Origin of the sequence: Stenotrophomonas sp. PA-6-5C (assembly GCF_021605635.1) — a bacterium.
GTDB lineage: Bacteria > Pseudomonadota > Gammaproteobacteria > Xanthomonadales > Xanthomonadaceae > Stenotrophomonas > Stenotrophomonas lactitubi.
Map to the genome: position 1 here is coordinate 1 of NZ_WKEE01000003.1, position 56,778 is coordinate 56,778.

The 56,778-nt window shown below is 65.9% G+C and carries 49 protein-coding genes, 2 tRNA genes and 1 pseudogene (1 of these 52 only partly in view); 19 read left to right on the forward strand and 33 right to left on the reverse strand.

The window, feature by feature from the left end:
* Positions 1-23: 23 nt before the first annotated feature.
* Positions 24-1,343 carry an MFS transporter gene (locus GIW57_RS01480; protein ID WP_236509057.1) on the forward strand — a complete coding sequence of 440 codons (1,320 nt, stop codon included), beginning with the start codon at positions 24-26 and terminating at the stop codon, positions 1,341-1,343.
* A gap of 45 nt (positions 1,344-1,388) precedes the next feature.
* Here GIW57_RS01480 and GIW57_RS01485 read toward each other — a convergent pair whose 3' ends face one another.
* Positions 1,389-3,431, reverse strand: coding sequence for an alpha/beta hydrolase (locus GIW57_RS01485; protein ID WP_236508973.1), 2,043 nt, complete (start codon positions 3,429-3,431; stop codon positions 1,389-1,391).
* Positions 3,428-4,405, reverse strand: a complete 978-nt coding sequence (locus GIW57_RS01490) for a DUF4105 domain-containing protein (RefSeq protein ID WP_236509058.1) — start codon at positions 4,403-4,405, stop codon at positions 3,428-3,430. Before GIW57_RS01490 ends, GIW57_RS01485 begins: the two co-directional genes overlap by 4 nt.
* Before the next feature lie 165 nt (positions 4,406-4,570).
* On the opposite strand from GIW57_RS01490, the gene GIW57_RS01495 reads away from it, so the two are divergent.
* Complete coding sequence (locus GIW57_RS01495; protein ID WP_089239261.1) at positions 4,571-4,975, forward strand: GFA family protein; 405 nt, start codon at positions 4,571-4,573, stop codon at positions 4,973-4,975.
* Between the two features lie 275 nt (positions 4,976-5,250).
* Here GIW57_RS01495 and GIW57_RS01500 read toward each other — a convergent pair whose 3' ends face one another.
* Entirely contained in the window at positions 5,251-8,352 is a 3,102-nt protein-coding gene (locus GIW57_RS01500; RefSeq protein WP_236508974.1) for an efflux RND transporter permease subunit, read from the reverse strand.
* Positions 8,353-8,356: 4 nt separating this feature from the next.
* Positions 8,357-9,541 carry an efflux RND transporter periplasmic adaptor subunit gene (locus GIW57_RS01505; RefSeq protein ID WP_236508975.1) on the reverse strand — a complete coding sequence of 395 codons (1,185 nt, stop codon included), beginning with the start codon at positions 9,539-9,541 and terminating at the stop codon, positions 8,357-8,359.
* 153 nt (positions 9,542-9,694) lie between these two features.
* Between GIW57_RS01505 and GIW57_RS01510 the strand changes: the two genes are divergently transcribed.
* Complete coding sequence (locus GIW57_RS01510; protein WP_236508976.1) at positions 9,695-10,378, forward strand: response regulator transcription factor; 684 nt, start codon at positions 9,695-9,697, stop codon at positions 10,376-10,378.
* Positions 10,356-11,741: a HAMP domain-containing sensor histidine kinase gene (locus GIW57_RS01515; RefSeq protein WP_236508977.1), complete on the forward strand. Its 1,386-nt coding sequence runs from the start codon at positions 10,356-10,358 to the stop codon at positions 11,739-11,741. Before GIW57_RS01510 ends, GIW57_RS01515 begins: the two co-directional genes overlap by 23 nt.
* A gap of 678 nt (positions 11,742-12,419) precedes the next feature.
* Here the strand turns inward: GIW57_RS01515 and GIW57_RS01520 are convergent.
* The 3 genes from GIW57_RS01520 to GIW57_RS01530 form a co-directional block, all read right to left on the reverse strand.
* Entirely contained in the window at positions 12,420-13,307 is an 888-nt protein-coding gene (locus tag GIW57_RS01520; protein WP_236508978.1) for a LysR family transcriptional regulator, read from the reverse strand.
* 39 nt (positions 13,308-13,346) lie between these two features.
* Complete coding sequence (locus tag GIW57_RS01525; RefSeq protein WP_236508979.1) at positions 13,347-14,228, reverse strand: SDR family oxidoreductase; 882 nt, start codon at positions 14,226-14,228, stop codon at positions 13,347-13,349.
* A 96-nt stretch (positions 14,229-14,324) separates the two neighbouring features.
* Positions 14,325-15,188, reverse strand: a complete 864-nt coding sequence (locus GIW57_RS01530; RefSeq protein ID WP_236509059.1) for a DMT family transporter — start codon at positions 15,186-15,188, stop codon at positions 14,325-14,327.
* Positions 15,189-15,321: 133 nt separating this feature from the next.
* Here GIW57_RS01530 and GIW57_RS01535 point away from each other — a divergent pair.
* Positions 15,322-16,698, forward strand: a pseudogene (locus tag GIW57_RS01535) (PLP-dependent aminotransferase family protein); the annotation flags it as partial.
* A gap of 48 nt (positions 16,699-16,746) precedes the next feature.
* Here GIW57_RS01535 and GIW57_RS01540 read toward each other — a convergent pair.
* Complete coding sequence (locus GIW57_RS01540) at positions 16,747-17,220, reverse strand: hypothetical protein (RefSeq protein WP_236508980.1); 474 nt, start codon at positions 17,218-17,220, stop codon at positions 16,747-16,749.
* A 117-nt stretch (positions 17,221-17,337) separates the two neighbouring features.
* Here GIW57_RS01540 and GIW57_RS01545 point away from each other — a divergent pair, with 117 nt between their 5' ends.
* Positions 17,338-18,021 (forward strand): class I SAM-dependent methyltransferase, encoded by a 684-nt coding sequence (locus GIW57_RS01545; protein WP_236508981.1) that lies wholly within the window; start codon positions 17,338-17,340, stop codon positions 18,019-18,021.
* 15 nt (positions 18,022-18,036) lie between these two features.
* On the opposite strand, the gene smqnr is transcribed toward GIW57_RS01545, so the two are convergent.
* The 5 genes from smqnr to GIW57_RS01570 all read right to left on the reverse strand — a co-directional run bounded on the left by smqnr (position 18,037) and on the right by GIW57_RS01570 (position 23,706).
* Complete coding sequence (gene smqnr, locus GIW57_RS01550; RefSeq protein ID WP_100463451.1) at positions 18,037-18,684, reverse strand: SmQnr family pentapeptide repeat protein; 648 nt, start codon at positions 18,682-18,684, stop codon at positions 18,037-18,039.
* A gap of 214 nt (positions 18,685-18,898) precedes the next feature.
* The gene (locus tag GIW57_RS01555) at positions 18,899-20,452 is read right to left on the reverse strand and encodes a PepSY-associated TM helix domain-containing protein (protein ID WP_236508982.1); all 1,554 of its coding nucleotides are present in this window, start codon (positions 20,450-20,452) and stop codon (positions 18,899-18,901) included.
* An 11-nt stretch (positions 20,453-20,463) separates the two neighbouring features.
* Positions 20,464-22,602, reverse strand: a complete 2,139-nt coding sequence (locus GIW57_RS01560; protein ID WP_236508983.1) for a TonB-dependent receptor — start codon at positions 22,600-22,602, stop codon at positions 20,464-20,466.
* A gap of 129 nt (positions 22,603-22,731) precedes the next feature.
* Positions 22,732-23,118 carry a DUF2946 family protein gene (locus tag GIW57_RS01565; protein WP_236509060.1) on the reverse strand — a complete coding sequence of 129 codons (387 nt, stop codon included), beginning with the start codon at positions 23,116-23,118 and terminating at the stop codon, positions 22,732-22,734.
* A gap of 207 nt (positions 23,119-23,325) precedes the next feature.
* Positions 23,326-23,706, reverse strand: a complete 381-nt coding sequence (locus GIW57_RS01570; protein ID WP_236508984.1) for a tautomerase family protein — start codon at positions 23,704-23,706, stop codon at positions 23,326-23,328.
* A 565-nt stretch (positions 23,707-24,271) separates the two neighbouring features.
* Between GIW57_RS01570 and GIW57_RS01575 the strand changes: the two genes are divergently transcribed.
* The gene (locus tag GIW57_RS01575) at positions 24,272-24,700 is read left to right on the forward strand and encodes a hypothetical protein (RefSeq protein WP_100463437.1); all 429 of its coding nucleotides are present in this window, start codon (positions 24,272-24,274) and stop codon (positions 24,698-24,700) included.
* A 54-nt stretch (positions 24,701-24,754) separates the two neighbouring features.
* Here the strand turns inward: GIW57_RS01575 and GIW57_RS01580 are convergent.
* The 14 genes from GIW57_RS01580 to GIW57_RS01645 form a co-directional block, all read right to left on the reverse strand.
* Positions 24,755-24,829 (reverse strand) — tRNA-Val (locus tag GIW57_RS01580).
* Between the two features lie 134 nt (positions 24,830-24,963).
* The gene (locus GIW57_RS01585; protein ID WP_025874071.1) at positions 24,964-25,317 is read right to left on the reverse strand and encodes a PilZ domain-containing protein; all 354 of its coding nucleotides are present in this window, start codon (positions 25,315-25,317) and stop codon (positions 24,964-24,966) included.
* Positions 25,314-26,270 carry a DNA polymerase III subunit delta' gene (locus GIW57_RS01590; RefSeq protein ID WP_236508985.1) on the reverse strand — a complete coding sequence of 319 codons (957 nt, stop codon included), beginning with the start codon at positions 26,268-26,270 and terminating at the stop codon, positions 25,314-25,316. The genes GIW57_RS01585 and GIW57_RS01590 overlap by 4 nt, the downstream gene beginning before the upstream one ends.
* Positions 26,267-26,932, reverse strand: a complete 666-nt coding sequence (tmk, locus tag GIW57_RS01595) for a dTMP kinase (RefSeq protein ID WP_236508986.1) — start codon at positions 26,930-26,932, stop codon at positions 26,267-26,269. Before tmk ends, GIW57_RS01590 begins: the two co-directional genes overlap by 4 nt.
* The gene (mltG, locus tag GIW57_RS01600; RefSeq protein ID WP_236508987.1) at positions 26,929-27,990 is read right to left on the reverse strand and encodes an endolytic transglycosylase MltG; all 1,062 of its coding nucleotides are present in this window, start codon (positions 27,988-27,990) and stop codon (positions 26,929-26,931) included. The genes tmk and mltG overlap by 4 nt, the downstream gene beginning before the upstream one ends.
* A 218-nt stretch (positions 27,991-28,208) precedes the next feature.
* Entirely contained in the window at positions 28,209-29,573 is a 1,365-nt protein-coding gene (locus GIW57_RS01605) for an aminodeoxychorismate synthase component I (RefSeq protein WP_236508988.1), read from the reverse strand.
* 92 nt (positions 29,574-29,665) lie between these two features.
* Positions 29,666-30,928, reverse strand: coding sequence for a beta-ketoacyl-ACP synthase II (gene fabF, locus GIW57_RS01610; RefSeq protein ID WP_236508989.1), 1,263 nt, complete (start codon positions 30,926-30,928; stop codon positions 29,666-29,668).
* A gap of 145 nt (positions 30,929-31,073) precedes the next feature.
* Positions 31,074-31,313, reverse strand: coding sequence for an acyl carrier protein (gene acpP, locus GIW57_RS01615; RefSeq protein ID WP_025874077.1), 240 nt, complete (start codon positions 31,311-31,313; stop codon positions 31,074-31,076).
* Between the two features lie 153 nt (positions 31,314-31,466).
* The gene (gene fabG / locus GIW57_RS01620; protein WP_025874078.1) at positions 31,467-32,210 is read right to left on the reverse strand and encodes a 3-oxoacyl-ACP reductase FabG; all 744 of its coding nucleotides are present in this window, start codon (positions 32,208-32,210) and stop codon (positions 31,467-31,469) included.
* Positions 32,211-32,292: 82 nt separating this feature from the next.
* Positions 32,293-33,237 carry an ACP S-malonyltransferase gene (fabD, locus tag GIW57_RS01625; RefSeq protein WP_089239160.1) on the reverse strand — a complete coding sequence of 315 codons (945 nt, stop codon included), beginning with the start codon at positions 33,235-33,237 and terminating at the stop codon, positions 32,293-32,295.
* 165 nt (positions 33,238-33,402) lie between these two features.
* Positions 33,403-34,185: a serine/threonine protein phosphatase gene (locus GIW57_RS01630; RefSeq protein WP_236508990.1), complete on the reverse strand. Its 783-nt coding sequence runs from the start codon at positions 34,183-34,185 to the stop codon at positions 33,403-33,405.
* Positions 34,186-34,258: 73 nt separating this feature from the next.
* On the reverse strand, positions 34,259-35,236 hold the full coding sequence (locus GIW57_RS01635; protein WP_100463418.1) for a beta-ketoacyl-ACP synthase III: 978 nt from the start codon (positions 35,234-35,236) through the stop codon (positions 34,259-34,261).
* A gap of 91 nt (positions 35,237-35,327) precedes the next feature.
* A complete protein-coding gene (rpmF, locus tag GIW57_RS01640; protein WP_025879386.1) occupies positions 35,328-35,522 on the reverse strand; it encodes a 50S ribosomal protein L32 in 195 nt (64 codons plus the stop codon).
* A gap of 107 nt (positions 35,523-35,629) precedes the next feature.
* On the reverse strand, positions 35,630-36,139 hold the full coding sequence (locus GIW57_RS01645; RefSeq protein ID WP_088101178.1) for a YceD family protein: 510 nt from the start codon (positions 36,137-36,139) through the stop codon (positions 35,630-35,632).
* 114 nt (positions 36,140-36,253) lie between these two features.
* Between GIW57_RS01645 and GIW57_RS01650 the strand changes: the two genes are divergently transcribed.
* Complete coding sequence (locus GIW57_RS01650; protein WP_236508991.1) at positions 36,254-36,826, forward strand: Maf family nucleotide pyrophosphatase; 573 nt, start codon at positions 36,254-36,256, stop codon at positions 36,824-36,826.
* A gap of 28 nt (positions 36,827-36,854) precedes the next feature.
* Here the strand turns inward: GIW57_RS01650 and GIW57_RS01655 are convergent, their stop codons facing one another.
* A complete protein-coding gene (locus tag GIW57_RS01655) occupies positions 36,855-38,696 on the reverse strand; it encodes a glycosyltransferase family 39 protein (RefSeq protein WP_236508992.1) in 1,842 nt (613 codons plus the stop codon).
* Between the two features lie 44 nt (positions 38,697-38,740).
* Here GIW57_RS01655 and GIW57_RS01660 point away from each other — a divergent pair, with 44 nt between their 5' ends.
* From GIW57_RS01660 to GIW57_RS01675, 4 genes are read left to right on the forward strand one after another with little or no spacing between them, the layout of a single operon-like run.
* Positions 38,741-39,694: a MoxR family ATPase gene (locus GIW57_RS01660; protein ID WP_100463411.1), complete on the forward strand. Its 954-nt coding sequence runs from the start codon at positions 38,741-38,743 to the stop codon at positions 39,692-39,694.
* Between the two features lie 2 nt (positions 39,695-39,696).
* The gene (locus GIW57_RS01665) at positions 39,697-40,641 is read left to right on the forward strand and encodes a DUF58 domain-containing protein (protein ID WP_236508993.1); all 945 of its coding nucleotides are present in this window, start codon (positions 39,697-39,699) and stop codon (positions 40,639-40,641) included.
* Entirely contained in the window at positions 40,634-42,583 is a 1,950-nt protein-coding gene (locus GIW57_RS01670) for a DUF3488 and transglutaminase-like domain-containing protein (protein WP_236508994.1), read from the forward strand. The genes GIW57_RS01665 and GIW57_RS01670 overlap by 8 nt, the downstream gene beginning before the upstream one ends.
* Entirely contained in the window at positions 42,580-43,107 is a 528-nt protein-coding gene (locus GIW57_RS01675) for a Slp family lipoprotein (protein WP_100463401.1), read from the forward strand. Before GIW57_RS01670 ends, GIW57_RS01675 begins: the two co-directional genes overlap by 4 nt.
* 177 nt (positions 43,108-43,284) lie before the next feature.
* Here GIW57_RS01675 and GIW57_RS01680 read toward each other — a convergent pair whose 3' ends face one another.
* The 4 genes from GIW57_RS01680 to dnaX all read right to left on the reverse strand — a co-directional run bounded on the left by GIW57_RS01680 (position 43,285) and on the right by dnaX (position 46,826).
* Positions 43,285-43,644 carry a histidine triad nucleotide-binding protein gene (locus GIW57_RS01680; RefSeq protein ID WP_089239144.1) on the reverse strand — a complete coding sequence of 120 codons (360 nt, stop codon included), beginning with the start codon at positions 43,642-43,644 and terminating at the stop codon, positions 43,285-43,287.
* A 65-nt stretch (positions 43,645-43,709) separates the two neighbouring features.
* Positions 43,710-44,309 (reverse strand): recombination mediator RecR, encoded by a 600-nt coding sequence (gene recR, locus GIW57_RS01685; protein ID WP_089239142.1) that lies wholly within the window; start codon positions 44,307-44,309, stop codon positions 43,710-43,712.
* 111 nt (positions 44,310-44,420) lie between these two features.
* On the reverse strand, positions 44,421-44,741 hold the full coding sequence (locus GIW57_RS01690) for a YbaB/EbfC family nucleoid-associated protein (protein ID WP_025879376.1): 321 nt from the start codon (positions 44,739-44,741) through the stop codon (positions 44,421-44,423).
* A gap of 6 nt (positions 44,742-44,747) precedes the next feature.
* Entirely contained in the window at positions 44,748-46,826 is a 2,079-nt protein-coding gene (dnaX, locus tag GIW57_RS01695) for a DNA polymerase III subunit gamma/tau (protein WP_236508995.1), read from the reverse strand.
* A 140-nt stretch (positions 46,827-46,966) separates the two neighbouring features.
* On the opposite strand from dnaX, the gene GIW57_RS01700 reads away from it, so the two are divergent.
* The 7 genes from GIW57_RS01700 to GIW57_RS01730 all read left to right on the forward strand — a co-directional run bounded on the left by GIW57_RS01700 (position 46,967) and on the right by GIW57_RS01730 (position 54,629).
* Positions 46,967-47,059 (forward strand) — tRNA-Ser (locus GIW57_RS01700).
* 84 nt (positions 47,060-47,143) lie between these two features.
* Complete coding sequence (locus GIW57_RS01705) at positions 47,144-48,646, forward strand: site-specific integrase (RefSeq protein ID WP_236508996.1); 1,503 nt, start codon at positions 47,144-47,146, stop codon at positions 48,644-48,646.
* 161 nt (positions 48,647-48,807) lie between these two features.
* Entirely contained in the window at positions 48,808-50,304 is a 1,497-nt protein-coding gene (locus GIW57_RS01710; RefSeq protein ID WP_236508997.1) for a restriction endonuclease, read from the forward strand.
* 10 nt (positions 50,305-50,314) lie between these two features.
* On the forward strand, positions 50,315-51,103 hold the full coding sequence (locus tag GIW57_RS01715; protein WP_236508998.1) for an NYN domain-containing protein: 789 nt from the start codon (positions 50,315-50,317) through the stop codon (positions 51,101-51,103).
* Between the two features lie 234 nt (positions 51,104-51,337).
* The gene (locus GIW57_RS01720) at positions 51,338-52,837 is read left to right on the forward strand and encodes a recombinase family protein (RefSeq protein WP_329605737.1); all 1,500 of its coding nucleotides are present in this window, start codon (positions 51,338-51,340) and stop codon (positions 52,835-52,837) included.
* A complete protein-coding gene (locus tag GIW57_RS01725) occupies positions 52,834-53,730 on the forward strand; it encodes a plasmid partitioning protein RepB C-terminal domain-containing protein (protein WP_236509000.1) in 897 nt (298 codons plus the stop codon). Before GIW57_RS01720 ends, GIW57_RS01725 begins: the two co-directional genes overlap by 4 nt.
* Positions 53,727-54,629 carry a plasmid partitioning protein RepB C-terminal domain-containing protein gene (locus GIW57_RS01730; RefSeq protein ID WP_236509001.1) on the forward strand — a complete coding sequence of 301 codons (903 nt, stop codon included), beginning with the start codon at positions 53,727-53,729 and terminating at the stop codon, positions 54,627-54,629. The genes GIW57_RS01725 and GIW57_RS01730 overlap by 4 nt, the downstream gene beginning before the upstream one ends.
* Positions 54,630-55,237: 608 nt before the next feature.
* Here GIW57_RS01730 and mobQ read toward each other — a convergent pair.
* On the reverse strand, positions 55,238-56,778 hold the 3' portion of the coding sequence (gene mobQ / locus GIW57_RS01735; protein WP_236509002.1) for a MobQ family relaxase. It continues 43 nt past the right edge of the window; the window shows 1,541 of its 1,584 coding nt (coding positions 44-1,584); the start codon falls outside the window, past its right edge; it ends in the stop codon at positions 55,238-55,240.

The window sequence follows — 56,778 nt, forward strand, 5'->3', positions numbered from 1 at the left end:
CGGCCGATCCGGTCGATTCCTCCATCCTGTCCGCGCGCTACCGCGCCACCACCGTGGGCATGGTCGCCCTGGTCTCCCTGCATGCCTTCGAGGCGCTGGCGGTAGCCGCTGCGATGCCCACCGTGGCCGAGGCCCTGGACGGCCTGCGCCTGTATGCGCTGGCCTTCGGTGGCACGTTGGCCACCAGCGTGATCGGCATGACCCTGGCCGGCCGCTGGGCCGACCGCCACGGGCCTGCACGCCCGCTGTGGTGGGGCCTGGCCTGCTTCGTGCTGGGCCTGCTGCTGGCCGGCTTCGCAATGCGCATGGGCATGCTGGTGGCCGGCCGACTGCTGCAGGGCCTCGGCGCCGGTGCCATCTCGGTCTCGCTGTATGTGATGGTCGGCCGCACCTATCCCGAGCATCTGCGGCCGAAGATATTCGCCGCGTTCTCTGCCGGTTGGGTGGTGCCCTCGATGATCGGCCCGGCACTGAGCGGGGTGATCGTGCAGCACCTGGGCTGGCGCTGGGTGTTCCTGGCGGTGCCGCTACTGGCAATACCGGCCGGCCTGCTGCTGCGACCGGCGCTGGCGCGCATGCAGGCTGCAACCACGGATGTTGCCGATGATGGCCGCGGCAGCATCGTGCGCTGGGCGACCGGCGCGTCCTTGGCTGCCCTGCTGCTCTACCTGGGTGGGCAGCAACAGGGCGTGCCGGCGCTGGTGTGCATCGGCGTGGCGATGCTGGCGCTGTTGTTCTGCGTGCATCGCCTGTTGCCGGCCGGCACCCTGCGCCTGCGCCGCGGCCTGCCCAGCGTGATCGCATTGCGTGGTGTGGCCGCTGCCGCGTTCTTCGCCTGCGAGGCCTACCTGCCCCTGCTGCTGCAGCGCGAGCGTGGGCTGTCGCCCAGCTGGGCCGGTGCCGTGCTGAGCCTGGGTGCACTGGGCTGGTTCACTGGCTCGTGGCTGCAGGGTCACCAGCAGCGCGGCTGGTCGCGCCAGCAACTGCTGCGCGTCGGCACGCCGCTGATGACCGTGGGCATCGCCGCGACACTGGCGGTGCTGTTCACTGCGGTGCCACTGCCGGTCGCACTGGTCGGCTGGACGCTGACCGGCTTCGGCATGGGCATGATCTACGCCAGCCTGTCGGTGCTGACATTGTCGTTGTCACCGCCGCACGAACAGGGCGCGAATACCTCGGCCCTGCAGCTGAGCGAAGCGCTGTCGGTGACCACCGCACTGGCGGTATCCGGCGCGCTGTTCGCGTTGTTCGTGGAAAGCGCCCCGCATACCGGTTACATCCTGTGCCTGGCCATCACCCTGGGCCTGGCCGCGTTCGCCACCGTGATTGCACGTCGCGTGTAGACGGAGACGCAGGTTCCGCCGGGGCGCGCCCGGCGGACGCCGCGATCAGGGCTTCGCCACCGTGCCCACTTCATCGATGTCCTGGTGCAGGATGCGGCGCACTTCCAGCACCGCCTGCGGGGTTTCCTGCACGCTGTGACCGGAAATGATCACCTTCTCCGACAGCGCGCCGGGCAGGTGCGAACTCCAGTACGGCACCAGCCCATCATCGGACTTCTCCACCGGCAGTTCCGGCTTGCGCTGGGCGATGATCGAGTGGTACTTCAGGCCCGGCGTGATCGGCAGCTGCGCCGCGGCTTTCACGAACGGGTCGCTGGCCTTGAGGTTGTCGATGCTGTTGGGGATCTTCGGCTTGGCCGTGCCATCCACCTGCTGCTCGGCCTGCGCCAGGGCCAGGAACACATCCTCGAACTTGCCGAGGATGGTCAGCGGCAGGCGAACGAGGCGGCCGATCAGGCGACCGACCTTGTTGCCGGCGATATCGGTGCCCTGGTGCGGGGCCGCGATGAAGATCGCACGCTCCACGTTCGGTTCGGCCTTGAAGTGCAGCAGCGGCCCCAGCTTGGACTGCACCCGCTTCAGGCGTTCGCCCTTGAGGTCATAGTTGGCCAGCAGATCATTCCACAGCACGTCGCCGGAATCGCTGACCAGCAGCCGCGCCAGCACGCCGCCCATGCTGTGGCCGATGTAGACCATGTCCTTGGACGCACGCGTGCTGTTGTTGGGGTCGAAGTGCTTCAGCGTGTCGTTGAACGCGTTGGCGATCTCATAGCGGTTCAGCGCAATCGGCGCGTTGGTCGGGTAGTACACCTGCCACACCTGGAACTGCTGGCGCAGCTCAGGGTCACCCATGATCTCGTTGGCCAGGTTCACCCAGGCTTCCGGGCTGCTGCCCAGACCATGCAGCATGAAGATGATGCGGCGGTTCGGATCCCACGGCTGCATCAGGTAGATATGCGGCTCACCGATGCCTTCGCTCATGCCGAACAGGGTACGCAGCGACTGCGTGGCGAACCCGCTCTGGGCCAGCCACAGGCCGTAGGCGGCGGTGAAGTTGCCCGCCAGCGGCACCTCTTCGCCATGCAGGGTGATGCGCTCGGTCGCCTCGGGCGAATAGCCATCCAGCAGCACCTGGCGGGTGCGCATCACGTCCTCCAGCGTGTTGCCTTCAAAACGCAGCAACGCCGTGACGTTGATCGAGGACATCTCGCTGTACTCGGGCACCGAATCGTCGTGCTGGTGGCGGCGTCCGCGACGTACGCCCTCTTCCTGCTCGTCCTTGGTGGCCTGCGCCTGTGCCGTTTCGGCCTTCGGCCCTTCCGCGGCGACCACCGGCACCACCAGCTTCGGCGGGTCCATCACCATCACCAGCTCGGCGCCGAAACCATCGCGGCGATAGGTGCTGCGCATGCCCACGAAGCTGACAGTGCCGGCCGGCACCAGCTGCTTGGGGATGCTCTTCAGCGACAGCCGCTGGAAATCGGACGCCAGCGTCCAGCTGCCTGCCGACACCGGCTTGGTGTAGTCCTCGCCGGCCAGCGCTGCGGCACGAGCGCGCGCGAACAACACCACGGCGGCCTTCTCGGCAGCATAGTTGTAGTAATCGCGCACCTGCGTCTGCCGGTCCTCGAACGCACGATCAGAAGGCGAGCGTCCGCTGTAGAACAGATAGGCGTAGCCATAGCGCGCCGCCTCCAGCCACGCATCCAGCGCCGCATCGCTCATCGGTGGTTCGTTGGCCGCCTGCTTCTTCGGCGTCAGTGCCAGAGCGGCCTTCACCCACAGCTCGGACAGCGTCGACAAGCGCTGCTCGACGTTGAGGTCATCGGTCATCAACAGCGTGCTGCGGCAGACCAGGAAGTCCTTCTCGCACTGCGATTCGTCCAGCCCGGCCGCACTCAGCGTCTCGCGCGAGGCGGGGCTGAGCTTGCCGGTGTTGAGCACGTCGGCCCGCTTGTTGACCAGGTAATCGCTGGACGCCACCTGCTTGACGGTGACCATCGCGCAGCCGCTGCCACCCAGCAGCAGGAAGGCAGCCAACAGCGCCGGCAGCACGCGCTGCCAGCGGAACGGGATCATCGGGGTCATTGCTGCGGGTCCTGCTCGGTGCCGGGGATGCCCTGGCGGATCACGGTGGAGAAATCATCGTCGGGGGCCATCTTCAGCGCGCGCTCGGTGATGCGGCCCTTGGCATGCAGTTCGGCGTACGGCACGCCAGGCGTGAGCGCACCCACTTCCTGCGCGTACTCGGCCAGGTAGCCCGAGGCCAGCAACCGATAGTCCAGCGGCAGGCGCGGGGCGATATGCCGCGCCAGATCGAAGACGATCGTGGTGCAGTTGCTGGTCAGCGTGTTGTAGAAACCGGGCGTGGCGTCGAGCTGGCGTGCCTGGTCGATGTAGGCAGCGAACAGGGTCTTCAGCTGGTTGCGGTCCATGCCATGCAGGCGGTACAGGTAGACGTCCTCACCGCGCGCGTTGGTACGGGTGCGGATGATGTCGGTTTCCTCGGAGGCGACCAGCGTCATCTCGAACTTGCGGAAGAAGCCGCCCAGCGCCGAGAACGATTCACCGCGCTCCTTGCGGATTTCCAGTGAAAACACCAGGTGGCGCCCGTCCTCGAATCCGAACGAGACCAGGGTGTGGGCGATCGCCGGGCCCATCCAGTACGACAGCACCAGATCGGCCGAACGCAGCTGGTCGAGGTCATAGCTGCGGCGCACCCAGCGCGCGTCGTAGTCGGTCTCGGTGCGCCAGGTGAAATCGCGCACGTTGTCCAGCACCACGTGGCGGCCATCGAAGGATTCCACGTGCAGGCGCTGTGCCACGTCATCGGCCCAGTCGCGGTCCTGGCGCGGGGTCAGCAGCAGCCACCACAGCCCCGCAAGCGCCAGAGCGCCGGCAAAGCCCGCCCACAGCCTGCGCGTGCCACGGCCGCGCGCCACCTGCCAGGCCGCCCAGGCGGCGGCCAACAACCACAGCAACGCCACAGCGCCGCCCAGCCAGCCCGGCCCGGGCATCTGGTAGGTCAACAGACCGGCCACCCACAGCGCCAGCAGCACCATCACACATCCTGTCATCCATCGTCCTGCGGCTTTCACTGGCGTCCTGTCGAGGTCCCGGGGCGGCATAGTTAGCCACAAGCCGCCTCACGGCGACATCTACAACCGGTTCAGGCTGGCGTGGCCGGGGGCATACTGGCACCCACCAAGGGCGCACAGGGAACAGAGATGGGCATCACCACCGTGGCCGGCGTAGCCGTGCAGGCGCAGCACCGGGCCAGTTGTCATTGCGGCACGGTCGAGCTGCTGCTGGACCTGCCCGAGGGCATCGTCGACCCGCGCCGCTGCGATTGTTCGATGTGCCGGCGCCGCGGCGCCATCGCCGCCAGCGTGGCACGGGACGGGCTGCAGATCGTGCGCGGCCAGGCTCATCTGCGCCTGTACCAGTTCAACACCCACGTGGCCGAGCACTATTTCTGCGGCGTCTGTGGCATCTACACGCACCACCGCCGCCGCTCGAACCCGGACCAGTACGGCTACAACGTGGCCTGCCTGGAAGGCATCGATCCGTTCGCGCTGGGAACGATTCCGGTCAATGACGGGGTGAACCACCCCGCCGACCGTACTGGTTAGTGCCGGCTGCGCCGCAGCGGCGGCGCGATCTTCTGCCACGGCGCCATGCTGGCCCGGCCGACGCGCAACGGGCGCTTCAACGGCGCTCGACGCGAGGGCGTGTCCGCTGCAGGCGGCAGCGTCTCGACGGGCAGCACAGGGCGCGGGGGCCAGAGTCGGTCGAGCAACCACATGGCAGGTCTCCGTTGGGGGCGGGACGATCTACCGTACCGGTGCCCAGGCCAAGACCGGGTGATGGCGCTGCGGCATACCGATGACAGCTGGCGGCCCTGCCCTCAGTGCACCGGCCGCGCCCTGCCCAGCCGCCGTACCAGCACGAAGAACAGCGGCACCAGCACCACCGCCAGCACCGTTCCCGAGAGCATGCCGCCGATCACGCTCATGCCGATCTCACGGCGGCTGACCGCGCCGGCGCCGGTGGCCAATGCCAGCGGAATGACGCCTGCCACGAAGGCCAGCGAGGTCATCACGATCGGCCGCAGGCGCAGGCGCGCGCCCTGCAGTGCCGCGTCCACCGCTGAACTGCCGGCGCGGTAGCGCGCTTCGGCGAACTCCACGATCAAGATCGCGTTCTTTGCCGACAGTCCAATCGTGGTCAGCAACCCGACCTGGAAGTAGATGTCATTGACGAAGCCCGCAGCCGTCGTCGCCAGCACCGTACCGATCACGCCCAGCGGGATCACCAGCACCACCGCCACCGGAACCGTCCAGCTCTCGTAGAGCGCGGCCAGGCACAGGAAGATGAAGGCAATCGACGCGGCATACAGGTACAGGGTCTGGTTGCTGGCCAGTTGTTCCTGGTAGGACAGCCCGCTCCATTGCAGATCGAATCCGGGCTGATCGGCCACCAGCGCCTGCATGCGCTGCATCGCTTCGCCCGAGCTGCGCCCTTCGGCCGCACTGCCCTGGATCTGCATGGCAGGCAGGCCGTTGAAACGCTGCTGCAGCTGCGGCCCACGCGCCCAGTGACTGCTGGCAAAGCTGGCGAACGAGGCCATCTGACCGTTGCCGCCGCGCACATACCACTGACCGATGTCGTCGGGCACGCTGCGGTAGGGCTGGTCGCCCTGCATGTAGACACGCTTGACCCGGCCGCGGTCCAGGAAATCATTGATGTAGCTGCCGCCCCAAGCGGCAGACAGTGTGGAATTGATGTCGGCCTGGGCCAGACCCAGCGCACTGGCCTGCGCGTGGTCGATGTCCAGCCTCAGCTCGGCCTTGTCACCCAGCCCGTTCAAGCGCACCGACGTCAGCCCATCATCCTCGCCGGCCGCGCGCAGAACCTGTTCCTGCGCCGCCTGCAAGGCCACGCGACCTGCCGCGCTGGTGTCCTGCAGCCACAGTTCGAAACCGCTGGACTGGCCCAGGCCACGCACGGCTGGCGGAGCGAGCACATTCACCTTGGCATCGGGCAGCTTGCGGAAATGAGCATTGGCACGCGCGATGATCGCTGCCGCAGTGTTGTCGCCGTTGCGCTCGTCCCACGGCTTGAGAGCCAGGAAGCCCTGCCCCGCATTCTGGCCGGTACCCGCATTGTTGCGACCGACCACCACGAACACCACGTCCAGGTTCTGCTTTTCATGCTCCATGAAGTAGCGGCTGATCTGCTCGCCCAGCGCCTCGGTGCGCGCCATCGGCGTGCCTTCCGGCGTGGAGAACTGGAAGGTCACCTGGCCCTGGTCCTCCACCGGCAGGAAGCCGGTCGGCATGCGCGCATACAGGGCAATCATGGCGACCACCAGCAGCAGGTAGAACGCCATCCAGCGCCGCGGACGGGCAACCACGGCGCCCAGCTTGCCCTGGTAGGCCGACTGGCTGCGTTCAACGCCACGGTTGAATGCGGCGAAGAATCGTCCCGGTGGTTTCTGCGCCGACGAGGGCTTGAGCAGGGTCGCGCACAGCGCCGGGGTCAGGGTCAGCGCGACCAGCGCCGACAGTGCCATGGCCGATGCAATGGTGATCGAGAACTGCCGGTAGATGATGCCGGTGGAACCACCGAACAGCGCCATCGGCAGGAACACCGCACCGAGCACCACGGTGATGCCGATCAGCGCACCGGTGATCTCGCCCATCGACTTCTCGGTCGCCTCGCGTGGCGGCAGATGCTCTTCGTGGATGATGCGCTCCACGTTTTCCACCACCACGATCGCATCATCGACCAGCAGGCCGATGGCCAGCACCATCGCGAACAGGGTCAGCGTGTTGATGGTGAAACCGGCCACCGCAAGAACGCCGAAGGTACCCAGCAGCACCACCGGCACCGTGATCGCCGGAATCAGGGTGGCACGCACGTTCTGCAGGAACAGGAACATCACCACCACCACCAGCACGATCGCCTCGATCAGGGTGTGGATGACCCCTTCGATGGAGACCCGTACGAACGGCGTACTGTCGCGCGGATAGGCGACCTGCAGCCCGGGCGGGAACGTAGGCCGCAGCCGCTCAAGCTCCGCGCGCACTGCATCGGCGGTGGCCAGCGCGTTGGCGCCGGAGGCCAGGGTCACCGAGAAACCTGCGGCTGGATAGCCGTTGAGGTAGCTGCTGGTCTGGTAATTCTCCGCGCCGATCTCGACCCGCGCCACATCGCCCAGGTGCACTGCCGCGCCACTGGGCAGCGTGCGCAGGATGATCGCGCGGAACTGTTCCGGGGTCTGCAGGCGCGACTGCGCGGTGACGGTGGCATTGAGGCTCTGCGTCGCACTGGACGGCAGCGCCCCCAGTTCACCGGCCGTGACCTGGGTGTTCTGCGCCTGGATCGCACTGCGCACATCCGACGGCATCAGGTCGTAGGCACGCAGCTTGTGCGGATCCAGCCACACCCGCATCGCATAGGCCGAACCGAACACATTGATCTCGCCGACGCCGGCAATGCGGCTGATCGGGTCCTGCACGTTGCTGACCAGGAAGTCGGAAACGTCCACCCGCTCCATGCGCCGGCTGGTGTCGTACAGCGAAACCACCATCAACGAGTCGCCCTGCGACTTGGCCACGGTCACGCCCTGCTGCTGCACTTCCTGCGGCAGGCGGTTGATGGCCTGGTTGACGCTGTTCTGCACCTGCACCTGGGCGATATCGGGGTTGGCGCTCTGGTCGAAGGTGACCGTGATCCGCGCCTGCCCCGAAGACGAGCTGGTGGAAGAGAAATACAGCAGGTGGTCGATGCCCTTGATCTGCTGTTCGATCACCTGGGTGACGCTGTCTTCCACCGTCTGCGCAGACGCGCCGGTGTAGTTGGCGGTGATGTTGACCTGCGGCGGTGCGATGTCCGGATACTGCTCGACCGGCAGCTGGGTCACTGCAATCGTGCCGAACGCCATGATGCAGATCGCCAGTACCCAGGCGAACACGGGGCGGTGGATGAAGAAGCGCGGCAGCATGCGCTCAGTCCTTTCCGGCCGGCGCGGCCACGGGCGCGGGCTTTACCCGCACCGGCATGCCGTCGGCAAGGCCCTGCGCCCCCGCCACCACCACCTGCTCGCCGGCGCTCATACCATCAAGCACCAGCCACTGGTTGCCGACCGCGCGTGCGGTGCGGAAGATGCGCAGCCGCGCCTTGCCCTCCTTGTCGACCAGCCACGCCTGCGCCTCGCCCTTGGCACTGCGGTCCACCGCCGCCTGTGGCACCAGCAGCGCCTGCTGCTGCGTGCCCTGGCCCACCTGCGCGCGCACGTACATGCCCGGCAGCAGTTGTCCCTCAGGGTTGGGGAACTGCGCACGCAGGGTGATGCTGCCGGTCTCCTGCTGCACATCGATGTCCGCAAATTCCAGCGTGCCCGGCAGCGGGTAGTCGGTGCCATCGGACAGGCGCAGCCGCACCGGCGCGCTGTTGGCCTGCACGCCACCGGCGGCAATGGCACGACGCAGCGCCAGGTACTCGTTGCTGGACTGGGTGATATCCACGTTCATCGGATCCACCTGCTGGATCCGCGCCAGCGGATCGGCTTGGGCGGATGTCACCAGCGCGCCCGGGGTGAACAGCGCGCGCCCGATGCGACCGGCAATCGGTGCGGTGACCGTGGCAAAACCCAGCCGCGTGCTGGCGGTATCGCGCGCCGCCTGCGCCGCCTGCACTGCCGCAGCCGCCTGCTGGCCACTGGCGATGGCATCGTCCACCTCCTGGCGTGCGGCCAGCTGGTCCTTGCCCAGCGCCTGCATCCGCTGCGCCCGCAGGCGAGCGGTCACGGCCGCCGCTTCGGCGGTCTTCAGGTTGGCCTGCGCCTCGTTCAGGGCGGCCTGGTACAGCGCCGGCTCGATCTGGAACAGGGGCTGCCCTGCCTTCACCAGCTGCCCCTGCTCGAACAGCCGCTTCACCAGCACCCCGTCCACCTGCGGGCGTACATCCGATTCCTGCGAGGCGATGGTGCGTCCCGGCAGCTCCTGCTCCAGCGCCAGCGCCTGGTTCTGCAGCGTCAGCACGGTCACTTCCGGCGTCGCCGTGCCTGGTTTGGGCGCGTCCTTGCCGCAGCCGGCCAGCAGGGTCGCCAGGGCCAGCAACAGCAGCGGCAGGCGCCAGGTTCGGGGCAGGCGCCTGGCCGCAGCCGGCAGGAAGAAATACGGAAGGGTCATCGGCAGCAGGTTCCACGCGCCGGGGGGAGCGCTCGGCGCCGAATATAGAAGACCCCGCGCTGCGATCCAGCGAAAAGCGCATGAAACATTTTTCATTTGCAGTGCACGCCCGTGGTTGCGAGGATGCGCTGGTCCCAATCTGCAAAGTGGCCCATGCCGCGCGTACTCACCATCGAGGACGACCTTGTCACCGCGGAGGAAATCGCCACCGAGCTGCGCAGCCACGGCTTCGAGGTCGACCTGGTGGCCGATGGCAGCAATGGCCTGGCACTGGCACGCGCCGGCGACTACGCAGTGATCACCCTGGATCGCATGCTGCCCGGCGTGGACGGGCTGACCCTGGTCACCACGCTGCGCCGCGAAGGCGTGACCACGCCGGTGCTGATGATCAGCGCATTGTCGGACGTGGACGAACGCGTGCGCGGACTGCGCGCGGGCGGCGACGACTACCTGACCAAGCCGTTCGCTTCGGATGAAATGGCGGCGCGCGTGGAGGTGCTGATCCGCCGCCATGGCCAGACGGGTACAGCCGACAGCGTGCTGCGCGCCGGTGATCTCGAACTGGACCTGATGAGCCGCTCGGTGCGCCGCGGCGGCCAGGAGATCAGCCTGCTGCCGACCGAATTCAAGCTGCTCGAATTCCTGGTCCGCAACGCCGGCCAGGTGGTCACCCGCACCATGTTGTTCCAGGAGGTCTGGGGCTACCACTTCGATCCAGGCACCAATCTGATCGACGTGCATATCGGCCGTGTGCGCAAACGCATCGAGCAGCCCGGCCGCACGCAGCCGATCAAGACCGTAAGAGGAACCGGCTATGTCTTCGACGCGCAATCCTGATCAGTGGCGCTCGTCCAGCAGCCGCCTCCTTGGCCTGTACTGCATCCTGTTCGTTGCCTGGTCGAGCATGCTGCTGGGGGTGATGTACTGGCGCATCTCGGACTACCTGAACGACCTGACCGAATCGGGTCTGCAGCAGCGCGCCCATCTGTTCATGAGCTTCGACGGCCCGGCACTGGATGACGCGCTGCGCGACAGCCAGCGCTTCGACCTGCACCAGGTGTATACGTACGGGCTGTTCGACAACGCCGGCATGCCGATGGCGGGCCCGCTGACGGCCATTCCCGAGGGACTGCCGCTGGATGGCAACTCGCATCCTGTGGCGGGTTGGACACTGGTCGATGGCCCGCATGGGAGCGGTGGCAGCGCGCTCGGCGTGGTGACCCGGGATGGCCGCACACTGGTGTTCGTGCGCCAGAACGGCAAGCTCATGGCGGTCAACAGCATCATCCTCGATGCGCTGCTGTGGGGTGTGTCACTGACCGTCATCCCCGGGCTGGTGGGCTGGCATCTGCTGCGCCGGCGCCCGCTGAAGCGGATCCAGCAGATCGAAGCGGCCACCAACCGGATCATCGCCGGCGACCTCGGGCAACGCCTGCCGGTATCCAACCGCCGCGATGAAATCGATCGGCTGTCGAGCATCGTCAACGCCATGCTGGAACGCATCGAACAGCTGATGACCGAGGTCAAAGGCGTGTGCGACAGCATCGCGCATGACCTGCGTACACCGCTCACCCGGCTGCGGGCGCACCTCTACCGCATGCGCGTGGGCCTGGACGAGCACGACCCGCATGCGGACCCGCTGGACAAGGCGCTGGCGGAGACCGACATGCTGATGGCGCGCTTCGCCGCGCTGCTGCGCGTGTCCGAGCTGGAAAGCCACCAGCGCCGCTCGGCCTTCGACGAGGTCGACATCGCCGACCTGCTGCAGGAGCTGCACCAGTTCTACCTGCCGTTGGCCGAAGAGAAACAACAGGAGCTGCAGCTGCAGGTCGCGCCGCAGATCGGCGTGCTGCGCGGCGATCGCGAGCTGCTGTTCGAAGCGGTGGCCAACCTGCTGTCCAACGCCCTGCAGTTCACGCCCGCGCACGGGCGCATCCTGCTGCGCGCGGTGGACGACCACGGCGCGCCCCGCATCGATGTGATCGACAACGGGCCGGGCATCCCGCCGCAGGACCGCACCTTGATCTACCAGCGTTTCTTCCGCGGCAGCAGCAGTGCCGGGCAAGCTCCAGGATTTGGCCTGGGGCTGTCGATCGTGGCTGCCATTGCCGGACTGCACGGCTTCCGTGTCCGCGCCGGCAGCGGCCCGGACGGCGGCGCCTGGATGAGCATCCGCGGCGCTGCAGACGGCCTCCCCTGAGGCCCGGCCCACCACCCGCAAGTGTGCAGGTGACCAACTGGACCTGGGCTTTGAACATCACCAACCTCACCGCAGGCATTACTACGCGCCATGCCGCGCCTGCGGCGATTGTTTCGCTGGCTACCCACGCGTAGTCACCGGCACCGTCAGCGATCGGTTCTGATCCCTGCAACTACCGATGCCCCGCCCCAAGGCACGCGGTTCCCTGGTTACCCCGGACAGATGCACCGCCCGCCGCCGCTCCCCATGCACGACGCGCATTGCCACCCCCGAGGCAAGCGCGATCAACGCATTCGTGTCTGACCACGCACAGACGGCGGGCGATGCGGGTTGGCGTACCGGACAACTCTGGGACTGACCGGCGGATCATGGTGATCCCCACACATCGCCCACCACGGACAGCGGGTCACGTGATCCGAAGGCGCCATCCGTGCGCCTGCCGATCACGTGCCAGAGTTGATTGTGGGACGCCAATCCCAGCCGGCCGATGATGGCCGACGGGCACATGCTGGTCGTTGTCGCCGGGACGGTATGTAGGAGTTGCCCGCGCCTGTGCATCAGGCTTGCGGCAGGCGCGATTTCCAAGGACAGAATTGCAGGCCGGATCACATTCCGGAGGCATGCACGACGCAGACAACCGCCCTACCCGCGCATGCAGCACGGATGCTCAGCCGGCAATCACGACACTACCGGCTGCGCTGCCATCGCCAGGAAATTCTGCAGCACAGGCGTCGGCGATTCCGGGCGCATGCAGAGCTGCAGTTCGAAGGCGGCATTGCCGCCGTCCAGTGGCCGATAGACGATTTCTTCGGGACGGAACCCGCTCATGCTTGCCGGCACGATTGCCACGCCCGCTTCCACAGCCACCAGCGACAGCACGGCGTGCATGCCCTGCGCTTCCTGCACGACCCGCGGCGTGAAGCCGGCAGCGGTACACAGGCCCAGTACCTGTGCATGGAAGCCGACACCTTCGGCCGATGGCCATGAAACGAAGGGCTCGTTCACCAGGTCTGCGACGTCCAGCCGTTGCTGTGCCACCAGCCGATGCGCGCGCGGCAGGGCAATGGCCAGTCGATCATGGTCGAACGCCCGTAGATGCAGTTCTGCGGAAATGATCGGCGGAATCAGGATGCCGAGGTCGATGCGCCCTTCGCGCAGCCACTGTTGCTGCTGCCGCGAGGTGGCTTCGTGCAGATGCAGCTGCACCTGCGCAAACGCGTGGCGGAACTGGCGGATCAGCGCCGGCAGGCGCCCATAGAGTGCGCTGCCGACGTAGCCTACGCGCAGACTGCCGGTCTGCCCTGCCGCCGATTCGCGCGTGCGCTGCAACGCCTGTTCGGCCTGTTGCAGCGTCGCGCGCGCTTCCACCAGCAGCGTCTGCCCCGCTGCGGTCAGGCCCAGCGTACGGTTGCCGCGCACGATCAATCCCGTGCCCACTTCGTCTTCCAGGCGCCGCATCGCCGCCGTCAACGGCGGCTGCGACATGTGCAGGCGTGCAGCGGCGCGATGGAAGTGCAGTTCTTCGGCCACCGCCACGAACTGGCGGAGCAGGCGCAGATCGATCATTTCATCGCAGGCAGGTGGAGACCCGCCTAGGGTACGCGCTCAGCCGCGCGCGTCGACACTCGGCCGTGCAATGACCGGCCACTGCAGGGCCACCGATTCGATGCTGTCGGCGGCCACGGCGCGCAGGTCGCGTGGATAGTCCGCGTGCTCTGCTTCCTGCAGCCGCAGTGCATGGAACTGGCCGTTGCTGGCACGCAGAATCCAGCCACCCTGCCGGCAGCGCGCCGAAACCAGGAAGGCCACCCCGGTGGCCACGGCATCGGGATGCAGTTCATCCGGCTCTCCGTCGATGCCCCACATGCGGGTCTTGGCCACCGGCGAAACCGCGTTGACCACGATGCCATGCTCGGCGCCTTCCAGGGCCAGTACATTGACCAGCCCCTGCGCAGCCAGCTTGGCCATCGCGTAGCCGCACAGGCCGCGCTGCGCATACTGCGGGTACAGCGCGCGATCGGAGGTGGTCAGCACGATGCGGCCGCCGCCGGCAGCACGCATCGCGGGCCATGCCGCCTGCGCCAGCCACAGCGGTGTCTTTGCGGCCAGGCACAACATCTGCTCCAGCGCATCGTCCTCCACCGCTTCGATACCGGCATAGGCCACCCAGCCGGCGTTGTGGATGATGAAGTCCAGGCGACCGTGGCGTTGCAGGATGTCCTGCACCAGCGCATGGCAACCACTGCGCTCGTTGATGGGGCCGCTGGCGGCCTCGACCGGCAGGCCCTTGCTGCCCAGCGCCGCCACCGCCGTGGCGATGCGCTGCGGATCGGCGCCCGTGCCATCCGTTGCAGCGCCCACGTCATGCATCACCACATGCGCGCCACGTTGCGCCAGCAGGCGGCTGTAGGCCATGCCCAGGCCACCGGCGGCACCGGTCACCAGGCCCACCTGGCCTTCGAACGAGATACTGGAATTGGGTTTCATCCGGCCAGCATCGGCGAGCGCCATCCTCCTCGGCCAATACTGTTTGCACGCCCTCGCGATACGCCAACGGTATCGCGCGGCGATGGGGCTGAGCTCTCAGCGGCTGAAGCGACGGGCACCGGCCACGCAGATCACCGCCGCCACGGTCACCAGCAGCATGCCGGCGCTGACGGTCTCGTGCAGCAGCATCGCCGCCAGCGCCAGGCCGAAGAACGGCTGCAGCAGCTGCAGTTGGCCAACCGCGGCGATGCCACCCTGGGCCAGACCGCGATACCAGAACAGGAACCCGATCAGCATGCTGAACACCGCTACATATCCCAGCGCCCACCATGCGGAAGCAGCGACCGCCGTGAACGAGACCGGGCGCATCGCCACCATCAGCGGCAGCATGACCGGCAATGCCAGCAGCAGTGCCCAGCTGATCACCTGCCAACCGCCAAGATTTCGGGCAAGGCGGCCGCCCTCTGCATAGCCGAGCCCGCACACCACGATCGCCGCCAGCATCAGCAGGTCGGCCTGCAGGGAAGCCTCGATGCCGTTGCGTGCGGCATAGCCGACGACACAGGCGCTGCCCAGCAGCGAGAACACCCAGAACGCCGGGCGTGGCCGGTCGCCGCCGCGCAGAACGCCGAATACCGCCGTGCTCAGCGGCAGCAGTCCGAGGAACACGATGGTGTGCGCCGAGGAGGCGTGGCGCAGGGCGAGCGCGGTCAGCAACGGGAAGCCCACCACCACGCCCAGGCTGACCAGCGCCAGGCCAGGCAGATCGCTTCTGACCGGCCGCGGCTGCCGCAATGCCAGCAGCAACACCAGCCCCAGCAACGCTGCGATGCTGGCGCGTGCGGCAGTAACGAAGCTGGCGTCCAGCTCCATCACCGCCATGCGAGTGGCCGGCAAAGAGCCGGCGAAGATCACCACACCAATGAAGCCATTGATCCACCCGCTTGCCGACCGTTCCACACCCTGCTCCAGAAGTACCGGGCAATAGCCGGCTGTGCCCGTCATTGAGCCACCGGGCGCCGGAGACACACAGCTACAATCCAGTACAGTCACAAGTAACTGTACTGCCCACAATCCCCTTACAGTCACGCCCATGTCCCGACCGTCCAGCCGCATCGACAGCGTCATCCACGCCGTCCGCTCACGCATCAGCTCGCGCCTGGATGGCCCGGGCAGCCGCCTGCCCTCGGTGCGCGCGCAGGCGACGACGATGGGCGTTTCCGTGTCCACCGTGGTCGAGGCCTACGAACGATTGGCGGCCGAGGGCGTGATCGCCGCGCGCGCCGGCTCCGGCTTCTACGTGACTGGCCCGGCAGCACCGCTGGCGCTGGCCGAGATGGAACCGCGCCTTGATCGCGCGGTGGACCCGTTGTGGGTATCGCGGCAATCACTGGAAACCCCGCCCGGCCACCTCAAGCCCGGCTGCGGCTGGATGCCCAGTGACTGGCTGTACCACGATGGCCTGCGCCGTGGCCTGCGCCGCATGGCCCGCGCCGACGCCGCACACCTGGTCGACTACGCGGGGCCACTCGGCCTGCCGGCACTGCGGCAGACGCTGCAGCGACGCGCGGCCACGCTGGGCATCGAAGCGTCGATGGAGCAGCTGCTGCTGGCCGAATCGGGGACGCATGCGGTCGACCTGATCTGCCGCTTCCTGCTGAAGCCCGGCGACTGCGTGCTGGTCGACGACCCGAGCTATTTCAATTACCACGCGATGTTGAAGGCGCATCAGGTCCAGGCCATCGGCGTGCCCTACACGCACACCGGGCCGGATCTGGAGGTGTTCGCCAGCGCATTGCAGGAACACGCGCCGCGCCTGTACATCACCAACGCCGGTCTGCACAACCCGACCGGCGCGGTGCTGTCGGCGACCACGGCACATCGCCTGCTTGGCCTGGCCGAACGCAGCGAACTGATCATCATCGAGGATGACATCTTCGCCGACTTCGAGCTGCGCCCCGCGCCGCGGCTGGCGGCGCTGGATGGATTGTCGCGGGTGATCCATGTCGGCAGCTTCTCCAAAGCCATCTCAGCTGCATCGCGCTGCGGCTACATCGCCGCACGCCCTGACTGGATCGAGGCACTGACCGATCTGAAGCTGGCCACCAGCTTCGGCGGTGGGCACCTGGCCGCGCACCTCATGCAGATCGCACTGACCGACAGCGGCTACCGACGGCACATGCAGGCGGTGCGCACGCGCCTGGCCGATGCGCGCAAGCACACGCTGCGGCAGGTGCAGAAGCTGGGCATCACGCCATGGCTGCAGCCGGAAGCAGGGTTGTTCCTGTGGTGCCAGCTGCCCGATGGTCGCGATGCATCGGCGGTAGCACGGCTGTGCCTGCGCGAAGGCGTGGTGGTGGCGCCCGGCAATGCCTTCAGCCAGTCGCAGCGGGCTGCCGACTACGTGCGCTTCAATGTGTCGCAGTGCCAGGACCCGAAGATCTGGCAGGTACTGGGGAAGGCGCTGCAGACGCGAGAGGGATCACTGGCGATTGACCGGCTGTTGAATACCTCGGACTCAATCGGCGAGGTAGGTCTCTGCGGGAATGTCCAGCAGCTCCGGACCTGAAAGCGTCGCGCCCTGCAGATCGGCGCCGGCGTTCAAGGCATTGTCGATCGCATTGATCAGCGAACTCCGCTGGCAGATCGCCTTGAACGCAGCGCGCGGGCCTTCGTGGTACATGGCCAGGGCGCGCTGAAGACCCGCGGCAAATACCGGTTCACGCTCGAGCGGCAGTTCATGCAGCTCACCCTGCGCGTCAGAGGCGGTGAATGTACGCGGCAGCAGCACGCCCAGTTCCATGTGCCCGATCAAGGCCATGGCGAATGCTTCAGGCAGCCACACCAACAGGCGGCGCATCTTCCCGTGTTCGCTGCCGAGCGCGAGCAGTGCCTGCTCGGCGTGCTCCTCATCCACGTCCTCGCGTCCAAGCAATGTCAGCGCCAGTTCGAAGGCTTCCGCCGATGGCATCGGGGCTGTGCGAGGGTCCATTCGCGCTCTCTGGGATACGGGCAGGCGCCGACCTTAAGCAAAGGCGGCCCATCGTGCAATCGACACTTGCGCAGCACGGTAGAGTGGACGTTCGCCATTGCTGCAGGGATGCTTCCGATGTCCTTCTCCGATCCCCACGCCGTCGCCCGCTACGCCGACGGCCCGCTGCGGCAGGTACCGGGTTTCCTCGGACTGCAGCAGATGACCCACCTGCTGCTGGCCGAACATGTGCCCGACGATGGCCAGGTGCTGGTGCTCGGCGCAGGTGGCGGCCTGGAGCTCAAGGCCTTCGCCGAAGCGCACCCGCACTGGCGGATGCTCGGTATCGACCCGGCCGCACCCATGCTCGCGCTGGCCGAACAGACCCTGGGGCCAATGATGGCGCAGGTGACGCTGCTGGAAGGCTACATCGACGATGCCCCGCACACCGTCTTCGACGGCGCCACCTGCCTGCTCACCCTGCACTTCCTCACCGTTGAGCAGCGCCTGCATACCCTGCGCGAACTGCGGCAACGGCTGCGACCGCGTGCGCCGCTGGTGGTCGCCCACCACAGCGTGCCGCAGGACGCAGACGGCAAGCATCGCTGGCTGCAACGCTACGCCGCATTCGGGGAGGCCTCCGGTATTCCACGTGCCGATGCGCAGCGCGCGGTCGCCGCCATCAGCGAGCGCCTGCCGCTGCTGTCGCCCGAGCAGGAAGTGGCGCTGCTGCAGGAGGCCGGCTTCGAGAACGTGGAGCTGTTCTACGCCGGCTTCAGCTTCAAGGGCTGGGTGGCCTACGCGCCGGCCACACCGGCATAGCACCGCGACGCACGCTCAAGGCACCACGGTGATGCCGATCCGCTGCATCAGCAGCGCGATCTGCTGCACATCCAGCGTGGCGCCACGCAGGTTGGTGCTGCGCACGTCCAGCTCGCCCAGTTCGGAGTTGGTCAGGTCGCAATCGGTGAAGTTGGCCGTGTTCCAGTCGATGCCCTCGAACTGGCCACCGGACAGATCCGACCCAGCGAAACTGGCGCCGCTGACATTGGCCCCGTCCCAGCGGTTTTCCCACAGCTCGCACTTCTCCAGCGTCACCCGCGAGAAGTTGGCATAGCGCAGGTTGGTTTTCTTGATGAAGGCGCTGCAGAACCAGCTGCGCGTGGTGATCTGGTTCATGAAACTGGCGTTGCTGAAATCGGCGCCCTGCGCGCGGCACTCGCTGATTTCCAGCCCCAGCGCCTTGATGAAGTTGAAGTTGCACATGCTGATGTCGCACTGGCGGAAGCTGGCTTCCTTCAACGTGGCACCACTGAAACGGCACCCGGTGCGCGTTTCAGCGTCGTAGAAACCGCAGTTCACGAACTCGGTGGCGGTGAGGTCCGCGCCGGAAAAGTCGCACTCGTGGAACTGCTGGTCGACCACCTTCTGGGCGGTGAACTGATCGACGCCAATGCGCAGCTTGTGGTGAACGGTGGAGGACATGCGGGGTTCCGTGCCGGGTGCCTCGCCATGATGCCGCGTCCGGCCGGGCGGCGGTAGAGCGTGGCCATCGCGGTTCATGGCTGCTGCAGTCGGGATGTGTACAGCGCCAAGGCGGGCTCTCCAGCGGTCCGGCCCGATCGGCAACTGCACACCTTCATGCACCCGAGCGCGGCTGACGTCCTTGTCATGCCATGGACGGCGCAGGCGTACGCCATCAGAGGCGAGGCAGATCCCTGCGACTGCGCTCAGAGAACGGAGCATGCCGATGACGCTTGCGCCGGAGTGTCATCCGCAAGCGCCGATAGCCGATGACGGTCGCCGTCGCGCACAGCGCGATACCTGCCACGCTGAGCAACAGCAGCACGACCAGGCGGCTGTTCGGCTGCCGCAGCAGCGCGGGCAGATCCCAGCTGTGCAGGAAGGAAAACAGCCAGCGCCCAACCCGCTCGCGCCTGCCCATCGTCAACAGCGGATCGCCGGTAGCCAGGTCAACATAGACGCGGGTAGCCTCAGCATCATCGAAGTCGGCCGCCGCCACCGGAAAGCGACGTACCGCGGCGCCATTCATCGCCTCCGCAGCGCGCGGGTAGAAGTAGGCATCGGGCGCCTGCAGGAGGGTGAACCCACGCAGGCGCGCGTCGGACATCGCCGCTACCCTGCCCTGCAGCCAGTCTGCACCGAATGCAGTGGACACCCGCAGTGCGCCGCCACGTTCTGTGACCACGCGCGAATCGGCGTTGCCGTCCAGCGCCACCGCGAACAGTTCACCACCGATGCGTCGCCACTGGATCTCGACCGGCAGGAACTGCGGCGTGTGCACTGCGGCCAGTACCGCACTTGGTTGCGCGATGACTCCTGCATCCACCGGCAACTCACCCTGATAGCGCGCAACGTCGAGCGAGGCGCGTGAGCTGCTGAACACCCCCAAGGGGTTCATCGACATCAATCCACTGAAGATCCAGGTGAAAACGAATGCGCTCGCCATCAATCCGATCAGATGATGCCAGCGCATCCACGGTTCCTGGTACGGCGTCTTCGACCCTGAGCGGTACTGCCCGCGAAACCGCCAGCGCCAGATGCCGACCACGACCCCGCTGATCGCGGCCACCGTACACAGCGCTGAGAGCGCAATCACCGTCCAGGTCCACACCGGGTCCACCGACTGCATGCGCAGGAAGTACAGCCAGTGCAGCCACGCGCCCACATAGTTCCATCGCTGCTGCAGACGCGGTGCATCCAGCACCACTTCGCCGGTGCGCGAGGACACGTAGACATCACCAGACTGTGCGCCAGCCACGCCGACGCGGTACAGCGGCCGATGCGGATCAAGGCCGCGCGAATGCGTCCAGCGATCCTCGTCCAGCGGTGTGGCACCAACGAAAGCCGGCCCACCGGCGAACTGCGCGGCGGAGACTTCGGCCAGCTGCGCCGATACAGGCGGCAATGCCTGCCCGGTAAGCGCCGACCACGCGCCCATGTGCGTCCCAGAGCGCACCACATAGGCGGGCTCGCCACGCAGCGTCGTCAACACAACCCGCTCAGGCTCCTGTCGCACCGCTTCGGGAAGTGCGGAAAGTGCCTGCCAGCCGCGCGCATCGGCCAGTGTGGGCAACGCGGCCAAGCGCTCTCCCGGCGTCAGCTTCGGGTAACCGATGAACAGCATCACCATGCCGCTGACGAACCACAGCAACATCAGCAGGCACCCACCGATGCCCAGCCAACGGTGCACCAGGTAGGTCCAGCGCTTGGCAGTGGATCGCAGCGACATGGCAGCCGTCCTCAGAAGCGATGGTCGAGGGTGAATTCGACGCGCCGGTCGGCGCCCAGCAGCCACTGCGTACTGGTGTAGTAGGCCGTGGCGTAGTACGCCTTGTCGAACACGTTGAACACGCGCGCGGTCACCCGTGTACGGGGCGCTGCCTGCCAGGTCAGGGCCAGATCGGTGGTGGTGTAGCCCGGCAGCTGCAGCGTGTTGGCGTTGTCGGCATAGCGCTTGCCCACGTAGCGCACGCCACTGGCCACGCTCCAGTCGGGCAGGAACTGCCAGCTCAACCAGACGTTGGCCAGGCGTTCGGCCACGTTCGGCGGCACGTTGCCATCACGCGAGACAATCACCGCCGGCGTGCCGGTGGCTTCCAGGAAGTCCTCGAACTCGGCCTTGAGCACGGTCGCGTTGGCATCCAGCGACCACTGCGGCGCGAAGGCCCAGTTCAACGAGGCTTCGATTCCCTTCGAGGCCTGTGCACCCACCTGCACGCGACGGTCCGGTTGCAGCGGGTCACGGCTGAGCAACCCGGTCTTGCGGATGCGATAGGCCGCCAGCGTCCACTCGCCCCCATCGAAGGCCTGCTTCATGCCGACCTCGATCTGCTTGCCCTTGGCCAGATCGAACACGCCATTGGCCGGACTGATCATCAACAGACCGCTGACCGGGTCTGCCGCCTGCGAGTACTGCGCATAGAGGGTCATGGACGGTTGTATCGCGAACACCGTGCCCGCGCGCCAGCCGGTGCTGTTGTAGGTCTTCGAGAACGCCCGCTGGCCGCTGACCAGGTCGTTGCGGTCGATCGTGGCGCGATCGTGACGCACGCCAGCAAGCACCGACCAACGCTCGCTCAGTTCCAGCCGGTCTTCCAGGAACAACGCGACCTGCTCGGCGCTGTTGCGGTATCGCGGCAGGTTGGATGCATCGCTGACGAACCCGCCGGGCACCGGGTTGAAGGGATCGACCGGCCCCGAGCTGCCCGCGTAGGTGTTGTTGGTGTGCTTGAAATGCGCACGGTTGGCATCGAAGCCGACGGCGAAACTGTTGGGCAGACCACCCGCATTTCCCAGCAGGCGCAGCGTGGAGGTCAACCCGGTCTGGTCCTGCTTGTGGGTGATCTGGGTGTTGCCGGAGCGGTCGATCAGGCCGGTGCGCTCGTTGTAGACATAGGCCTCGGCGTTGCGCCAATCGCGCTGGCTGTCGATCTGGTAGACGCGCGTGCGCCACTCCACGTTCTCGTTCGGCGTCCACAGCACATCGAGCTGGGTCCAGCGGTCACGGAAACGAATCACGCTGTCGGCCACGTTGTAGTTCTCGTGGCGCAGTGCATCCAGCTGCCTGCCATCGATCAACGGCGTACCGAAGTAGCGCATCGGCTTCTGGTAGCCCTGCGCATGGGTCAGCGTGAACTGCAGATCCGCCCGTGGCTGCCACAGCAACGCACCGGAAAACGTAGCATCGCCGTTGTGGCCGCGGTCGACCCACCCACTGCTGTAGTTGCCGCTGACATCCACGCGGTAGGCCAGCGCCGGCGTGAGCGCACCACCACTGCCGAATCCGAGTCGCGCGGTGTCTTCGCTGCCCAGGGTGACGCTTACCTCGTTCTCGATGGCACCGCGCGAAGGCTTCTTCGGCACGATGTTGACCACGCCGCCGATGGCGCCGTCACCATGGATGACCGAGGCCGGCCCACGCAGCACCTCGATGCGCTCGATCGACCAGGTATCGAACGGAAAGGTGATGCCCACACCGCCGTACTGGCGCAGGCCGTCGTACAGGCGCATCACCGAGGCGCCATCGGTAAAGCCCCGGCTGGACAGCGCACTCAGGCCGTTGCCCGGATGGGGAAGTGCACTGATCGCGCCGGCGCGGGTGATCGCGTCGTTGAGATTGGAATCACCGCGCTGCTCCAACTGCTCGCGCGAAATCACGGTCAGGCTGGCCGGGGTCTGCAGCACGCTCAGGCCGAGGGCCGAGCCGGTGCTGGCGGTGGAGGACAGCACACCGCTGCGGGCATCCACCACGCGGACGGTATCCAGGGTGGTCGGTGGGGCCGCGTCGGCAGCAAGGGCAGAAGCGGAGTGCAGCAGCAGCGCACAAGCGACAGACAGCGCCGCCCGGCGCAGGCGCGCGGAGTTTGGGTTTGTTTTCATTGTTTCACGGCATGCAAGGCCACCCCGCAGTAGCAGGGAAGCTCAAGGAGTTCGGGAAACGCGCACGCCGTAGTGCCAGGCCATGCCTGGCAGCTCGGGAGAATCAATCCAAGGGCGCACGCGCAGGGCTCAAGCAGCCAGCAGTACCGGTGGCCCACGCGCGCCCAACGTGCCGCTGATCCGCTGCGGCAACCTCTGCACCGCACCACGCAACGCACGGCACACCGGTGCCAGCGGCATCATCAACAGCAGCGCCGCCACCAACAGGGTGATCAGTCGTGCGGCAATCAGGCAGTAGTCGCAGTCCACGCCCATCTCGTGGTCGGCGTGTGGATCGGCCGGCGGCTTCGGTGCCGCTTCGCCATGCTGCATTGCCATCGCGTGGTGGTCGTGGTGCCCTTCCATCGCGTGCTGCGCGTGCAGGGCGTGGTCCATGACCGCCACCGGTGCAGCAACAGCAACGTGCGCATGTGCCAGCCAGCGGCTCACCAGCGGGGCAAGCAGCACCAGCAGCATGGCAAGCCATGCCAGGGTCTGGAACCGGCGGTGGAGAGCAGAGCGGCGCACGCGGCCATTCTACGGGCCCAGGGCCAACCCTGGACCACGCTCAGGGTTTACCTGCTGCGACACTGTGACGCAGGGCTCTGGCACCGACAACATCGATGAACACGTCTTCGCGACGGATCCAGTAGATCCACGCCATGCGTGGATGCGCTTCGCGCATCAACTCACGTACTGCGCCTGGCCGTTACCGAACGACCAGTTCTCCTTCTTCACTTCCACCAGATTGATGAACACATCCTCGCGGCGGATACCCACTGCCGCATGCAGGCCATTGGCAATGCCCAGATACAGCGCCTTCTTCTGCTCCAGCGTGCGCCCTTCGTTCCAGGTGATCTGGACGCAGATGAAGTCATCGCTGCGGGCGATGCCCAGGTAACCCGGGTCGAACACGAGCGTGCCGGCGTCGTGCTCCTGGAAGATCTGGAAGCGATCGTTTTCCGGCACGCCGACTGCGCGCATGGCCTGGTAGATGGCTTCGCCGACACGCTGGCGATACTCGACGGATTTACCTTTGCGAAGATCGATGCGGGCGAGCGGCATGGTGGCATTCCAAGGATGGAGGGGCACAACAATGGCCCGAGATTACGCCCGCCAAGGGCGCCGGAACAGCGCATGGATGGAACCCTCTGCCTCCATCCGTGACATGTTCCCGCAAGCACCGCGCGAGGTGACGCGATCGCCGTGGTGGCGTTCCTGCGGGGTCGTCATGTGCACGCCCGGCAGGGGCGGCGATTTACGCCATCAGTGATGGGCTGCACAGCGGGCTGGTGCTCGACGACACAGAACAGAAAACGCTTGGCCTGCTTAGGGGCAGTTGAGAACTTTCCTTACAGACCGACGTGATTGTTCGACTTGATGATCGCCACGCCGAGGCAGATTGCCTTGGCCGGGATTGGCGTCTCGAAAAAGCAAACCTGACGGATTGGTTGCGCAGCAGTGCGTAACCACAAGAATGCACCGACGGCCCTCAATGGCGGGCGGTGCGTGGGGATCACTCGATCCGCCGGGTGATTTCTCGCTCCGTTGTGTTTGCCCCGGCACGCCAACCCGCACCGTCCGCCACCTTCCCTTTGGAAGGTGGCCCTACGCCAGTGAGGGTTCCGCCATGACCAACAAAACCGTCCTCCATCCGCGCCTGCATGCCTTGATCGGCGACATCGCCACCGACGTTCCCGAAGACCTCGCGCGCGAGATCGAGTGCGCACTGAAGGAGCAGCAGATCCCCCCATCGCGGCCGATGTTCTTCACCTTCCTTGATGCGATACGCAAGGGAGATGGCGAAGACGGCCAGCCGTGCACCACGCAGAGACTCAACGCGCACACTCTCGCCGCCCTTGGACGTTCACTGTCCGCGCTGACCGCCGTGCTCGATCTTCTGCACGCGGCAGAGCACACGCGCGTGGACGGACGTGGCGACGAGCAGATTGGCGACTTCCATCGAAATGGTCTGCTACTGGCCGCACGCCAGATCGCGCATGCCGCGCAGATAGGCCTCGGCGATGCGATCACAGCCGGGGGAAAGGAGCCCGGTTGAATCACGGGCAACAAAAAAGCCCCCATTGCTGGAGGCTTTTTTCGTTCTGCAACATGGTGGGCGGTACAGGGATCGAACCTGTGACCCTTGCCGTGTGAAGGCAATGCTCTACCGCTGAGCTAACCGCCCGGTGTGTTGCTGAGCCGCTCATTATAGGGCGGTTTTTCAGGGCGTCAACACCTTTTCACATCGTGTTTCCCAGCCCATTTCCCCGAATCAGCCAGGCATGGCCTGGCTCTACTGGGGAGGGCAATCCGCCCACATCACATCGTATGCGTCGGCTTGTCCGAACCGGTCAGGCCGGCCAGGATCGTCTCGATCTTGTGCCGCACCGTCTCGCCTTCCTGGCCGTCCGCCAGCTGCACGCCGATGCCGGCCGTGCGGTTGCCCTGCGCGCCGGCCGGGGTCACCCAGATCACCTTGCCGGCCACCGGCAGGCGCTCGCTGGAATCAGGCAGGGTCAGCAGCAGGAATACTTCATCGCCCAGGAAGTAACGCTTGGGCGTGGGCACGAAGATGCCGCCATTCTTCACGAACGGCATGTACGCGCTGTACAGCGCGGCCTTGTCCTTCACGGCCAGGGACAGGATGCCCTGGCGGGCGTTGCTGGCACTCATCGATTTCCCCTTGCGGCAGGCCGCTCGTTCACCTTGTTCCAGGCCAGCAGCAACTCGACCACCGCAAGGTCTGCGCGCACGGTGGTGCGCAGCAGGTCGCGGGTGCGGTTGGCCGCATCGAACCAAGCTGCAAGCTTGTGCAATCGCTCCGGCGTGGTCAAGGCATCGGTGCTGGCCTGGGCCAGCGCCAGGTCGGCGGCGAAGCGCAGGCGCAGCGCCGCGTTGTCATCGGCGCACCACTTCTGCGCCAGTTCCACCGCGCCGGTCTTGCCGGCGGCCAGCTGTTCCAGCTCGCGGCCGACGTCGCGACGCAGGCTCAGGCCATCTTCGCGCAGCCAGTTATCAGCCTGCCCGGGATGGCCACGTGCTGCATCCAGTGCCTCGCGCGCGGCTGCCTCGTTGTGCCCCTGCTGCTGCAGCCAGGCCAATGCTTCCTCGCGCGGCGGCAGCTTGAATTCCAGGCGCTGGCAACGGCTGCGCACGGTCTGCGGCAGGCGCGCCGGGTCACTGCTGATCAGCCACAGGTAGCGCCCGGGCTGCGGTTCTTCCAGGGTCTTCAGCAGCGCATTGGCGGCCGAACGGTTGATGGCATCGGCCGGGTCGACGATCACCACCTGCGCCACGCCGTACTGCGGGGTCAGCGCCAGCTTGTTGGTGATCTCGCGCACCTGCTCGATCACGATCTCGGTGCGCAGCTTGTCGCCGCTCTTGTTCGGAATGAAGCCGATCAGCTGCAGGTCGGGATGCGTGCCGGCGGCAATCAGCTGCCGGGTGCGGGTGGCGTGCGCAGCATCGCCGCGTGCCAGCACATGGTCGGCCAGCGCGAGCGCCACTTCACGCTTGCCCAGCCCGGCCGGGCCGCAGATCAGCAGGCCGTGGCCCAGCCGATCCGCATCCAACGCGGCCACGGTCTGGTCGAACGCGCGCTGCTGCCAAGGCGAGAACGTACTCATGCGCCGTCCCCTTGCTGCAGCCAGCGCTCGACACGCGCAACCACATCAGCAGCCACGCGTTCCTGCACCTGGCCGGCATCGACCAGCGCGAAGCGCTGCGGGTCCTGCTGTGCGCGGCCGCGGAACACCTCGCGCACGCGCTGGAAGAAATCGTCCTGCTCGCTTTCGATGCGGTCCGGCCACAGATCGCGGCCGTTGGCACGCGCGCGGCCAACGGCCACGTCCACGTCCAGCAGCAGGGTCAAACCGGGCAGCAGGCCAACGGCGCGGCGCTCCAGGTCGGCAATCCACTGCGGGTCCAGGCCGCGGCCACCGCCCTGGTAGGCGTAGCTGGAATCGGTGAAGCGATCGCTGAGCACGTAGGCGCCGCGCTGCAGCGCCGGCTGGATCACCTGGCGCACATGCTGCGCGCGGGCGGCGAACACCAGCAGCAGTTCGGCCTCGGCACTGAGCGGCTCAGCAGCGATCTCGGCATCGGGCTTCAGCACCAGCCCGCGGATGCGCTCTGCCAGCGGCGTGCCACCGGGTTCGCGGGTCAGCACGACCTCATGGCCGTGGCGGCGCAGGCACTCACGGATGGCGTTGATGGCCGTGGTCTTGCCCGCGCCCTCGCCGCCTTCCAGGCTGACGAAACGGGGATGGCGAAGCAGCGCGGAACTCATTGCGCCGGGGTCTCCTTGGTGCGTTGCTGGCGCAGCTGCTGCAGGTAGCGGGCTACGGCGGCGTTGTGTTTGTCCAGGCTGGGCGAGAACACGTGTGCGCCACTGCCATCGCCCACGGCGACGAAGTACAGCGCATCGCCCGGCGCCGGTTGCGCAGCGGCCATCAGCGCGTCGCGGCTGGGCATGGCGATCGGGGTCGGGGTCAGGCCAGACCGGGTGTAGGTGTTGTAGGGCGTATCGGTGGTGAGGTCGCGGCGGCGGATGTTGCCGTCATACGCCGCACCGATGCCGTAGATCACGGTCGGGTCGGTCTGCAGGCGCATGCCGATCTTCAGGCGGCGCGTGAACACGCCGGCAATCTGCGGTCGCTCGCTGGCCAGCGCGGTTTCCTTTTCGATGATCGACGCCATCGTCAGCAGCTCGTAGGGCGTATTGATCGGCAGATCCGGCGCGCGGCTTTCCCAGGCTTCGTCCAGCGCCTTCTCCATCGCGCCGTGGGCACGCTTGAGCACGTCCAGGTCGCTGTCGCCGCGCTGGTAGACGTAGGTCTCCGGCAGGAAGCGGCCTTCGGGGTGCTGGCCGGCGAAACCGAGGCGGTCCATCAGCGCTGCGTCATCGAGGGTGTCGGTGGTGTGCAGCAGCGGATCGGCACGCTTGAGCGCGGCGCGCAGCTGGCGGATGTTCCAGCCTTCGATGATGGTGACGCGGTGCTGCAGCACCTTGCCGGCGCGCATGCGCAGCAGCAGTTCGCGCGGGGTCAGGTCCTTGCTCAGTGCGTATTCGCCCACCTTCAGCTTGCCGGCGGCGTCCAGCTGGCGCGCCAGCAGCTGCCACTGGGTGTCCTGGCCCTCGTCCACGCCGGCCTCGCGCAGCTTGCGCAGCACGCTGTTCATGCCATCGCCGCTGGCGATGACCACGCTGTCCGCACTGGGGGTCAGCGGCACGTCGGCAAACTGGGTCTGCTTGTAGAAGAACCACGCGCCCGCGCCGGCCACGATGGCGGCCAGCACCAGCAGCAGCGTTACCACCCACAGACACCCGCGCTTGGCTCCCGCCATGGACTACCTCTGAACTCGATTCCGTCGTGCAGGATACCGTGCCGCTGGTGTGGGGTCATGACCGGGCGCCACCGGGCGAGCATCCACGCACGGCGTGGATCTACTGCCGGGGCCGACCATGCCCAGTAGATCCACGCCATGCGTGGATGAACGACCATGGAAGCATCCGTGCCCACCAGGACCGGCAGCGCCGGGCCCTACCCGGCGGCGGCAATCGATCAACCCTGCTGCCCCAGCGCCCGCAGCAGGCCACGCGCCTTGGCCCGGGTTTCGTCCAGCTCCTTGTCCGGGTCCGAGTCGACCACGATGCCGGCACCGGTACGGAAGCTGACCTCGTTGCCATCCACTTCGGCGGTACGGATCAGGATGTTCAGGTCCAGGTCGCCATCGCGGTTCAGCCAGCCGAACGCACCGGTGTACGCGCCGCGCGGCACCTGCTCCAGCTCGCTGATGATCTGCATGCAGCGCACCTTCGGGCAGCCGGTGATGGTGCCGCCGGGGAAGGTGGCGGCGATCACTTCGCCCGGGGTCACGTCCGCGCGCAGGTGGCCACTGACGTTGCTGACGATGTGGTGCACGTGCGCATAGCTTTCCACGGTCATCAGCTCGTCCACGACGACCGTGCCGGGCAGGCAGATGCGGCCGAGGTCGTTGCGCTCCAGGTCGATCAGCATCACGTGCTCGGCGCGCTCCTTGGGATGGCCGACCAGCTCCTGGATGCGTGCGGCATCGTCGTCGCCCTCGAAGCGCGGGCGGGTGCCGGCGATCGGGCGGGTCTGCGCGTGGCCGCCATGCACCGAGACCAGCCGTTCCGGCGACGAGCTGACCACATGCCGGCCGTGCGCACTGAACAGGCCGGCAAACGGCGCCGGATTGGCGCGTCGCAGCTGCGCGTACAGCGCCTGCGGACTGACCGCCGTGGCGAACTGCGCGCTCCAGCGCCGCGACAGGTTCACCTGGAACACATCACCGGCGCGCAGGTACTCGATCACCCGGCGCACGCCATCGGTGAAGCGCTGCGGCTCGTCTTCGCTGACCGATTGCGGCGGTTGCCAGCCCTGCCCGGCCTGCGGCAGTTCGCCGGCCACCAAGGCGACCAGCGTGTCCAGCAGCGCCTGCTCGCCCGCCTCGGCAATGAGGAAGCTGGTGTCGGCCTGGTGGTCATGCAGCACGGCGGCCGGGCAGCGCAGGGCGAGCGCGGTCGGGTGACCGTCATCGCGCGCGCGCGCCGGCAGCACCGGTTCGACCTGGCTGGCCACTTCGTAGTCCAGCATCAGCGCCCAGCCACCCCGGAACGGCAGCGCGTGGCCGCCGTCATGCGGCAGCCGCTGCGCGTGCCATGCGCGATCCAGCGCCTGCAGGAAACTGCCGGGCTGCAGCGCACCGTGCTGGTCGCGCACCTGGCCATCGGCGTCCAGCTGCAGGGTATCGCCCTGCGCGGCCAGCAGCAGGCTCCAGCGGCCCTGCGCGGTACCCGAGGCGGTGGACTCCATCAGCAGCGGAAACCGCGCCGGGTCGCGCTGCTGCAGGGCCAGCAGGTCGATCGGGTGTGGCAGCGGATGAATCAGCGGGGCGTGGGTCATGGCAGCCAGTTCGGGAGACGGATACACGGAAGCCGCCTTGCGGCGGCCTCGTGGTTGGCGGAGTCGAGCCTGGCTCGACGCTGCCGGTGCGATCAGACGCGCTTGAAGATCAGCGTGCCGTTGGTGCCGCCGAAGCCGAAGCCATTGGACATCACCACGTCGACCTTGGCCTGGCGTGCTTCGTTGGGCACGTAGTCCAGATCGCAGCCTTCGCCCGGCTGCTGCAGGTTGATGGTCGGCGGAATCACGTTGTCGCGCATTGCCAGCACCGAGAAGATCGCTTCCACGCCGCCGGCAGCACCGAGCAGGTGGCCGGTCATCGACTTGGTGGAGCTGACCATCATCTTGTAGGCGTGGTCGCCGAAGGCGGTCTTCATCGCCATGGTCTCGCCGAGGTCGCCCAGCGGGGTCGAGGTGCCATGTGCGTTGAGGTAGCCGACCTGGTCCGGGGTGACACCCGCATCCTTCATGGCCATGGCCATGCAGCGCGCAGCGCCTTCGCCGTTCTCGCTCGGCGCGGTCATGTGGTACGCGTCGGAGCTGGCGCCGAAACCGGCCAGCTCGCAGTAGATCTTCGCGCCGCGGGCCTTGGCGTGCTCGTACTCTTCCAGGATCAGGATGCCGGCGCCGTCGCCCAGCACGAAGCCGTCACGGTCCTTGTCCCACGGGCGCGAGGCCTGTTCCGGGGCGTCGTTGCGGGTGCTCATCGCCTTCATCGCGCAGAAGCCGCCCAGCGCCGTCGGCGAGGAACCGCGTTCGGCACCGCCGGCCACCATCACGTCCGCATCGCCGTACTGGATCATGCGCATGGCGGTGCCGATGGAATGGTTGGAGGTGGCGCACGCCGAGACCGCCGAGAACGACGGGCCCTTCAGGCCGCTGATGATGCTCAGCTGGCCCGGCAGCATGTTGATGATGGTCTTGGGCACGTAGAAGGGAGAGATCTTCTTCCCTTCGTGGAACTCGATGGTCTGCTCTTCGATACCGAGCAGGCCGCCGATGCCGGCGCCAACGATGGCGCCAATGCGGTCGGCGTTGGCATCGGTGATCTCCAGGCCCGAATCATGCAGGGCCATGAAGGCGGCACCGAGGCCGTAATGGATGAACGGGTCCATCTTCTTGGCATCCTTGCCGCTGACCCGGTACTTGCCGAACAGTTCGTTGTCGGCGGTGATGTCAAAGCCTTTGACCTCACCTGCGATCTTGGTGGTGAACCGTTCCAGGTAGGCATCAGAAACGTTGGTCAGCGGACCGATGCCCGAACGACCGTGGGTGATGCCTTCCCAGCTGCTGGCCAGATCATTGCCCAACGGCGAGACCATACCCAGGCCGGTTACGACGACGCGACGCTTCATTGCTGATTCTCCTGACCCGAACGTTCTTTGCGGGTAACGCGGTTTACTTCGGTGTGGTACGCAAACACACGGGGCCGCAAACAGCGGCCCCATGGGGTGTCGTGCGCGCCGAGCTCAACGCCCGCGCGCGCACTGACGTCCTGCATCAGGCCTTGACGTGGGCCGTGATGTAGGTGATCGCAGCCTGCACGGTGCTGATCTTCTCGGCTTCTTCGTCCGGGATCTCGCACTCGAATTCTTCTTCCAGCGCCATCACCAGCTCGACGGTGTCCAGCGAGTCAGCGCCCAGGTCATCGACGAACGATGCGCTGTTGGTGACTTCTTCTTCCTTGACGCCAAGCTGTTCGATGACGATTTTCTTGACGCGTTCTTCGATGGTGCTCATGGGATATCGCTCCAGATGGAGTAGTGGTTCAAAAAGTGGTCGCCATCAAAGGCGATGGCCGTGGGATAGTGTAGTGGAAACCGGCGTGACCTTGCATTGCAGCAAAAATCCTCGCAGATCAATCACTTGCGGCGCGATCCCTGCGCCCCTTGCTTACGGCATGTACATGCCGCCGTTCACATGGAGAGTTTCGCCGGTGATGTAGCCGGCAGCCGGGCTGGCCAGGAAGGCCACCGCATGGGCGATGTCCTCCGGCGAACCCAGGCGTTCGAGGGCGATGTCGCCGATCAGCGCGGTACGCGCCTCTTCCGGCAGCGCCTTGGTCATGTCGGTGTCGATGAAGCCGGGTGCGACCACGTTGACGGTGACGCCGCGCGAGCCGATTTCCTTGGCCAGCGACTTGGAGAAACCGATGATGCCGGCCTTGGCGGCGGCATAGTTGGCCTGGCCGGCATTGCCGGTCACGCCCACCACCGAGGCGATGTTGATGATGCGGCCCTTGCGTGCCTTCATCATGCCGCGCATGACGGCCTTGCTGGTGCGGAACACGCTGGTCAGGTTGGTGTCGATGATCGACGCCCAATCGTCTTCCTTCATGCGCATCAGCAGGTTGTCGCGGGTGATGCCGGCGTTGTTGACCAGGATCGAGATCGGGCCGAATTCCTTGGCGATGCCGTCAAGCACGGCGTCGAGCGCGGCAGCGTCGGTGACGTTCAGCGCGCGGCCGTGACCGCCGTGGGCAGCCAGACGCTCGCCGATCGCGGCGGCGCCGGAATCGGTGGTGGCGGTGCCGATGACGGTGGCGCCCTGGGCGGCCAGCAGATCGGCGATGGCGGCACCAATGCCACGGCTGGCACCGGTGACCAGTGCGATTTCACCCTGCAGGGGCTTGCTCATGATGTTTTCCTCAGGCTGGGGCGGCCGCCGCACCCGTGCCGCTTGCAGCGGCCACCGGCACGGTCGGCAGGAACAGGGGCAATCAGGCCGACCACGTCTCGCGGGCGGTTTCGAAGTCGCCCGGGGTGGCCAGGGAACGGCCGTCGATGGCCTTGTCGATGCGCTTGACCAGACCGGTCAGCACCTTGCCCGGACCGCACTCGGCGATCTGGGTGACGCCACGCGCGGCCAGGGCCTGCACGCAGCCGGTCCACTGCACGGGCTGGTACAGCTGCTGCACCAGCGCGGTGCGGATCGCGTCCACGCCGTCGTGCACCTTGGCGTCGACGTTCTGCACCACCGGCAGCTGCGGCAGCTGCCAGGACAGGCCGGCCATCACTTCGGCCAGACGGTTGGCGGCTTCGCGCATCAGCGGGGTGTGCGAGGGCACGCTGACGGCCAGCTTGACCGCCTTGCGCACGCCCTTCTCGGCCAGCAGCGCCAGCGCACGATCGACCGCGGCAGCGTCGCCGCCGATCACGATCTGGCCCGGCGAGTTGAAGTTGGCCGGCACGACCACCTGGCTGCCGGCGGCTTCCGCGCAGACGTCCAGCACCAGCTGGTCTTCGGCGCCGAGCACGGCGGCCATCGCGCCGACACCGGCCGGAGCGGCTTCCTGCATCAGCTGGCCGCGCAGGCGCACCAGGTGCGCACCGTCGTGCAGGCTGAGGGCGCCAGCAGCGACCAGGGCGGTGTACTCGCCCAGGCTGTGGCCAGCCAGAACCGACGGACGCGGACCGCCAACGGCGTTCCAGGCGCGCCACGCGCCGATGCTGGCGGCGAGCAGGGCCGGCTGGGTGTATTCGGTACGGTTGAGCATTTCCTCCGGGCCACCCTGGGACAACGCCCACAGGTCGACGCCGGCACCATCGGATGCCTCGGTGAAGGCCTCACGCACCTGCGGGTGCAGTTCGGCCAGCTCGGCCAGCATGCCCACAGACTGCGAGCCCTGACCGGGGAAGACAAAAGCGAGGGTGGATAGGGTCACGCGGTCATCCGCTTGTTGCAATCGAAGCGGGCCATGATAAGGGGGAACATGCCGTGTCGTCTGTACGTGCGCGTATGCACGGCGTATGGAGGCGGCCTGCCGGATCGCCACCGGATGATGCCGGCCAGCGGCCGGCACTACCCGATGCTGCGAGCTGCCCCGCTGTCAGCAGAGCAGCAGCAGGATGTCCAGCTCGCCGTCGGCAAACCAGTCCATGCACAGGCCGACCACCATCAGCAGGCCCAGCGTGGTGGCGCCGTGGGTGATGAAGATGGAGTGGGCCAGCGCACGCGCCGAGCGCCCCAGCTTCATGCACACCCGCGCCAAGCGCTGCAGGCGGCCACTGACGGCGTGTACGTGCGCCCGCACCGGTGCCTGCACCCCGTTCATCGCCTCGGCCATCATCGCCTGCAGGCTTTCGGGGCGGTCGGCGTAGTACTTGGCCACGCCGTATCCGAACATCAGCCAGTCACGCGCCTGTGCCTCGGCCAGGTCCATGACTTCCAGCGGATCTTCTTCGAAGTCGATGAAACCGACGTTCTGGCCATCCCAGGTGAGGTTGCGCGGCAGCGGCTGGCCAAAATAGGCGCCACGCGCGTGCGCTTCGGCAATGGCCTGCATCGCTGCAGCCACGAGGCGATCGCGGCCGGCGTCATCGGCTTCGCGCAGGCAGGTATTGAACGAGCTGCCGTTGTCGCCGATCACCAGCGCGGCATGGCCACTGCCGATCACCGCGGGCACGTTCACGCCCTGCGCCTGCAGTTCCGCCAGCCGGCGGGCCTCGGTTTCGCGCGCGGCGTCGCCACCGCGGTGCGGCGGCGGGCGCAGGGCGTCGAGATGGAACCGGCGGGCAACAAAATTGAGCAGGCCAAGGGCCACTGCTCGGCTTCCTTCGCCGTACTGCTTCAGCCAGGCGCGCTGCCCTTCGATGACGATGGGCTCAACCATGACAGTCTCCTTTAACGCATTACGGCCCCAGAGGGGCCGTAACGACGGTTTCACGTTGTCGTAACTCGCACTATCAATAGCGCAGCAGTGCCGAACCCCACGTGAAGCCACCACCGAACGCTTCCAGCAGCAACAGCTGGCCGCGCTCGACCCTGCCGGAACGAACAGCCGCATCCAGCGCCAGCGGCACCGAGGCGGACGAGGTATTGCCATGCTTGTCGACAGTGACCACGACCTGGTCCATCGACATGTCCAGCCGCTTGGCGGTGGCTTCGATGATGCGCAGGTTGGCCTGGTGCGGGATCAGCCAGTCCAGGTCGGACTTGGTCAGGCCATTGGCATCCAGGGTTTCGTCCACGACCGAGTCCAGCGCCTTGACGGCGTACTTGAACACGTCGTTGCCCTTCATGTTGATGGTGCCGCCACCATTGTTGCCTTCACCGAAACCGACCGAGACGCCGACCGGATTCCACAGCAGCTCTTTCTTGCTGCCATCCGAATGCAGGTGGGTGCTGAGGATGCCGGTTTCTTCGTCGGCCTTGAGCACGACGGCGCCCGCGCCATCACCGAACAGCACGCAGGTGGTGCGGTCTTCCCAGTCAACGATACGGGTCAGGGTTTCCGCGCCGATCACCAGTACATGGCGGGCATCACCGGAGCGGATGAATTTGTCAGCCACGCTGAGCGCGAACACGAAGCCCGAACAGGCCGCGTTGACGTCGAAAGCGGGGCAGCCGCTCACACCGAGCTTGGCCTGGATCAGGCACGCGGTGGAGGGAAAGATCAGATCAGGGGTGGTCGTGCCGACCACGATCATGTCGAGCTGCGACGCGTCGATACCGGCCGCTTCGATCGCACGCAGCGCGGCCTGGTAGCCGAGATCGCTGGTGGTTTCGCCTTCGGCAGCGATGTGCCTTTCACGGATACCGGTGCGCGTCTGGATCCACTCGTCCGAGGTCTCGACCATTTTTTCCAGGTCGGCGTTGGTCAGGACTTTTTCCGGCAAATAGCTACCGGTGCCCGCGATCCTCGAGTAGATCCGCTTGCTCATCATGTTTCCTGTTGCACGAGCCGCCGTTCACCGGCGTGCCCGGGAAAGAAGGCGAAGGCCGCTGCCCAGCGGGCAGCGACCTTCCGGCACATCAGTCTTCCTGGACAGCAGAAGACTTGGTCTGGATGACCTTCTTGCCGCGGTAGAAACCGTCAGCAGTGATGTGGTGACGCAGATGCACTTCGCCGGTGGTCGGGTCGGTCGACAGCTGCTTGGCGCTCAGGGCGTCATGCGAACGACGCTGGCCACGACGGGACGGGGTAACACGGGATTTCTGGACAGCCATGGGATTGCTCCAAACTCGGTTCGTTTTGCTTCGTCGTTTCGTCGCACAGGACGCCAGCGTCCAGCACACTTTTCGCTTTCGCCGCAGCCGCCGACGACAACCGGCTGCTATTGTTTCTTCAATGCCGCCAACGCCGCGAACGGGTTGGCCTTTTCAATTTCTTCTTCGGTCGGTGCCCAGTCCTTGTCGACTGCCTCACCGTACGGCGACAGGGGTACCACCGGCACCGCCAGCACCAGTTCGTCCTCGACCAGGTCCAACGGGCGCAGCTGGCCATCTTCCGGCACCAGCAACGGCTCGTATTCCTCCGGCAAGGACGATTCCTCGTCTTCGTCGCGGATCAGGCCAAGCCTCTGCGTCATCTTCACCGGCAACAGAAAGCGCTGCATGCTGCGCTGACAGGTCAGCGGCAACGCGGTATCGATGCTGAGTTCCACATAGGATACCCGCAAGATCTCGTCGCGACCGAATTCGAGCGAGTAATTACACTCGCCTTCAGTATCTGCGACAAGCCCCTGCAGGCGAGTCAATTCAGCCAGGGAGACCTGACCGTCGAAGCGCCTTCGCGCTACGACCATCCGCCAGGCATCCAGCGTTTCGGGTACGTTCGCGGACATAAGCCGCCGAATATTAAGGATCGGCAGGTCGCGTGTCAAATGACTGCCATGAAAGGCTTGCTGTGGCTGGCTGTGCCGGGCCAGACTGCCGCGCCCCGCTCCCGGAATTCCCGCATGCCTGCCCTGGTCCTGGCCTCCACCTCCCGCTACCGCCGCGACCTGCTGGAACGGCTGGGGTTGCCCTTCGACTGCGCACGCCCGCAGGTGGATGAGACCCCGCAAGCCAACGAGGCCCCGCTGGCGCTGGCGGCACGCCTGGCCAGCGCCAAGGCGGGCGATGTGGCCGCCCGCCATCCCGGCAGCTGGGTGATCGGCTCGGACCAGGTGGCGGACCTGAACGGTCAGCCGCTGGGCAAGCCGGGTACGGTCGAGGCGGCGTGCGCGCAGCTGGCGGCCATGTCCGGGCAGACGGTGCGCTTCCACACGGCCATCAGTCTCACTTGTGACGGAGAATCCTTCATGGCAATGGATCTGACCCAGGTGCGCTTCCGCGCGCTGCAGGCGCCGGAGATCGCCCGCTACGTGGCCATCGAACAACCGCTGGACTGCGCCGGCAGCTTCAAGTGCGAAGGCCTGGGCATCAGCCTGTTCGACGCCATCGACAATCGCGACCCTACGGCCCTGATCGGGCTGCCGCTGATCGCACTGTGCGGATTGCTGCGCAGGGCCGGATTCGCGGTGCCGTAACCCGGCTCGCTACACGAGGCACGATGCCTCAGCGCTTTTCCACGACGAACGGCTGTTCCTGCCACTGCTCCACGCTGCCATCGCGACCATGCAGACGCAGGCCCAGCCAGTGTTTTCCCGGTGACAACGTAGCCGTATCGAGCGTTGCATCGAAACCGACAGCCGGATGCTGCGGGTCGGTGCTGTCTGGCCAGGCATGGCGGATATCGAACACCCGCCCGTAGGTGGCGTCGCCGATCGAACGACCATCCACCAGCACTTCAACCCGCGACAGGCCAACACCTTCCTTGAACGCCCAGCCTTTGATCGCCAGCGTGCCGCTCACCACGTCTCCATTGGAGGGGGCGTCCAGCCAGGCCAGTGCGGGTGCTACGCATGGCCCCTGCGCGCGCTGCACCGGCAGGCGGAACAGCAGGAAGCGCTGGAATCCATGATCGTTGCTGACCACGCGCGGTGGCGGCAGCGGCCCGACCTGTTCGCAGAGGGCGTGATAGCGGGTAAGCAGATCGCGGAAACGCTGATCGCTGGGCGACAGCACCAGCAGCATCGGCACGTCGCGTTCGCCCTCATGCACCTGGTTCCATTGCGCCAGCTGCGCGGTGCGGCCGTGCTTGTCGTTGAGCGGATGCGGCAGCACTTCGATGTCACCGCGGCCCAGCTGGAAGCCCAGTTCGGCGCCTACCTTGAAGTTGCCGGCCAGTACGCGGCTGCCTTCAGGCATCAGCTGCAGTTCTTCGCGGACCGCAGCAGCCAGCGGCTGCCAGCCGGCGAAGTTGCGCGGGTAGTACTTGTCACCGGCCAACTGCTCGCGCAGCGATGACGAGGACGCCATCAGGTAATAGCCGAAGGCCAGCACCATGCCCAGCCCGGCCAGCCACCAGCCGGTACGCCGCAACCAGCGCGGCCAGCCGTTGAGGATTACCGGCACCGCCACCAGCAGGGCCAGGTAGCCCGGCAGCGGCCAATGGAAGCTGATGCGCTCGACGTCGGTGAAGAAGCCCAGTGCGAAGATGCCCAATGTCGACACACCGCCGACCAGACCGAAATAACGCCACTGCACGCGCGCACCGCCGCCACTGCGGGTACCCGCCAGCGCCACCTTCCACATCGCGATGCACAGGATGGGCGTCACCAGCATCGGCTGGATCACCAGGAACCACAGTCCGCGCCACTCGAATGCCCACGGATGACGCTCGACCACCTGGAACTTCAGACCGGCATCGTGATTGTCGGCATTCCAGGCCAGCAGCGGCAGCCATGCCAGTACGCCAACGGCCAGGGCCACCCAGACGCGCGGATCGGCCAGCATGCGCCGGCCCTGCGGCAGCGCCAGCAGGGCAACGAAGCCGACGCCGATCACACCGATGAAACGATAGTGGCTGAGCGCGCCGATCAGCAGGCCCAGCGCCAGTTTCACCGCCGAGGATGCATCTACGTTGCGCAGCAGGCGTGCGCCGGCGTCCAGGCACAGCACCGCCGCCAGTGCCATCGGCACATCGGGTACAGCCAGCAGACCCAGCGTGGCCGACAACGGCATCAACAGCGTCAAGCTGCCGGCCTGCCAACCTGCAACGTTGCCGAACCAGCGCGCCGCAATGCGCGATACCAGCAGCGGCAGCAGTGCACCGATGGCCAGGAATGGCAAACGCAGCGCCAGCACGTGCTGACCGCCAAGCTCCACACCCAACCGGGTCAGCCAGGCCGTCAGCCCCGGCAGATCCGAATAGGCCGCAGCCAGGTGCTGGCCTTCCTGCCAGTAGAACGCCTCATCGACGAACAACGGCAGGCGTGCGGCCACGACCAGCTTGGCCGCTGTGACGAGCGTCCATAACCAGAGAAAAATCGTACGTGCGCGTTGTTCGCCCTGCATTGCTCTATGGATAGAATCGACCGGTTACCGAACTTGAGACGACCATGACAGCTTCGTCCCCCATGCCCAGCATGCTAACCGATCAACTGCGTCAGTCCCTGCGCAATGCGCAGGACCAGGTCAATGCGCTGGTGCTGGGCAAGGTGCAGGAGGTTCGACTGGCCTTCGTGGCCCTGCTCTCTGGCGGCCATCTGCTGATCGAAGACCTGCCCGGTCTCGGCAAGACCACATTGGCCCATGCCCTGGCCAGCAGCCTGGGGCTGAGCTTCCAGCGCGTGCAGTTCACCTCCGACCTGCTGCCGGCCGACGTACTCGGCGTATCGGTCTACGACGCCGGCAGCCGCCAGTTCCAGTTCCATCCCGGGCCGGTCTTCACCCATGTACTGTTGGCCGACGAGATCAACCGGGCGCCGCCGCGCACGCAGAGCGCCCTGCTGGAAGCGATGGCCGAGCAGCAGGTCACCCTCGACGGTCAGACCCATGCCCTGCCTGATCCGTTCTTCGTGATCGCCACGCAGAACCCGGTGGATCTGTCGGGTACGTTCCCGCTGCCCGATTCGCAGCTTGATCGCTTCCTGCTGCGGCTGGCGATGGGTTACCCCAGCGCGCAGGCGGAACGTGAGCTGCTGCGCGGCAGCGATCGCCGCGACCTGATCGCCCGCGCGGTGCCCCAGCTGGACGACACCCAGGTACGCGCACTGCGCGAGGCCGTCAGCCAAGTGCATGTCAGCGACGCGCTGGTGGACTACGTGCAGGCACTGCTGACCCGCAGCCGCCAGCATGCGGGCGTACGCGTGGGATTGTCGCCGCGCGCCGGCCTGGCCCTGCTGCGCGCAGCCAAGGCACATGCGCTGTTGCTCGGCCGTGGCCACGTGGTACCCGAAGACGTGCAGACGCTGTTCGTAGCGGTGGCTGGCCATCGTCTGGTGGGTGAAGCCGAGTCGAGCTCGGGGCCGACGCTGGCACGCGCGATCCTGCAGACCGTCGCGGTCGATTGAAGATGGCATCGCATGCCCGGCGACTGTTGCAGCTGGCACGCCCGCGCACGCCGGAGTCGTTGCCGCAACGGCTGGACCGACGGCGCATCTACGTGCTGCCCACCCGCTTCGGCCTGTTTGTGGCCTGCCTGCTGGTCGCGATGCTGCTGGGCGCGCTGAACTACAACAACAACCCGGCCCTGCTGCTGGCACTGCTGCTGGCCGCAGCCGCGATCGCCAGTACCATCGCGGCACACCTGCAGCTGTCGGGCGTGCAGATCGATGCAATCTCCGCCGAACCGCTGCCGGCCGGGCAACCGCTGCGCCTGCGCGTGGACCTGTCGCTGCGCGACCCGCGAGCGCGCCATGGCCTGCACCTGCAGCTGGGCGACAGCGAGACGTGGCTCGACCTGCCCGCACACGGCCGCGGCGAAGCCGAGCTGGCAGTTCCCAGCGAACGCCGTGGCTGGCTGGAACTGCCGCGTATCCGCCTGTCCACCACACAACCACTTGGCCTGGTCAGGGCGTGGTCATGGGTGTGGCCGGAAGAACCCCTGCTGGTCTACCCGCTGGCCGAAGCGAAAGCGCCACCGTTGCCGCAGCAGGGCAGCGATCCACTACACACCCGCGCCCACGCCAACGGCGAGGAACTGCATCAGCTGCGCCCATATCGCGCTGGAGATCCACCGCGCAGCATTGCCTGGAAACACTCCGCGCGCCGCGACACGCTGCTGGTACGCGAATACGAGAAACCGATAGGCATCGAAGTGGTGCTGGACTGGCGCGCGCTGGCACCCTTGGGCCAGGAGGCCCGCATCGCACGGCTGGCACGCTGGGTGGACAGCGCAGAGCGCGAAGGCCGTCGCTACACGCTGCTGCTGCCGATGCACCCGCCGATCGGCCCCGGCCAGGGCGCCAGCCACCACCATCTGTGCCTGCGCGCGCTGGCGTTGCTTCCCCATGACTGAGCCTGCCCTGCTGCTGGACCGCAACACCCGCACGTGGACGCTGGCCAGCGCCGCACTGGCCTTGTTGCCGCTGCTTTTGCAGCTGCCTACCACGCTGGCCGCGTTGGTCGCCGTGGCAGCGGTCGTCACTGCAGCACTGTCGCAGCGCGGCATGCTGCCGATGCCGGTGCGCGTACTGCTGGTACTGGGCATGCTGGCCGCCATCGTCTGGCAGATGGGTGCGGTGCGCCCCGGCCGGGATACCGGCTGCGCGCTGTTGGCGGCGATGCTGGCGATCAAGTCCAGCGAGCTGCGCACCCTGCGCGATGCACGCAGCCTGCTTGGCTTTGCCCTGTTTTCTCCGTTTGCTGCCTTCCTGCTCGACCAGGGGCCGCTGACCACCGTGCTCGCCGTGCTGGCCGGCATCAGCGCCCTGATTGCGCTGCAGCGACTGGCACAGGGTGAAGGCCGCAGTACGCCACCGCCGCTGTCCGCGCAGCTTCGCGGCGTCGGTCGCCTGCTGCTGATCGGCCTGCCGCTGGCGCTGGCCTGCTTCTGGCTGTTCCCACGATTGGCCACGCCGCTGTGGGGCATACCCGAACGCGCCGTCGGTACGCCCGGGCTGTCGGACACGATGGAGCCGGACAAGTGGCTGGATCTGATGGCCGACGATACCCCTGCCCTGCGGGCGCAGTTCTTCGGCGCGGTTCCGGAACCGGCGCAGCGCTACTGGCGCGGGCCGGTACTGACCCAGTTCGATGGGCATGTCTGGCGACGCGACCGCCGTACCGAGCGTTTGCCGCCTGCAGTGGTCGAGCACGGCACGGAAGGCTGGAACTACCAGATCGATTACGAGCCCACCGACCGTCGCCAGCTGGTCGCGCTGGATCTGCCCACCGCCGCACCGGAAGGCAGCCGGCTTGATGCCGCCCTGAGCCTGAGCAGCGACCGCACGTTGTCTGCGCTGAGCCGGTGGCGTCTGCACTCGGCCCCGCCGCAGCGCTTTGATGCCACGCTGTCGTCGTATCAGCGCCGCGCTGCGCTGCAGTTGCCGGAAGGCTTCAACCCCCGCACGGCAACCCTGGCCCGGCAGTGGCGGCAGGAAGCCGGAAGCGATGATGCAGCGGTGGTCCGTCGCGCCCTGGCGTGGATCACCGCGGATTTTTCGTACACGCTGGCAACACCTGCCGCCGGGCGCGATCCTGTCGATGCTTTCCTGTTCGACTACAAGGCCGGCTACTGCCAGCATTTCAGCTCTGCCTTCGTGGTGCTGATGCGCAACGCCGGCATTCCAGCGCGTGTGGTCACCGGGTTCGCCGGCGGCACGCGCAACCGGATCGGCGACTACTGGGTACTGCGGCGGATGGACGCCCACGCCTGGGCCGAGGTGTGGCTGCCGCAACGCGGCTGGGTGCGCATCGACCCGACAGCGGCCGTGGCACCCGAGCGCATCCTGGACACGCTCGACGACCGCCTGCAGGCCGGGGCCGATACAGGGCTGCAGCAGCGCTGGCTGCAGCTGGGCCAGGTCCGCGACTGGATGCGCAGGGGCTGGAACGAACTGGTGCTGTCGTTCGATGCACGCCGCCAGCAGCAGCTGCTGCAACCGTTCGGGCTGGACGATCTGCAGCCGGGACAGCTGCTGGCCGGCTTCGTGATGGCGGTGTCGCTGGCGCTGGCCTGGATGGCGTGGCTGCTGGCCCGTGGCGAACGCGAGCGCGACCCGCTGCTGCGCGCCTGGCACCGGCTGGGGCTGCGCTATGCGCGGCTGGGGCTGGGCCGCGAACCGCACGAACCCGCCCTGCACTGGGCGCACCGGGTCCACGGGCAACGCCCCGACCCGGCCCTCATCACACTCAGCCAGCGTTTCGCTGATGCACGCTACGCTGGCACTTGTACCGAGCTCGCCCCATTATTGCGGGACCTGCGCAGGCATCGCCCGACTTCCGGAGCCTCCCCATGAATACCAAGTTCCTCCTCACCGCCGTGGCCGCCCTGGCCCTGTCGGCCTGCGCCACGGCCCCCAAGCCGCTGCAGGGACAGTTCAGCCTGGTTTCCCCGCGCGACTCGGTTGCCACCCAGCAGGTCGGCACGCCGGTGCGCTGGGGTGGCCGGATCATTGAAACCAAGCCCGTCCAGGGCGAGACCTGTTTCCAGATCATCTCGCGCCCGCTCAACGGTAGCGGCCGCCCGAACACCACCTCCTCCGATGCCAGTGACGGCCGCTTCATCGCCTGCCGTGCCGGCTTCTACGATCCGGCCGTGTTCGAAGCCGGCCGCGACGTGACCTTCATCGGCAAGATCGATGGCTACGCCAACACCCGTATCGGTGATTACGACTACCGACTGCCGAAGCTGGCGGCCGACGTGATCTACCTGTGGCCGGAGCAGCGCCAGGTCGATGTCGTGCCCTACCCCTACGGACCGTGGGGCCCGGGCCCGTATGGCCCGTACTGGGGCGGTTACCGCGGCTGGGGCTGGTGGTAGTCCAGGCCCGGTACGCATGATGCAGAAGGCCGCCCATGGGGCGGCCTTTTTTCATCCATGCATGGTGCGGGTCTGCTCGGGGCGATGCTGCACTTCGACGCATTTTTATCCACGCATGGCGTGGATCTACTGCTGTTGGCGTGCGCTGTAGATCCACGCCATGCGTGGATGGCGGCGTCAACGCCCCGGTGTGCCGAAGTGACCCAGCGGCGCGCCAGCCAGCAGATGCATGTGGATATGGAACACGGTCTGCCCGGCATCTTCGCGGCAGTTCATCACGATGCGGTAGCCGTCCTGGGCAAAGCCTTCCTGCCGCGCGTACTCGGCGGCGGCCAGGGCCAGCTTGCCGATCAGGTGCGCCTGCGACGGCTGCAGGTCATCCAGGGTCGGAATGATCTCGTTCTTCGGAATGAACAGCACGTGCACCGGCGCCTGCGGCGCGATGTCCTTGAACGCCAGCACGTCCTCGTCTTCATAGACGATGGTGGCCGGGATCTCGCGACGGATGATCTTGCTGAAGAGGGTTTCGCTGCTCATGGTCGGCCTCGGCGGGGTGTCACCGCATTGTAGGCCGGTAACGCCGGGGCATGCCCGGCATCGGCTCAGTCGCGCACTTCGCTGCGAGTGCCGAACGCGTGCGACAACGTGCCGCGATCGACGTACTCCAGCTCACCACCGAGGGGCAGGCCCTGGGCCAGGCGACTCGGCCGCACCTGGCGGGCACGTGCCAGCTGCGCGAGGTAGTGCGCGGTGGCTTCGCCTTCGACGGTGGCACTGGTAGCAATGATCAGCTCCTGCACTTCCGCTTCGGCCAGACGCTGTTCCAGCTGCTCCAGACCCAGCTCGCGCGGGCCGATGCCATCCAGCGGCGACAGGCGCCCCTGCAGCACGAAGTAGACGCCGCGATAGCCGGTGGCGTTCTCGATCGCCAAGCGGTCAGCCGGCGATTCCACCACGCACAACTGGCTGCGCTCGCGGCTGCCATTGGCGCAGGTCGGGCACAGCTCGGTTTCGCTGAAGTCGCGGCACTGCGCACAGTGACCGATGCGTTCGACCGCCTCTGCCAGCGTCCCGGCAAGGCGTTTGCCACCTTCGCGCTCGCGCTCGAGCAGGTGGTAGGCCATGCGCTGGGCCGTCTTCTGGCCAACGCCAGGCAACACCCGCAGTGCATCGATCAGTTGTTCAAGCAGGGGTGCGGACACGGCGGCGTGTTCTGTAGGGCCGAGCGTGCTCGACTGGAAATTGCGGGCAGTCGAGCACGCTCGACGCTACACAGTGCGTGGCACCCGGCAGTGCGGGTGCCATGCAGGACATCAGAACGGCATCTTCATGCCCGGCGGCAGCTGCATGCCGGCGGTGGCCGAACCCATCTTCGACTTCGACTCGGCATCGATCTTGTTGGACGCATCGTTGAAGGCGGCGGCGATCAGGTCTTCCAGCATTTCCGGATCGCTGGCCAGCGACGGATCGATGCGTACTTTGCGGCACTCCTTGGCACCGGTCAGGGTGACGCTGACCATGCCGCCACCGGCGCTGCCGGTCACTTCGATCTTGGCGATTTCTTCCTGGGCCTTCTGCAGGTTTTCCTGCATCTTCTGGGCCTGCTGCATCAGTTGGGCGATATTGCCGCGCATGTCGTCTTACTCGTCAAAAGAACGGATGGAATCGGAAACAATCCGGGCGCCGTGCTGCTGGATCAGCAACTGGACTTCCGGATCGTCCATGAAAATGGCCTCGGCAGCCTGCTGCCGTTCGCCACGCTGGCGGTCGGCGCGCTGGTGCAGGGTCTCGGCCGGGACCTGCTCGGTTTCCACGGTTTCGACCACGATCTTCAGCGCGTGGCCGAGGGACTTTTCCAGCACCTCGCCCAACGCTGCCAGCGCGCGCTCGGAGCGCAGGTACTCAAATCCGGGCGAAAGGCCCAGTTTCAAGACCCCCTGCTGGCAACTGATGAAGGCCGCATTGGCTGCAAGCTGTCGCGATGGACCGCTCAGGCCGCTGTTGGCAATCAGGTCGAGCCAGTCCTCGGCGCAGGCCAGCTCGCTGACGCTGCCCGCCGCAGCGCGGTCGGAAGCGACAGCCGCGGCGGCTGGGGCGATCGGGATGCCTTCGGCACGGAACGGACGCTCCGGCACGACAACAGCCTCTGCAACCGGCTGCGGCGCCGGCGCTGGCGGCTCGTTCAACGGGGCGACCATGGCCGCGTCTGGCGTCGCCATTTCAGCGGCCAGCGCCTCATCGCGGGCAGTGTCCTCGTCAGTCGCCCACGGCGGCAGGTCGTCTGCTTCGGCGGGCGCCTTGGGCGTGGCCGCCTCGGGAGCCAGCTGCACCTTCATCGGCGGCGGCGACCCGGGTTCCTCGACCGGAACCGGTTCAGGTTCAGGCGTCGGATCCGGTTCCGGAGTCGGCTCGGGTTCTGGTTCGGGTTCGCGCTGTGGTGCCGGGGTCGGCGTCTGTGCGGCTGCCTCCACCGGCACCGGTGCTGCAGCGGCCTGGGTGACGGCGACGGCCCCCTGCGCAACAGCGGCCGCCGGGGCAGCTCCTTCGTGGTTGCCAGCAACGCCGCCACCGGTCTGGCCCGTACCGGTCGGTGCGCTGCCACCGGAGGATTCCGGGGTGCGCGGCACCGACGGCACGGCAGCCGCGGGTCGGAACGCCAGCATGCGCAGCACCGCCATTTCAAAGCCGGCGCGCGGGCTGGGCGCCAATGGCAGATCACGACGACCGTTCAAGGCCATCTGGTACCAGAGCTGGACCACTTCCGGGCGCAGGCGCTCGGCGAATACGCTGGCATCCAGTCCTTCGGCAGCGGCGGACGCGCCCGGCACCAGTTGCTGCACCTGGATGCGGTGCAGGCCCTCGGCCAGCGCATCAAGCACGCCGCTCCAGTCCGGCGAGAACTCGGCCAGTGCCGCGACCACCTGCAGCAGGCGCGGGCCATCGCCCTCGGCCAAGGCATCGAGCATCGCCGCCACCTGGGTGCGGTCGACCGTGCCCAGCATGGTGCGCACCACGTCCTCGCGCAGCGCACCGCCAGCATAGGCGATGGCCTGGTCGAGCAGCGACAGGCCGTCACGCAGGCTGCCGTCGGCGGCCTTGGCCAGCTGCACGATGGCGGTAGGGTCAGACTCGATCTCCTCGGCGGTGAGGATGCGGGTCATCTGCCCTTGGATCTGATCTTCATCCAGGCGCTTGAGGTTGAACTGCAGGCAGCGGCTGAGCACGGTGACCGGCAGCTTCTGCGGGTCGGTGGTGGCCAGCAGGAACTTCACATGTTCCGGCGGCTCTTCCAGCGTCTTCAGCAGCGCATTGAACGCGGCCTTGGACAGCATGTGCACTTCGTCGATCAGGTACACCTTGTACTTGCCACGCGAAGGCATGTACTGGGCGTTTTCGATCACCTCGCGCACATCGTCCACGCCGGTATTGGACGCGGCATCGATTTCCAGCAAGTCGATGTAGCGACCGGCGTCGATGTCCAGGCAGGCCGCACACTGGCCGCAGGGATCGGCACTGGTGCCCTGCTCGCAGTTCAGCGACTTGGCGAAGATGCGCGCGATCGTGGTCTTGCCCACGCCGCGGGTACCGGTAAACAGGAACGCATGGTGGACCCGGCCGCTGTCCAGCGCATTGCTGAGCGCACGGACCACGTGTTCCTGGCCCACCAGCTCGGCAAAACGCTTCGGACGCCACTTGCGGGCAAGGACGAGATAGGACATCAGGCCACCGTCTTCCATCGGATGTTCCATTGTGCCACGCCTGTCCAGCCCTCTCGCCCTGCAAACCAGTGCTTGTGTCCTGCCGCTGCGCCCGCTAGAATTTGCGCCCCTGCTGAGGCGTTTGCCGATGGCAGGGATCCGGAGAGGTGTCCGAGTGGTTGAAGGAGCACGCCTGGAAAGTGTGTAAGCGTCTAAACCGCGCTTCGGGGGTTCGAATCCCCCTCTCTCCGCCAGATTACGCAAACCCCTGTTTACGCAGGGGTTTTTGCTTTTCTGGGGTGACCTTCGACGGGACACAAATCGGGACACATCTCTCGATGCGCATTCCCCATCACCTCACCCGCTCTCCTACTGGCCTTTGGGCTTTCCGGCAACGCGTCCCTACCGACCTTCAAGGCGTGGTTGGCCGACGCGTCTTCAAGCGCACATTGCGCACCCGCGACCTGCCCACGGCCAGGCTGCGCGCACTGGCCCTAGCTGCGGGCTATGCTCAGGCCTTCGATGTGTTGAGGGACCAACGCGTGGACAAGCTGAGCAAGCGCGAGGCCGATGAACTGATCGCCCGTCTGACCCAATCCGACAACCTGAAAGAATTGATCCTCCACCGGTCCCGCGCCGCCGATGGCACGGTCACCGAGCGCTGGCAGATCGACAACGAGGAAGACCTACGGCTTTTCCAGAAGATGCAACGCCAGGGCGCAGACCCGTTGCTGGACGCCGTCAACGGCACCCCCTCTCCCGCTCCGGCGCCAGTCCCGAAGTCCAAACTGACCCCCATCACCCTCGAAGACGCGTGCGACGCTTGGCTGGCCACGCTCAAGGGCAACACGCTGCCCAAGACCTGGACGATCAAGCGCACGGCCATCGTGTCTCTGGTCAGCTTCCTCGGGAGCAAGACCAAGCTCCACACGCTGACGCGCACGGACTTGGCCCGCTGGTATCAGCACATGCGCGAGGAGGGCTCGTCCACCCCCACCCTGACCAACAAGCAGTCTTACATTGGAGGCAAGGGCGGCTTCTTCGAATGGGCCATGGCCTCGGGCTACTACCCCAGGGGCGACAATGTTGCCGCTGGGCATGTCAGCTATTCCATCCGAGAGAAGCGAGCCCGGCGGAAATTCGGCTTCAAGCCCTACGACGCCCACCAAGTTCAAGCCCTGTTTGCGCCGGCTGCCTTCGAGCAATTGGCGCTTTCGGCCCGCTGGGCGGCAGTCATCGGTCTTTACACCGGCGCTCGCGCCGCAGAAGTGGGCCAACTGCTTCCCAGCGATGTCACCGAGCAGGCGGGATTGCTCTGCATCCACATGTCCGATGAAGGGGAACATCAGAAGCTCAAATCCGATGCCAGCATCCGAACCGTCCCGGTTCACCCCGATCTGCTGGCGCTTGGATTTAAGGAATGGGTTGAGGGATTACGGGCGGCAGATGCAAAACGGTTGTTCCCGGCCGCCAAACCGGATGCCAAGAACGGCGCCGGCAATTGGATCACCAAGGCGTTCGGCCGCCACTTGGAAGCCGTGGGCAAGAACTGGACGCCCGGCAAGCGCGGCTTCCATTCGCTCCGGAAAACCGTCATTCAGTCGCTTCAAGGAGCGGGCGTACCGTCCGAGCTCCGAGCCCAGGTGGTGGGTCACGAGTTGGACGACGAGCACCACGCCACGTATAGCCGCGAGTTCACCGCCCACGAGAAGCTTCATGGGCCTGGAAAGAACACCCCGGGCCTGGCGGTGCTGGATTTTGGCTTGAACCTGCCTGCGCTGCGCGCCCTTTTGAACGACCAAACGCCCAGAAAGCGCGTTAGAAGGACGTCGACAGGTTAGTCTTTAGATATTCGAAATCAGGGGGATGTATGGGACGACGGAGCGGCCTAGAAGGGTTTCTGCGGGCAGCCGGCCGGGCAGCGGCGGCAGCGCAGCGCGAAAACAAGCGCCAGCAGCGAATGCAAGCGACGCAACTGAGGCAGTTGGAGCGCCATGAGCGTATGGCTGCTGCGCAACAGATGCGGGAGCTGCGCGCCCTGGAGAAGCAGGAGAAGGAAGCTGCGCGCTTGGCCAAAGCCGAATACCTCCAAGACCGCCAAGCTGAGGCAGACGACCTCAACGCCGAGCTCAAAGACCGGCTGGAGGAACTGGAGGGCCTGCTCCTTCACACCCTGTCGGTGAACGACACCATCAGCTTCGACAGCCTGCGTCACACCGATCCCTATCCCGGCTTCAAGGTGCCCAAGGACTTGGTTCCGGGGTTGGCGCCGGTCGAGGTCGAGGTCCCGGGCCCCACCGGCTTCGCACGCTTTTGGCCCGGCGCCGCAAAGCGGCACTTGGCAGCCCAGGCGGCGGCCCATCAAGCCCACCAGCAGGCTCTCGAATGGTTCCATCGCGCAGAAGCACAAAAGAAGCGACGGCTGGCCGATCTACGGGCCCAACACGAGACCGAACGCGCGCTCTATGAGGCTGACGTTGGCCGCCGAAACGCTGAAGTGGATGAGTTTCAGAGCGCCTACCTGGCTCACGAGCCTGATGCCGTTGTGGCCTACAACGACATGGTGCTCACGCGCTCCGAATACCCCTCTGAGGGCTTCCCTCAGGCGTTCAAGCTGGCCTATGCCGAGGCATCCAGGGAATTGGTCATTGAGTATGACCTGCCCGAGGTGGGTGTCGTCCCCACCGAAGCCGATTATCGCTACGTCAAAACACGCGATGCGATCGACTCCAAGGCGCGCAAGGCCAGCGACATCAAATCGCTCTACCAAGACATCATTGCGTCAATCGCGCTGAGGACCTTGCACGAAGCCTTTGAGGCCGATCAAGCAAACGCATTGGCGCTGGTCACCTTCAATGGCGTGGTGGACACCCACGATCCCACCACCGGCCAAGAGGTTCGGGTGCCGGTGGTGTCCGTCCGCGCAACGAAGGCCGCCTTCCTTCAGCTGCGGCTTGAACGCGTGGAAAAGGTTGCATGCCTGCGCAGCCTGGGTGCTCAGGTCTCAAACAGGCCCGATGAATTGCAGGCCATCAAGCCAATCGTCGAATTCAACATGGTCGACAAGCGCTTCATCGCGCAATCGGACGTGCTCTCAGGCCTTGAATCGCGCCCCAACCTTCTGGATCTGACCCCCAGCGAGTTCGAAGCACTCGTCTCCAACCTGTTTAGTCGGATGGGGCTGGACACGAAACTGACCCGGAGCTCCCGCGATGGTGGAGTGGATGCGGTGGCCTTTGACACCCGGCCCGTCTTGGGCGGGAAGGTCGTCATACAGGCCAAGCGCTATCGGGACACCGTAGGCGTCAGCGCGGTCCGCGACCTTTACGGAACCATGCTTAACGAAGGCGCCAGCAAGGGCATCTTGGTTTGCACCAGCGGCTACGGCACCGAAGCCTTCAACTTTGCCAAAGACAAGCCCATTGAGCTGATCGACGGGGGGGGCCTGCTCTACTTGCTGAGGGAACACGCCGGCTTGGATGCACGCATCGCAGCTTAAGGACAAGAACATGGCTAACGGATCAGTCCCTCACGACAGCAAAGTGGCCGTTTTGGTCGATTGCGACAACGTCAGTCCCGAGATCGTGGAGCACGCCCTGCTGATGGTGGCCCAGTTCGGGCGCGTGGTGCTGCGGCGCGGGTATGGAAACCACGCCACGTTGGCCAACCGCTGGCAGGAAGTGCTCGTCCAACAGGCGTTTACCCCTTGCCTCCAATACCAATACGCCTCTGGAAAAAACACTTCCGACATCGCCCTGGCTCTCGATGCTCAAGAGGCGTTGTTCGATCATCGCGCCGACACCTTCTGCCTGGTAACCAGTGACTCCGACTTCGCTTACCTGTGTCGAAAGCTGCGGGAGCGAGGCGCGACGGTCTGTATCGTCGGCGAGCCCAAGACGCCAGCGGCCCTGCGAAACGCTTGCGATCAGTTCTTCGAATGGGAGCGCAAAGCAGTCGCCGAGCCTTGCGAAGACCGACCCAATGCATCACCGGCCAAAGCGGAGGGCAACAAAGCTGAGCCTACCGCGGCGGACACCAAGCCGCTTCCCAAGCGCCGTCCCAAGTTCGTGGTGGAAGCGGTAACGCTCCTGGCTGGAGACACCTCGGAAGGCGAGGTAGGACTGGGGCCGTTGGGCCAATACCTCAAACGAACAGACCCGTCCTTCTCTCCCAATGCATATGGGCATTCGGGCCTACTCAGCATGCTGAAGACCTATGACCTGCTGACCCTACGCCAGCAGGAAGGAGGCCAGTGGACCGTCAGTCTCGCGCGGCTTGAAACGAATGAGCACGCGTAGTCGTATCACCCGCGCTCCCAGAGCGCCTTGACCACCTCGATCGACTATCGACACCTATGCGTCACGAACTTGATTGGTTCAGCCACGAACTCCAAGCGTAACGAGACCGTCAAACTGCCCGCCTACGGTCGCTGAATACATAGTCTTAGATGGGAAGCGCTGGCCGTGTCCTCGCACCACGCAGTGACCGATGCTATTCAGTCTCCTGATCGGCTCCTTCCGGTTGCCCAGTATGTGCGCATGTCGACCGAGCATCAGCGCTACTCCACGGAGAACCAGGCTGCGGCAATTGCCGAATATGCCAAGGCGCACGGCATGGAGATCGTCCAGACCTACGAAGACTCCGGCAAGAGTGGACTAAACCTCAAAGGTCGAAGCGCTCTTCAAGCCCTTCTCCGGGATGTGAAGCTCCCCTCCCCTGGCTTCAACGCTATTTTGGTCTACGACGTCAGCCGTTGGGGACGGTTCCCTGACCCGGACGAGGCCGCTGCCTACGTTCACGCCTGTAAGAGCCATGGCATCCCGGTCATCTATTGCGCAGAAGCTTTCAAGAATGATGGCTCATTGCCATCGACCATCATGATTGGCCTCAAGCGGAGCATGGCCGCCGAATACAGCCGTGAGCTATCTGACAAGGTGTTCAAAGGGGCCTGCAACATCGTGCGGCACGGGTTCCGACAAGGGGGCACGCCGGGGTATGGCTTGCGCCGCCAACTCGTCGACGAGCATCTCCAGCCCAAGGCTGTGCTCGCTCGAGGAGAACAAAAGAGCATCCAGACCGATCGGGTGATCCTGGTGCCCGGGCCTGCGCATGAAATCGCAATCGTCTTGCGCATCTATCGGCTGTTTCTGAGGGACGGCATGCCCGAACGGGTCATCGCCTCCGTCCTAAACCGAGAAGGCATCCCCAATGAGGTGGGTGGCCTCTGGAGCCGAGGGACCATCCATCAAATACTGACGAATGAGAAATACGTCGGCCACAACGTCTATAACCGGACTTCGTTCAAGCTGAAGCTGCAACACGTTCAGAACCCGCCAGAGGCGTGGGTGCGAAAGGAACATGCGTTTGAAGCCATTGTTCCGCTTGATCTGTTCGAGCGCGTTCAAGCAGTCATCGCGGCACGTTCGGTCCACTTAGACGACCGCCAGATGCTGGAAGCTCTGCGCTCACTGCTCGAGCGGCATGGCGCGCTGTCAGGGATGCTGATCGACGAAGAAGAAGGCGTTCCCTCCAGCAGCGCCTTCCGCCATCGGTTTGGTAGCCTGCTCCGGGCCTATAGCTTGGTTGGCTACTCCCCCAAACGCGACTACGCCTACTTGGAGATCAACCGCGCCCTTCGGCGGCGGCATCCCGAGATGGTCCAGCTGGTGGTGGATGGCATCGCCCAACACGGTGGGTGGGTCGAGCCATGCCGGGATACCGGCCTGCTGCGGTTGAACGGTGAGCTCCTCACGTCCATCGTCATCGCACGGTGCAAGCCAACACCCGCTGGCTCTAACCGCTGGCGCATCCGACTGGATGCAAGCCTGACGCCGCATCTGACTGTAGTGATCCGGATGGATCCCGGTAACCGTCATGCCCACGATTACTACGTGCTTCCTTCCATCGACTTCACTCCCGATGGCATGCCCTCCATGGAGGACAACGGCTTTTCCTTGGACGCCTACCGCATGGACACGCTGGAGGAGTTCTTTGCCTTGGCCGGTCGGGCCGCATTGCTGGAGGCCGCATGACGAACAAAAGCACAAGCGTTCAGATGATCCCCATTGCCGACATCCACGTCGCCAATCCGCGTGTCAGAAACCAACGCATCCACCGCGGCATCACTCGAAGCATCGAAACGGTGGGGCTCAAACGCCCCGTTAGCGTTCGCAAAGCATCTCCTGATGAAACGTCCCTACCCTATGCACTGATCTGCGGCCAAGGCCGCCTTGAGGCCTGCAAGCTATTGGGCCACCGCGAGATCCCCGTCCTAATCTTGGACGTGGATGAGCACACCGGCCACGTCATGAGCATCGTGGAGAACGTCGCCCGCCGCACGCCCAGGGCGGCCGAGACCATGGAACAGGTCCAGGTGCTCAGAGAGCGCGGTTACTCAGATCCGGAGATAGCCACCAAGCTGGGCTGCACTCCGTCCTGGGTGAACAGCGTGGCCAACCTCATGGAGCGCGGAGAGCGACGTCTGCTCGCCGCCGCCGAAGCGGGTCACATTTCCCTGGCCCTTGCCGTGAACATCTCCCGGGCAAATGATCGCGATGCGCAACAGTTGCTGATGGACGCCTACGAGGCCGGTGAGCTCAAGGGAAAGAAGGTGACCGTCGTCCGACAGATCCTTGCCCATCGAGCCAGAAGCGGCAAAAAGGGAACCAGCACTTACGCGCACGGCGCGCCACGGAAGAAGCTTACCCCCGAGGACCTTGCCAAGCTCTACAAACGCGACGTGGAGATGCACCAACGCATCCAGAAGAAGGCCGAGTTCACGCAACAATCGCTTCTCCTGGCCCGGCAGATCTTCAAAGAGCTGTTTGCCTCCAAAGAGTTTTGCGGACTTCTCCAATCGGAGGGGCTGACCAGCGTCCCGCAACCACTGGCTGACCTGCTGCCGCGCAGAGTGTTGGCCCGATGAGCAAAAAGCTATCTTCGGGCGTACGCCTGGGCTTTGAAAAGGACTGCGTGGACATCCAGTTGGCCCAGTTGTATTACAGCGTGGCCATGCCAACGGGGACCAAGGCCTCCGTCAAGTATCAGCAGATCGTGAGCTCGGTCAGGACGGTGGGATTGGTCGAACCCATCGTGGTTACCCTGGACCGGGGCACCGCCGGGCGGTTCTTGGTCCTGGATGGGCGAATGCGCTTGGAGGCTCTGAAGGAACTGGGAGCAACCGTGGCCCCCTGCCTCATCTCAACAGACGACGAGGGCTACACTTACAACAAGCAGGTGAACCGCCTTTCGGTTGTCCAAGAGCACCGGATGATCCTCAGGGCAGCAGAGCGCGGGGTTTCCGTGGAACAGCTGTCGGAGGTGCTCAACATCTCGGCCAGCTCCATCCGGGACAAATTCCGGCTTCTGGATGGCGTTTGCGACGAAGCGACCGCCATCCTGGCCGACAAACCCGCCGCCGCAGGCGTCTTTCGGTTGCTGCGGAAGATGAAGCCCTTCCGACAGATCGATGCTGCCCAGACCATGGTCAACTTGGGGGATTACTCGATCAAGCTTGCAACCGCGCTTCTCCAAAACACGCCGGTCGAACAGTTGATAGAGCCATTGGCAGCAAAGACGGCCATCGGTGCCCCTATCGAGGCGCTCCAACGCTTGGAACGGGAGCTGGCAGCGCTGCAAGCCGATACGAAGCTGCTGGAGGAGAATTACGGTCCAGCCAGCCTCCAGCTCGAAATCGTCAAAACCCACATTGGGTCGACACTCTTGGACAATGCAGCAGTTGTGAGATGGCTGGCCAAGAACAAGCCAGATCATCTTCAACAGCTTCAGCGCATTGCGGACATCAAGCTTCTCAAGTCAGGGTAGCCTGCTGAGCTTCCCTATTCAGTCTTCAGAGCAATTCCTGGCCTTGCGCGAGCCAGTCATCGACCAGCCCTGCGAAAGTGCGATCGGCATGCCTATGCGCGTTTTCAGCTCGGCCAAAGCTGGTGATCTTCAAGCATGACCAACTTCGACTTCTGTGAAAGAAGACGCAGAATCCTGGGTTGCCAAGCGAGGCGATGGTGCTTTGATGAGCACACCACCTCGGCTCAAAGGAGCTCAACCATGTTCTCTCACCCGCAATTCCAAGTCGCTAGCCAACTGCTTATCGGGCTCATGTTCCAAGGTCCCTCTCGCCAACTCGGCGACCGCGTCGAAGACGTGAGGCATGCCTTGGAGGTGTCCGCCGAACTGATCCGACAGTGGGAGGAGGACCAGCCACGGGGTGCCAAGTTCACACCCCCAACGCCGGTCCCCCACACGCGCACACGCGAAGCCGTGGTAGACCGCACGTTCATCCCCACAGAGGAGTGGCGGCGCAATCGCGCCAAGAAGAGCACCTCACCTTCGGTGTCGCGGCACTCGGGGCCTTCTGCTCACTGAAGGATGCCACCTGAAACGAGAGGAGCCCCGCTAAGCGGGGCTCATTGCGTTTAGTGCAACCGGGGGCGCCGCAGGGGCAGGCCCAGCTGGGGCGCGTGGACCGCGACCGTCGCCTCCTGGATAGTCTGCAACGCTTCTGTTGCTGGCTCGGCGGGACCAGAGCAACGCGCCAAGACCGCCAGGCTCGCAGCTTCCAGGCGCTCAGCCCGTAACCGCAGCTCTTCGGCCACGATCGCCTCCTGCTCCGGGGTTGCGGCAGCTTGGGCTGCGGCCAACTCAGCAGACCGCTGCTCCAGAGCTGCCAACCGGCGGCCGCGGCGTCTGGCCCACTCACGAGCCGTCCAAGACACACCGGGCTCCGGGTGGTTCACCACGAAGTCGTCCCACGCCTGCTCGGCCATGTGGCGCAACCGGATTGAACGACGCACAGCCTTAAGGCGCTTCGGGAAACGGACCAACGCTGCGGCGAACCGCTTCAAGCCGATTAGCAGCCCGTTGAGCGCAGAACGATGCTCCTTGCACTCTTCGGGAACCACTTCTCCGCTCGCCAGTGCATTGACCAACCTCAGCGTGGAATGGAGCGCATGGACGACCAATTGATCCCTGAGCAGTTCACCTTGGCGGACCAGCTCAATCCGAATTGCCTCAACAGACGGGCCTTCGCTTGTCACATCCTCGTCGCTGCCGTCTAAGCGCCTCTGGTCAATGGCTTTACCCAATCCCTTTGAGACGACGATCTGGCCATCGGAGAAGGCAAGCGTCTGATTGATGCTCGATCGCTTCGCCTCCTGTTGGGCCCGCGATTCATCGTGCCCCTCTGGAACCTGCATGGCCCGGCCTTCCTGTTCAAACGTTGCTAGCAGTTCATCCAAGGCATCCCCGTTGGCCTTTTGAATGGACCTGTTCCTCTCCCCTAGCTCTGAGTGCTCCCCTCGGCGTTCGATGGCCGACGCGTCCTTCCCCAAGTGTCGCGTGGGAGCCCTCGATAGCACCGCCGCGGCCACGAGGTCGCCGCGTGCCAGCGCGTCGTCTGCCTGGGCCTTCAGACTGCGGTGATCCACGCGAACGTCCAGGTTCGCAGCTTCCAGATGCGCATTCGTCGTCGCGGCCACCAGTTCCCGGATCCACTCGACCTCGGCCCGGCCCGCAGGTCCCCCGTCGAGCTCTCGGGTTTTGTCCAGGAAGCCGTCAGGGCCAAGCCGGCGGGTTGTTGTAAGGATGTGGACATGCCAATTCATGCCTCCTTTGCTGCCAGGACTGTGGATGCTGGCTTGTGCGGCAAAGCCGTAGCGGCCCACCAACGCCCGCGCCACTGCGAGGGCGAGGGACGATCGCTGGTCATCGTCAAGCTCGTGGGGCAGCGCGAACTCGAACTCCCTCGCGATAGTAGAGTCCTTGCGACGCTCCGCCGCCTCTGCTTCCGTCCAGAGTGCGGCAGGCACCAAGGCCCAATCGGGCGAATGCTCAGGGATGATGCAGCGTGTTTCGACCACGCCGTCTCGCCGGCGGTAGTCGTGACGTTGCCCGGTGCGCGTGTCTTCGAGAAGAAGCCCAGCGCGGTAAGCGGCAGCGGCAATGGACGAGTGGCCTT

Bases quoted from the DNA above. Each gene is read 5' to 3' on its own strand.
- GIW57_RS01485 (WP_236508973.1), bottom strand. From the start codon at position 3,431: ATGACCCCGATGATCCCGTTCCGCTGGCAGCGCGTGCTGCCGGCGCTG.
- GIW57_RS01490 (WP_236509058.1), bottom strand. From the start codon at position 4,405: ATGGTGCTGCTGGCGCTGTGGGTGGCCGGTCTGTTGACCTACCAGATG.
- GIW57_RS01495 (WP_089239261.1), top strand. From the start codon at position 4,571: ATGGGCATCACCACCGTGGCCGGCGTAGCCGTGCAGGCGCAGCACCGG.
- GIW57_RS01500 (WP_236508974.1), bottom strand. From the start codon at position 8,352: ATGCTGCCGCGCTTCTTCATCCACCGCCCCGTGTTCGCCTGGGTACTG.
- GIW57_RS01505 (WP_236508975.1), bottom strand. From the start codon at position 9,541: ATGACCCTTCCGTATTTCTTCCTGCCGGCTGCGGCCAGGCGCCTGCCC.
- GIW57_RS01510 (WP_236508976.1), top strand. From the start codon at position 9,695: ATGCCGCGCGTACTCACCATCGAGGACGACCTTGTCACCGCGGAGGAA.
- GIW57_RS01515 (WP_236508977.1), top strand. From the start codon at position 10,356: ATGTCTTCGACGCGCAATCCTGATCAGTGGCGCTCGTCCAGCAGCCGC.
- GIW57_RS01520 (WP_236508978.1), bottom strand. From the start codon at position 13,307: ATGATCGATCTGCGCCTGCTCCGCCAGTTCGTGGCGGTGGCCGAAGAA.
- GIW57_RS01525 (WP_236508979.1), bottom strand. From the start codon at position 14,228: ATGAAACCCAATTCCAGTATCTCGTTCGAAGGCCAGGTGGGCCTGGTG.
- GIW57_RS01540 (WP_236508980.1), bottom strand. From the start codon at position 17,220: ATGGACCCTCGCACAGCCCCGATGCCATCGGCGGAAGCCTTCGAACTG.
- GIW57_RS01545 (WP_236508981.1), top strand. From the start codon at position 17,338: ATGTCCTTCTCCGATCCCCACGCCGTCGCCCGCTACGCCGACGGCCCG.
- smqnr (WP_100463451.1), bottom strand. From the start codon at position 18,684: ATGTCCTCCACCGTTCACCACAAGCTGCGCATTGGCGTCGATCAGTTC.
- GIW57_RS01555 (WP_236508982.1), bottom strand. From the start codon at position 20,452: ATGTCGCTGCGATCCACTGCCAAGCGCTGGACCTACCTGGTGCACCGT.
- GIW57_RS01560 (WP_236508983.1), bottom strand. From the start codon at position 22,602: ATGAAAACAAACCCAAACTCCGCGCGCCTGCGCCGGGCGGCGCTGTCT.
- GIW57_RS01565 (WP_236509060.1), bottom strand. From the start codon at position 23,118: ATGCTGCTGGTGCTGCTTGCCCCGCTGGTGAGCCGCTGGCTGGCACAT.
- GIW57_RS01570 (WP_236508984.1), bottom strand. From the start codon at position 23,706: ATGCCGCTCGCCCGCATCGATCTTCGCAAAGGTAAATCCGTCGAGTAT.
- GIW57_RS01575 (WP_100463437.1), top strand. From the start codon at position 24,272: ATGACCAACAAAACCGTCCTCCATCCGCGCCTGCATGCCTTGATCGGC.
- GIW57_RS01585 (WP_025874071.1), bottom strand. From the start codon at position 25,317: ATGAGTGCCAGCAACGCCCGCCAGGGCATCCTGTCCCTGGCCGTGAAG.
- GIW57_RS01590 (WP_236508985.1), bottom strand. From the start codon at position 26,270: ATGAGTACGTTCTCGCCTTGGCAGCAGCGCGCGTTCGACCAGACCGTG.
- tmk (WP_236508986.1), bottom strand. From the start codon at position 26,932: ATGAGTTCCGCGCTGCTTCGCCATCCCCGTTTCGTCAGCCTGGAAGGC.
- mltG (WP_236508987.1), bottom strand. From the start codon at position 27,990: ATGGCGGGAGCCAAGCGCGGGTGTCTGTGGGTGGTAACGCTGCTGCTG.
- GIW57_RS01605 (WP_236508988.1), bottom strand. From the start codon at position 29,573: ATGACCCACGCCCCGCTGATTCATCCGCTGCCACACCCGATCGACCTG.
- fabF (WP_236508989.1), bottom strand. From the start codon at position 30,928: ATGAAGCGTCGCGTCGTCGTAACCGGCCTGGGTATGGTCTCGCCGTTG.
- acpP (WP_025874077.1), bottom strand. From the start codon at position 31,313: ATGAGCACCATCGAAGAACGCGTCAAGAAAATCGTCATCGAACAGCTT.
- fabG (WP_025874078.1), bottom strand. From the start codon at position 32,210: ATGAGCAAGCCCCTGCAGGGTGAAATCGCACTGGTCACCGGTGCCAGC.
- GIW57_RS01630 (WP_236508990.1), bottom strand. From the start codon at position 34,185: ATGGTTGAGCCCATCGTCATCGAAGGGCAGCGCGCCTGGCTGAAGCAG.
- GIW57_RS01635 (WP_100463418.1), bottom strand. From the start codon at position 35,236: ATGAGCAAGCGGATCTACTCGAGGATCGCGGGCACCGGTAGCTATTTG.
- rpmF (WP_025879386.1), bottom strand. From the start codon at position 35,522: ATGGCTGTCCAGAAATCCCGTGTTACCCCGTCCCGTCGTGGCCAGCGT.
- GIW57_RS01645 (WP_088101178.1), bottom strand. From the start codon at position 36,139: ATGTCCGCGAACGTACCCGAAACGCTGGATGCCTGGCGGATGGTCGTA.
- GIW57_RS01650 (WP_236508991.1), top strand. From the start codon at position 36,254: ATGCCTGCCCTGGTCCTGGCCTCCACCTCCCGCTACCGCCGCGACCTG.
- GIW57_RS01655 (WP_236508992.1), bottom strand. From the start codon at position 38,696: ATGCAGGGCGAACAACGCGCACGTACGATTTTTCTCTGGTTATGGACG.
- GIW57_RS01660 (WP_100463411.1), top strand. From the start codon at position 38,741: ATGACAGCTTCGTCCCCCATGCCCAGCATGCTAACCGATCAACTGCGT.
- GIW57_RS01665 (WP_236508993.1), top strand. From the start codon at position 39,697: ATGGCATCGCATGCCCGGCGACTGTTGCAGCTGGCACGCCCGCGCACG.
- GIW57_RS01670 (WP_236508994.1), top strand. From the start codon at position 40,634: ATGACTGAGCCTGCCCTGCTGCTGGACCGCAACACCCGCACGTGGACG.
- GIW57_RS01675 (WP_100463401.1), top strand. From the start codon at position 42,580: ATGAATACCAAGTTCCTCCTCACCGCCGTGGCCGCCCTGGCCCTGTCG.
- GIW57_RS01680 (WP_089239144.1), bottom strand. From the start codon at position 43,644: ATGAGCAGCGAAACCCTCTTCAGCAAGATCATCCGTCGCGAGATCCCG.
- GIW57_RS01690 (WP_025879376.1), bottom strand. From the start codon at position 44,741: ATGCGCGGCAATATCGCCCAACTGATGCAGCAGGCCCAGAAGATGCAG.
- dnaX (WP_236508995.1), bottom strand. From the start codon at position 46,826: ATGTCCTATCTCGTCCTTGCCCGCAAGTGGCGTCCGAAGCGTTTTGCC.
- GIW57_RS01705 (WP_236508996.1), top strand. From the start codon at position 47,144: ATGCGCATTCCCCATCACCTCACCCGCTCTCCTACTGGCCTTTGGGCT.
- GIW57_RS01710 (WP_236508997.1), top strand. From the start codon at position 48,808: ATGGCTGCTGCGCAACAGATGCGGGAGCTGCGCGCCCTGGAGAAGCAG.
- GIW57_RS01715 (WP_236508998.1), top strand. From the start codon at position 50,315: ATGGCTAACGGATCAGTCCCTCACGACAGCAAAGTGGCCGTTTTGGTC.
- GIW57_RS01725 (WP_236509000.1), top strand. From the start codon at position 52,834: ATGACGAACAAAAGCACAAGCGTTCAGATGATCCCCATTGCCGACATC.
- GIW57_RS01730 (WP_236509001.1), top strand. From the start codon at position 53,727: ATGAGCAAAAAGCTATCTTCGGGCGTACGCCTGGGCTTTGAAAAGGAC.